The following is a 56,644-nucleotide window of genomic DNA, read 5'->3' on the forward strand; positions in this document are numbered from 1 at the left end:
CATCCTCTACGCGGGTTCGCTGCTCGCGAAGTTCGACTTCGCCGACCAGACCGCGGGGTTCGGGCAGGGGTTGGTATCGGTGGCGCTGCTGTCCGTGCTGTTCGCCGGGATCGGACTGGTGGTGGCCGCCCTGACGCCGCGGCGCGGGTTCGGTGTCGCAGCTGTGATCGCCGTGCTGACCATCACCTACGGTGCGGTCTCCACGGTCCAGGCGATCGCCTGGTCGACGGACTCCATGGGGGCCATCACCTGGCTGGGTCTCTTCTCCCCGATCACGCTGATCGACGGGGTGCAGACCGCGTTCCTCGGTGCCACCACCAACTTCCCCGGCGGAGTGGGCCCGGGTGCCGGTGCCGGGGTGGCCTATCTGATCGTTGTACTCGCGCTCGTCGCCGGCTCGTACGCCGTACTGATGCGCCGCTACCGGAGGGTCGGGCTGTGACCACCATCGAGATCGACCACACGTCGCGCTGGTTCGGGAACGTGGTCGCTGTCAACGACGTGAGCATGACCGTGGGGCCCGGAGTCACCGGGCTGTTGGGCCCCAACGGTGCCGGAAAGTCCACGCTGATCAACATGATGGCCGGGTTTCTCGCTCCGTCGACGGGCAAGGTCACGCTCGACGGCAAGACCATCTGGCGCAACGAGGCGGTCTACAAGGCGATCGGTATCGTGCCGGAGCGGGAAGGCATGTACGACTTCCTGACCGGCCGGGAGTTCGTCGTCGCCAACTCCGAGCTGCACGGGCTCGGCGACGCGGAGGCGCGCAGGGCGCTGGCCACGGTCGAGATGGAGTACGCGCAGGACCGCAAGATCTCGACGTACAGCAAGGGCATGCGCCAGCGCGTGAAGATGGCGTCCGCCCTGGTCCACGAGCCCTCGGTGCTGCTCCTCGACGAACCGTTCAACGGCATGGACCCGCGCCAGCGCATGCAACTGATGGAGTTGCTGCGTCGGATGGGGGCGGAGGGGCGCACGGTTCTCTTCTCGTCCCACATCCTCGAGGAGGTCGAGCAGCTCGCCTCGCACATCGAGGTCATCGTGGCGGGGCGGCATGCCGCGTCGGGTGACTTCCGGAAGATCCGCCGCTTGATGACGGACCGGCCGCACCGCTATCTCGTGCGGTCCAGCGACGACCGGGCACTGGCTGCCGCGCTCATCGCCGACCCGTCGACCGCGGGGATCGAGATCGACCTGAGCGAGCAGGCCCTGCGTATCCAGGCCGTCGACTTCGGGCGCTTCACCACGCTGCTGCCGAAGGTGGCACGCGAACAGGGCATCCGGCTGCTGACCGTTTCGCCGTCCGACGAGTCCCTCGAATCGGTCTTTTCCTATCTCGTAGCGGCCTGAGTAGTGGCCTGAAAGGAGCTGTGAAGCGTCATGTACGACCCCACAGTCGCCCGGCTCACCTACCGGGCCCTGCTCGGCCGGCGCCGGGCCGCCATCCTGTTCATCCTGCCCGTACTGCTGGTGGCCATCGCCGTGGCGGTACGGGCGTTCGCCGGGGCCGATGACGACGTCGCCTCCGGTGTGCTCGGTGGTTTCGCCATCGCCACGATGGTGCCGCTGATCGGCGTCATCGCCGGGACCGGAGCCATCGGGCCGGAGATCGACGACGGTTCGATCGTCTATCTGCTGGCCAAGCCGGTGAAGCGGCCCACGATCATCTTCACCAAGCTGATCGTCGCCATCGCGGTGACGATGCTCTTCTCCGCGCTGCCGACCTTCATCGCGGGCATGATCCTCAACGGCAACGGCGGGCAGATCGCCGTGGCGTACACGATCGCGGCGCTGGTCGCCTCGATCGCCTACAGCGCGCTGTTCCTGCTGCTCGGCACGGTCAGCAGGCACGCGGTGGTCTTCGGCCTGGTGTACGCGCTGGTCTGGGAAGCCCTCTTCGGCAGCCTGGTGCCGGGGGCCAGGACCCTCAGCGTGCAGCAGTGGTCCCTCTCGGTCGCCGAGAAGGTCGCCGGGGACGGCCTGGTGACCTCGGATGTCGGCCTGCCGCTCGCGACGGTCCTGCTGGCGGGCGTCACGATCGTGGCCACGTGGTACGCGGGCCAGAAGCTGCGGGCGCTGAAGCTGGCCGGCGAGGAGTGAGGCCGCTTCCACCGGCGTGAAACGGCATGCAACCCCCGTCCTATGGGCGGGGGTTGTCCTATGAGCGGACAGTGGAGCGCGTAACTGTACGGTTATCGGCTCGTTGACCAGGGTGCGTGGAGGCAACTGGGATCTGTGGCGTCGAGCTTTCGTGAAATCGGGGAATGCCGGCACCGGTGAGGCTGTGCCCGCCGGTGCCGGTCATCGAGTGAGTGGCAACCGTGAGCGTCCTCCGCCCTCGCAGCCCGGGGACAGGGCCGTCCATCGCCGTTTCCGCGCACGAAAGGCATGCCCATGCCCACGGAAGTAGCCCTGCTCGAATCACACGCCTTGCGTGTCGAGCGGATGGGGCGCGTCGACGCCCTCGACAAGGTCAAGAGCCTTGTCATGCTCCCCGACGGGATTCACGTTCGCACAGATGACGTGGCTCGTTACTTCGAAGTATCCACAGCCTCGGTCAGAAGGCTGACCGACCGGCATCAACAAGAGTTGACCGACAACGGTATGAGGGTTCTACGAGGTGATGACCTGCGCTCCTTCCATGGCGACATGCTGTCGCTATGGGAGGGGGAGGCGCCGGAAAGTTATCCACAGGCTGCCACTCAGCTGCGCCTCTACACCCGCAGGACCGTGCTCAACGTCGCCATGCTTCTTCGCGACAGCGACATCGCCCGCTGCGTCCGGACCTATCTGCTCGACGCCGAGGAGGACCTCCGGGCGTCCATCGCCTCGCTCGACCAACGGGTCACCCGTGTCGAGGGCTGCCTCGTGGGCGTCGGCAGTGCGCTCCAGGAGCTCGGTCCCGTACTGAGCCGGATGTCGCACCGGCTCGATGTCCTCGACCGGAAGCTGGACGTCACCCACCAGGTCGTCGGGGCCATCAGTCTCCGGCTCACCGATGTCTCGCAGGACATCGTCCGGCTCGATTCACGCATGGACGACCTCGCCCGGCACCTCAAGGACCTGAGCCGCCGCACCCACAGCTGACATCCGGCCCCCAGGAGGGCGGCCGCCGGGGCCGCGGGTAAATGAGTGGCCCCGGCGGTGGCCCTCGGGCAGAGTGAGGGGACGGCGCACGCGAACAGGGCGCCCACCGAGACCGGGAGAGGAGCGCGGCGATGACCGAGAGTCCGAGTCCGTCGAGTTCCCAGCAGGGTGGTCCGCAGCCGGTACCGCAGTAGCTGACGCATCAGCTGCTCGTGCACCGCTGGGCAGGGCCCCCGGGGTGGCTTTCCCTGCGCATCGCGCGGCCACCCTCCCGGAGGATTGGCCGAGTGGTAAGGCAGCGGCTTGCTAAGCCGTCGTCGGGGGCGTGCCCCCGCGCGCGTTCGATCCGCGCATCCTCCGCCACCCATGAGCAGCAGAACCGGCACCATCGCAGGAATCCCGGCCGCAGGAACTCCTGCCGACGGGAACCCCTACGCGCGCGTGGCCGTCCTGAGAAGCTCCTCGAGCACCACCGCGATGCCGTCGTGCTCGTTCGACGCGGTGATCTCGTGCGCCACCGCCTTGAGATCGTCGTGCGCGTTGGCCATGGCCACACCGTGCTGCGCCCAGCCGAACATGGGGATGTCGTTCGGCATGTCACCGAAGGCCAGCGTGTCCGCGGCCTTCAGCCCCAGCCGACGGGCGGCCAGCGAGAGCCCGGTCGCCTTGCTGAGTCCGAGGGGCAGGAGCTCCACGACACCCGGGCCCGCCATGACGACGTCGACCAGGCTGCCCACAGCGCCGCGCGCGGCCTTGGCCAGGGCGTCGTCACCGAGCTCCGGGTGCTGGATGTAGACCTTGTTCAGGGGGGCGGTCCACATCTCGGCGGCGTCGTCCACGAACAGGGCGGGGAGCGGCCCTTCCTGCACCCGGTAGCCGGGTCCGACCAGAACCTCGCCGTCGAGTCCGTCACGGCTCGCCGCCAGCGCGAGCGGGCCGACCTCCGCCTCGATCTTGGACAGGGCGAGACCTGCGAGCTGCCGGTCCAGGGTCAGGGAGGTCAGCAGCTTGTGCTCGCCCGCGTGGTAGACCTGCGCGCCCTGGCCGCACACCGCGAGGCCGTCGTAGCCCAGGTCGTCCAGGATGTGCCGGGTCCAGGGGACTGCGCGGCCGGTGACGATGATGTGCGCGGCGCCGGCCGCGGTAGCCGCGGCCAGCGCCTCGCGTGTGCGCTCGGAGACCGTGTCGTCGTCACGCAGCAGCGTGCCGTCGAGATCGGTGGCGACGAGCTTGTAGGGGAAGCTCACTTGGGGACCGGCTCCAGAACCTCGCGCCCGCCCAGGTACGGACGGAGCACCTCCGGAACCCGTACGGAACCGTCCGCCAGCTGATGGTTCTCCAGAATGGCCACGATCGTGCGCGGTACGGCGCAGAGCGTGCCGTTCAGAGTGGCCAGCGGCTGGACCTTCTTTCCGTCGCGCATGCGGACGGAGAGGCGTCGGGCCTGGAAGCCGTTGCAGTTCGACGCGGAGGTCAACTCCCGGTACTTGCCCTGGGTCGGGATCCAGGCTTCGCAGTCGAACTTCCGGGAGGCCGAGGCGCCGAGGTCGCCGGTGGCGACGTCGATCACCTGGAAGGGCAGCTCGAGGCCGGTGAGCCACTGCTTCTCCCAGTCCAGGAGCCTGCGGTGCTCGGCTTCGGCGTCCTCCGGGTCGACGTACGAGAACATCTCGACCTTGTCGAACTGGTGGACGCGGAAGATGCCCCGGGTGTCCTTGCCGTACGTACCGGCCTCACGGCGGAAGCAGGGCGAGAAGCCGGCGTACCGCAGGGGCAGCTTGTCGGCATCGATGATCTCGTCCATGTGGTACGCGGCGAGCGGGACCTCGGAGGTGCCGACCAGGTAGTAGTCGTCCTTCTCCAGGTGGTACACGTTCTCCGCGGCCTGGCCGAGGAAGCCGGTGCCCTCCATCGCGCGCGGCCGGACCAGCGCGGGGGTCAGCATCGGGATGAAGCCGGCCTCGGTGGCCTGTGCGATCGCCGCGTTGACCAGGGCGAGTTCGAGCAGCGCGCCGACCCCGGTCAGGTAGTAGAAGCGCGAGCCAGAGACCTTGGCGCCGCGCTCCATGTCGATGGCGCCGAGCGACTCGCCGAGCTCCAGGTGGTCCTTGGGCTCGAAGCCCTCGGCACCGAAGTCGCGGATCGTGCCGTGCGTCTCCAGGACGACGAAGTCCTCTTCGCCCCCCACCGGCACGTCCTCGTGGACGATGTTGCCGAGCAGGAGCAGCAGTCGCTTGGCCTCGGCGTCGGCCTCGTCCTGCGCGGCGTCGGCCGCCTTGACTTCGGCCTTGAGCTGATCGGCCTTCTTGAGGAGCTCGGTGCGCTCCTCGGGTGTTGCCTTGGGGATCAGCTTCCCGAGCGACCTCTGCTCGGAACGGAGTTCGTCGAAGCGGACGCCGGACGACCTGCGCAGCTTGTCGGCGGAGAGCAGGGCGTCGACGAGGGCGACGTCCTCTCCACGGGCGCGCTGGGAGGCGCGAACACGGTCGGGGTCCTCACGGAGCAGGCGAAGGTCAATCACCCCCCAAGGCTACCGGTGCGGGGATGCGCAGCTCGAACCGATATCGACAAGCGTGTCAGTTTGCCCGAATTGCCGGGATTGGTAATCCTGGCGGGGAATCATCGGGGCTGGTGGCGGACATTCGATGGGGAAACGCGGAGCAGGTGACGGGGAAGCGCGGAGCGGGCGACGGGCATGATCGTCAATGCCATCGATGTCGTCAATGTCGTCGATGGAGGGGTGCGATTGCTTCGAAAGTGGAGCAAGTGCCCTCGCGTTCCACCGCATCGTCGGTGCTTCGTGCGGGAGTTGGCGTGGGTGCGGGTCCAGGCCTTGTCCACAGGGGTGTGCGGGTCCATTTAGTTATCCACAGGCTGTGAAGAAGATCTGTGGATGCCGGAAGAGATCATTCCGAATGCCGCATGAAGGCGGATGGATTCCTTCCGAAACCTGGTTCGCGCACTCATTCGGGTGGGAATTGATCGCTCTGGGGAGTTGATCAATGGAATTGGGTCGACAGGGGCGGGGGTGGGGCCTGTGAGGGATCCGGGCCCACTGGGGTGATTTGTCGACCATGTCGTGTTGCGCTGTCGACTTGTCCCCAGGTTGCGGAGGGGCCTGTGGATAACTCTGCGCCGGGCATGAGATCCGACAGTAGAACCGGTCGGCTACACGCGACGGGCCGATCCCCGCCCCCGGCTCCCGTCCTGTCGGCCCTTGCCCTGTCCGTGGCTGGTCAGGCCCGGCCGTCCTGGCTGCGAGCGAGCCAGTCCGATGCCTCGGTGAAGTCCCTGTCGGAGGTCCCGGGCCGCAGGGCGCGCACTTCCTCGGGTGTCACTCCGGCTCGCGGATACGAACCCAGGAACCGCACCTTCGGGCAGATCCGCTTCAGCCCCATCAGGGCCTCCCCGACCCGGCGGTCCGCGATGTGGCCTTCCGCATCCACTGCGAAGCAGTAGTTCCCGATGCCCTCCCCCGTCGGCCGTGACTGGATCAGCATGAGGTTGACGCCTCGCACGGCGAACTCCTGGAGCAGTTCGAGCAGGGCGCCCGGGTGGTCGTCGCCGAGCCAGATGACGACAGACGTCTTGTCCGCGCCGGTCGGTGCCGACGGCCTGGCGGGCCGGCCCACCAGGACGAAGCGCGTCTGCGCGTTCACCGCGTCGTGGATCTCCGTGACCAGTGGTTCCAGCCCGTAGGTCGCCGCGGCGAACTCACCGGCGAAGGCGGCGTCGTAGCGCCCCTCCTGGACCAGCCGGGCACCGTCCGCGTTCGAGGCGGCGGACTCCCACACCGCGTTCGGCAGATGGGCCGCCATCCAGTTGCGCACCTGCGGCTGCGCGGCCGGGTGAGCGGTGACGGTCTTGATGTCCGACAGCTTGGTCCCGGGGCGCACCAGCAGCGCGAAGGTGATGGAGAGCAGCACCTCGCGGTAGATCATCAGCGGTGCGCCGCTGGTCAGCTCGTCCAGCGTCGCGGTGATCCCGCCCTCGACGGAGTTCTCGATGGGGACGAGAGCCGCCGCCGCCTCCCCGTTGCGTACCGCGTCCAGTGCCGCCGGTACGGAGACCATGGGGGCGAGCTCACGGGTGGCGGCTTCCGGAAGGGTACGGAGGGCGACCTCGGTGAAGGTGCCTTCGGGGCCGAGATAGGCGTAGCGCGTGGCTGACATACGGTCACCCTAATGGGCCGTACGGGAGGGCCCGGGCGAACTCACCCTTCCAGCAGACGCTGCCCCACGTACTCGCCGGGCGCGGTACCACCCGGAACGGCGAAGACGCCGCTGGCCTCGTGCCGGATGAACGGTGAGAGCGCGTCCCCACGGTCGAGTTTGCGCTGTACCGGGACGAAGCCCCTGAACGGATCGGCCTGCCAGCAGACGAAGAGCAGCCCGGCGTCCGGGGTGCCGTCCGCGGAGATGCCGTCGTGGTACGAGAACGGGCGCCGCAGCATCGCGGCCCCGCCGTTCTTCTCGGGGGAGGAGATCCGGGCGTGGGCGTTGTCCGGAATCAGCAGCCTGCCGTCCCGGCCTGCCTTCTCCAGGTCCATCCCGGTGGTCTCCGAGCCGCCGCTCAGAGGTGCGCCGTCCGCCTTGCGCCGCCCGATGACCCGTTCCTGACGGTCGACCGTGAGCTTCTCCCAGTCGTCCAGGAGCATCCTGATCCGCCGTACGACTGCGTAGGAGCCGCCTGCCATCCATGCGTGGGCAGAAGCGGAGGAAGGGGAGGGAGCCGAGCCGTCCGACGCATCGGAGGTGCCCCGGGCGTCTGCCGACGGGACGAAGATCCGCTGGTCGAAGTCGCTCTCCTCCGGCTTCGGGTTGCCTGTCCCGTCGATCTGGCCCATCAGGTTGCGGGCGGTCATCGGCCGGGCCGTCGCTCCCGGAGTGCGGTTGAAGCCGTTCATCTGCCAGCGCACCCGGGCCGTGGCGCCGGCCTCCTTCTGAAGGGCGCGCAGCGCGTGGAAGGCGACGAGCGCGTCATCGGCGCCGATCTGCACCCAGAGGTCACCGTCGGACCGTTTGGCGTCGAGGTGGTCGGAGGAGAACGGCGGCAGGGGGTCCAGGGCGACCGGCCGGCGGGCGACCAGGCCCGTGCGTTCGAAGAAGGTGCGGCCGAATCCGAAGGTGACCGTCAGCGAGGACGGTCCGGCGTCCAGGGCGACCCCCGTGTCGTGGCCGCCGCCCCCGGCCGGCTTGCCGGCCATCAGCGGCTGCGCCACGGCCGACCACCGGCGCATCAGGGCGGCGGCTTCCTTGCGGCCGGCGCCGGGCGCCAGGTCGAAGGCGATCAGATGTCCGCGGGCCTGAAGCGGAGTGGTGATCCCCGGTTGATGTTTCCCGTGAAACATTGCCTCGGTCGAACCGATGGCGGTCAGCGGGGCCGGTACGTCGTCGCTCGTCGCCGCATACCCGCCGGCGCCTCCGGCCGCGCCCAGCACCAGGCCGGTCGCTCCGGCTGCTCCCGCGCTGCCGATCAGCCGCCGACGGGAGATGCCGGCAGCGGCGATACCGCCGGGTTCGCCGTTCCTGTTCTTGTTCCTGCTCACCCTGCTCAGCCGATCTTCACGTTCTTGTTGACGGTCGTCTGGTCGATGTCCGACGTACGCACGGTCACCGTGACCTTCCAGTCGCCCGCCATCGGGATCTGCACACCGCCGGCCGTCCAGTGTCCGGTGGTGATGCGGTCGGGGACGACCGGCAGAGGGCCGATGTCCTTGGACTCCAGCGTGAAGGCGAGCTTCACCTCGGGTACGTCCATCGGTCGGTCGCCCGGCCCGTCGACCCAGACGTGCACGTTGTTGGCGCCGGTCCCGCCGGGGGTGACGTCCACCCGTACGGTCCCCTTGCCGTTCTGGCCGCCCGTGTCGAACGGCAGGCTCAGGTTGACCTGCCCGCCGGTCAGAGGGGCGGCCACCGCCGACTTGCTGCGGGCGGCCTCCTCCTCGGTGCGTCCGGGCTCGGTGGACGTCAGGATCGTGGTGACCGCGAGAAGCACCACGGCGATGCCCGTCTCCACCATGACCGAGCGGCGAAGTCCGGAGCGGTCCGGATCGGCGTCCCGGGCACGCTTCTCCTTCGTCGCCGTCAGAGCGGCTCGCTGCCTGGTGAGTTGGACGGAGCGCTCGGGGTCCACCTCCCCGGTGTCCCCGGCTGCGGGACTTTCCGTCTCGGCGTCGGCTTCGGAATGTCCCGTCTCGGCGTCGGCTTCGAAACTTCCCGCTTCGGCTGCGGGGTCCTCCGCACCGGCCGGCTCCTTGTCGCCGGCCAGCCGCGCCGTCCACCGCCGCGAGATCCACGCGACGCCGACGAGTACGGCCACCAGGGCCACCTTGATGAGCAGCAGCTGCCCGTACCGGGTGCCGGTCAGCGCGGACCACGAACCCAGCTGCCGCCAGGACTGGTAGAGCCCGGTCGCGGTGAGTACGAGCACGCTGCCGAAGGCCATGCGGGAGAACCGCCGTACCGCGCGGCTCGTGATGTCCGGTGTCCTGTGGAGGGCGACCAGCAGCGCGGTGAGCCCGCCGAGCCAGGCGGCGACGGCGAGGAGGTGCAGAACGTCGACCGGCATGGCGATGCCCGGCTGGATCCCGGTGGAGGCGTGCTCGGCCAGGGCCCACGTCCCTGCGATGCCGGCCGCGATGACCGCTCCGCCGATGGCGAGACCGAAGGTGAGGTCCTGCTTCTCCTTCTCGTCCTCGCGCTTGGCGTACGCCCCGAACAGGACGGCGATGAAGAGTGCGGAGGCGCCGAGGAGGAGCAGCCGGGAGACGAGTGCCGCCCCCGGCTTGGTGTCGAGTACGGACTGCAGACCGTCGAGGTCGAAGGCGTCCGCCAACTTCCCGGAGCCGGTGTAGGGGCTGCGCAGGAGCAGCATGGCGAGGGTGGCCGCGGTGAGTGTGACCCAGCCGCGCACGACGAGACGCTGCAGCGGCCGGGCGCCCGCCCCGCGCTGCCAGCAGGCGAGCACGAACGCGGAGCCGCCGGCAAGGAGGATGAATCCGGCGTAGGCGGCGTAGCGCGCGATGCCGTAGAGCGTTCCGACGAGGCCGCCGCCGGCTTCGTCGGAAGGCAGCGCGACTGCAGTCTGCGACGGGGCGCCGACGGAGAAGGTGAAGGCGCCGGAGACCGGGTGGCTGTCCGCGGAGACGGCTTGCCAGGCCACGGTGTAGGTGCCGTCGGGCAGGCCGCTGTGGAGGGTGATGCCGTACTGCACGGTGCCGCTCCGCAGATCACGGGGGCTTCCGGTGTCGGCCCGCTTCCCGCTCGGGTCGAGGACCCGGATCGAGTCCTCACCCATGGCGATCTGCTCGGAGAAGGTGAGCGTGACCTCCTTGGGGGCGGTGGCGACCACCGACCCGTCCTGCGGGTTACTCCCGGTGAGGGCGGCGTGTGCGGACGCGGGACTCGCGCCGGCCAGCACCAGGCCGAACAGCAGGCTGATCAGCGCGGCGAGGAGCGCGACCGCGGCGAGCGGCCGTCGTATCGGGGAGAGCCCGAAGGGCGGGGCGGTGGCTGTCATGGGGTGTCAGTACCTCACTGCTTCTTCGGGTTGTAGGTGGTCTCCTTCACGGGAACGTCGACCTTGATGGGGTCGGCCGTCTCGAAGTGCAGTTCCAAGGAGATCGTTTCGCCCTGCTTGGGACGCTGCTTGAGGTCCGTGAACATGATGTGGCTGCCACCGCGTTCGAGGTCGAGCTCGCCCCCGGCGGGCACCTCGAACGACGAGGCCATCCGCATGGCCTGGCCCTTCGTCTCGTGGATGGTGACGTGGTCCGAGAGGGAGCTGCTCACCGAGGTGAGCCGGTCGGTACCGCCGTTGTTCTTCACGATGAGGAAGCCGGCCGCCATGTCGCCGACGGGCTGCGGCATGAAGGCACCGGTCACCTCGAGTTCGGGCTTGCTCTGTGAGGAGCACCCCGTCAGTGCGAGCCCTGTGGTGAGGGCGAGGGCACCGATCAGAGCCGTGCGGTGGTTCACGGCTTCTCTCCCTTGATGATCTTGGGGAGGTCCTTGGCGTAGTCGTCGGCCGTGGTGTCCTCGCCGTACAGCACGTACCCCTTGTCGGTCTTCGGGGAGAACGCGATGACCTGGGCACCGTGCATCGACACGACGGTGCCGTCCTTCTCCTTCTTCGGCGGGTCGATGCCGATGCCGATCTGCCGTGCTCCCGCCTGGATGGTCGGGAAGTCGCCGGTGAGGCCGGTGAAGGCGGGGTCCTGGGCCTTGAGCCAGCTGCCCAGGGACGCCGGGGTGTCCCGTTCGGGATCCGTGGTGACGAAGACGACCTGGAGCTTGTCCCGGTCGGCCTCGGGCAGGGCCCGCTTGGCGAGTGCGATGTTGCTCATGGTCAGCGGGCACACGTCGGGGCAGTTGGTGTAGCCGAAGTAGATGAGTGTCGGCTTGCCCTTGGTCTGCTCGCGGAGGTCGTACGTCGTGCCGTGCGTGTCGGTGAGGACGAGATCGGGCTTGGTGAACGGCTGGTCGAGCACCGTCGCAGCCTTCGTCCCGGTCTCGACGGAGACGTCGGCGACGGGCTTGTCCGCCGACGCGTCGCCGCTGCCGCAGGCCGAGAGGGTCAGTGCGGCCACGGCGGCGAACGCCGCGGCCAGCACCGTCTTCTTGTTGCGCATGGAGAGCTGTTTCCTGGTCTGTGGTGCGGGTGGGGCCGGTGGGTCAGGCGCTACGGCGACGGCCCGCGAGCACGCCGAACGCCACGCCCGCGATGCCGATGACGATGCCGACGATGCCCAGAACGCGTGCGGTGCTGTCGGAGGACGAGGAGGACGCGGCCGAGGACGCGGTCTTCGAGGACGCGGTGGTGTCCTTGGACTTCGCGGCGTCCGTCTCACTGCCCTTGTCGTCCGCGGCGGCACCGTGGGCGTCCGCCGAGGCAGCGGTCAGCTTGAGGACGGGCGCCGGGCTCTCGGGCTCGTCGCCACCCGCGGCGGGCTCCTCGATCCAGCGGACGACTTCCTTGTTGCTGTACGTCTGCAGGGCCTTGAAGACCAGCTGGTCGGCGTCCTCGGGGAGCTGTCCGACCGAGAGCGGGAACTGCTGGAAGTAGCCGGGCGCGATCCCGGTGCCGTCGGCGGTCCAGGTGACCTTGGAAACGGCCTCGTTGATCTTCTTGCCGTGTACGTCGAGCGGCTTGGCCAGCTTGCTCTTGGTGATCTCGATCTTCCAGCCGGGCAGGGCCTGCGCGCTGACGGAGGCCAGCGGGTGGTCGGTCGGGAAGTTCACCTCGAGCTTGGTGGTGGAGGCGTTGTCGCGCTCGTTGGGGACCTTGAAGTTGATGGTGGCGTAGCCGCCCTTGGCGGCTTCGCCCTGCGGCTGCACGCTGACGTGCGCGGAGGCGGTACCGGCGAGCAGCAGGACGGTGGACGCGGCGACGCCGCCCGCGATGGCGATGCGTGAAACGTTCATGGCAGAGATCACTCCACAGGCACAAGGAAAAGGTGGTCCGGCACGCGGGTGCGCGACGGCATCGCGACAGCTCTTCTCCGGGGTAACGGGATCCGGGATCCGGGTCCGGGAGAGGAGTCGCGTCAGGCTGCGCGTACGTATACGGGTGGAGGCCCGCGCCTGATCACCATGTGCTGCAGAGGATCCCCGGTCGCGGGCGCCGGAGCGTCCATGGCGGTACGGGGAAGGAGCGGCCCGGTCGTGGGTCGCCCCAGAAGCCCCGCACGCAGGGTGCGTACGAGGGCCATGGCTGCCCGCAGTGCCCGCAGCCTGGCTCCGGCCGCCAGTTGCCGGCCGCCGTACGCCGAGAGCCGGGCCAGCCGGAAGAGTGCGATCTCGCCGCGCCGCAGGAGCCAGCCGGTGGCGAGTGCGGCGAGGAGGTGCCCGAGGAACATGGGCAGACTCGGCAGGAGGCCCGACACCAGGGCGCCCGCGCCTGGCGCGGAAGCGGCGTCCGTGGCCGCTGCCCCGCCGGATGCGAGGTGGGTGTGCCCGTGCGTCACGCTCGCGGGGTCGATGCCCGCGGTGGTGACGATGCGATGGGCCTCACCGGCGCTCAGTTGCGCCGGCCCGGCACCGCAGACCAGCCCGGCGGCGAACCGGATCAGCGAATCGTCCCCGGACGCCGTCGCGGGGCCGGGCGTGTGGCGGCCCGGTCCGAAGAGGACGTGCAGGGCGATCTGTCCGGTCGCGAGAGCAGCGGTGATCGACGGGAGTGCCCGCTCGCGCCCGGCGAGCAGTGCCGCGGCGGCGAAGACGCCGAGGAATCCGGCGAGGAGTGTCCACCCGGGCACGGCCGTACCGGCGGCCAGTGTGTGTCCTGCCGCGGCCAGCACGACGCAGACCGCGGTGAACACCGCGGTCCTCAGGAGCCGCAGACCGGCTCCGGCGCGTGCGACAGGCATAGACATGGCCGGGACATCATCGCACTGCGCCCCCTGCTCCCGTACGGCAGGTCCGGAAGGTCGGCAACTGTCCGCATCGCAGGCGATCGGGGAGTGTTGCACCTGTTCAGGAGCGCTCCTCGGCGTCCGCGGCGCCGGTCATACACCCGTATACGGAACATTCGCATCCGCCGAATGAGCGCTGTCACAGCCGATCCGTGCTTACGAAGTGCTCCGGGCGGCAATACGTATCGGTATGTCGAGCCGCAGCCAGGAGGCTGGAGCATGAGCATGTGGTGGTCACTCCATTTGCGGCGCGAAGCTGCGAGCGTTCCGCTCGCCCGTCGTTTTCTGCTCGGCACCATGGAGACCGCGGGGGTGGATCCGGACATCTCCTACGACCTGTCGGTCGCGCTCAGCGAAGCCTGTGCGAACGCCGTGGAACACGGCGGCGACCTGGGGGACGCCGGTGACCTCGCCGGCCTCGGTCCCACCGGTGACGAGCAGCCCGGACGTGGTTCCGGCCAGTACCGGGTCACCGCCTATCTGGACGGCGAGAAATGCCGTATCGAAGTCGCCGACTCGGGGCCCGGTTTCCCCGCCCGGCGCTCGCTTCGCACCGCCGCGCAGCAGTCCGCCGGGTCTCCGGCGGATCAGCAGCCGCCCGCAGGGCACACGCCGGCAGGTCACCCGTCGCCCGTGCGCCCGACGGGCGGGCACCCGGCGGGAACGCCGCCGGTGATGGCGGAGAGCGGCCGGGGACTCGGCCTGATCGAGGAGCTCGCCGATCACGTCCACTTCGGCAACCGCCCGGGGCGTGGTGCGGTCGTGAGCTTCGACAAGGTTCTGAAATGGCGGGAGGGCGCGCTGCTCATGGTGTCCTGAGCAGCGCGCCCTCCCGGCGTACGGGGCGGGCGCGGCCCCGCGCCCGGCCTGTGTCAGCCCTTGAGCCGGCCCATCCACGCCTCGACCTCGTCGGCCCGCCGCGGCAGCTTGTCGGACAGATTCCGGTTGCCGTCCTCGGTGACCAGGATGTCGTCCTCGATCCGGACGCCGATGCCCCGGTACTCCTCGGGCACGGTCAGGTCATCGGCCTGGAAGTACAGTCCGGGCTCGACGGTGAGGCACACGCCGGGCTCCAGGGTGCCGTTGACGTACGACTCGGTGCGTGCGGCGGCGCAGTCGTGGACGTCCATGCCGAGCATGTGGCCGGTGCCGTGCAGGGTCCAGCGGCGCTGCAGGCCCAGCTCCAGGACCTTCTCCACGGTCAGGTCGCCCAGCAGGCCCCACTCGACCAACTTCTCGGTGAGGACGCGCTGCGCGGCGTCGTGGAAGTCGCGGAAGGCGGCGCCGGGCTTGACGGCCGCGATGCCCGCTTCCTGGGCCTCGTACACGGCGTCGTAGATCTTCCGCTGCAGCGGGGTGAACGTGCCGTTGATCGGCAGCGTCCGTGTCACGTCCGCGGTGTAGAGCTCGTCGGTCTCCACACCGGCGTCGAGGAGCAGCAACTCACCGGAGCGGACCGCTCCGTCGTTGCGGACCCAGTGCAGCGTCGTGGCGTGCGGGCCGGCCGCGCAGATCGAGCCGTAGCCGATGTCGTTGCCCTCGACCCGGGCGCGCAGGAAGAAGGTGCCCTCGATGTAGCGCTCACTGGTCGCCTCGGCCCTGTCGAGGACCTTCACGACGTCCTCGAAGCCGCGTGCCGTGGCGTCGCAGGCCTTCTGCAGCTCGGAGACCTCGAAGGCGTCCTTGACCAGACGGGCCTCGGAGAGGAAGACACGCAGTTCTTCGTCGCGTTCGGCGGTGACCTTGTCGGTCAGGGCGCTCTCGATGCCCGCGTCGTGGCCGCGGACGTTGCGTACCGGACCGGTGGCCTCGGCCAGCGCGGCCGGGAGCTCGCGGACGTCCTTCGCGGGGATGCCCAGCAGCTGCTCGGCCTCGGCGAGGGAGTGGCGGCGGCCGACCCAGAGCTCGCCCTGGCCGTCGAGCCAGAACTCCCCGTTCTCGCGGTTGGAACGGGGCAGCAGGTAGACCGTCGCGTCGTGCCCGGCCGTGTCGCCGGAGCCGGTCGGTTCCAGCACCAGGACGCTGTCCTGGTTCCGGTCGCCGGTGAGGTAGGCGTACTCGGTGGAAGGACGGAAGGCGTACTCGGTGTCGTTGGAGCGGGTCTTCAGGTTGCCCGCGGGAATGACGAGCCGCTCGCCGGGGAAGCGCGCGGAGAGCGCGGCGCGGCGGGCGGCGGTGTGCTCGGCCTGGGCGATCGGCTCGAGGCCGTGGAGCTCGGTGTCGGCCCAGCCGGACTTCATGCTTTCGGCGAGCTCATCGGAAATGCCCGGGTACAGGCCGTTCTTCCGCTGCTTGATCGGCTCTGCTTCGGTGGCTTCCGGGGTCTCCGGGGTGAGCTCCTCAGACACGATTTGTCTCTCCTTATACGACACTGGACCCCATCCATCGTACGGGCGTACGGAAGGGGGCCCAGGGCCGGAAGACCTCTTACCGGTCCGGTGCGGCCGTCAGTCGAAGTGCGCGGCCAGCAGGACCACGTCCTCGGTGCCGTCGCTCCGGTCCAGGCCTTCGGGCAGGACGGTCCGCAGAACATGGTCGGCGACGGCTCCCGGGTCGTGGCGCAGCGCCTTCGGCACGCCGGCGGCCGCCGCGTGCAGTCGTGCGAAGGCCCGGTCCATGGGATCGCCGGTGCGGCGCAGCAGCCCGTCGGTGTAGAGCAGCACGGTCTCGCCGGGGGCGGGAGTGAACTCCACGCTCGGCGCTTCCCAGCAGGCCAGTATGCCCAGGGGTGCGGAGAGCGTCGTCTCCACGAACTCGGTGCGCCGGTCGCCGATGACGAGCGGCGGGGTGTGTCCGGCCCCGGCGAGCAGGATCGTGCGGCGTTCGGGTTCGCAGTAGGCGTAGAGCGCGGTGGCGGAGCAGGCCGGTTCGGTCAGCCGCAGGAGGAGTTCGAGATCGGAGAGTACGGCGACGGGGTCCTCGCCCTCCATGACGGCGTAGGCCCGTAGTCCGGCGCGGAGCCTGCCCATCGCGGCCAGGGCGCTCGGACCGGAACCGCCGACCGAGCCGACGGCGAGGCCGAGCGCGTTGTCCGGGAGGGGGAGTGCGTCGTACCAGTCGCCGCCGCCCTTCGGGGCGGTCCGGTGGCGGACGGCCAGCTGTACTCCGGGCACCCGGGGCAGCCTGGTGGGGAGCAGCTCCTCGGCGATGATCGCGGCATCCGCTTTGGCGCGTTCCAGTTCCAGGAGGCGGGCGAGGTGCTCGGTGGCGTAGCGGGCGTACAGGCCGACGAGGTGGCACTGGCGTTCCAGTGGTTCCGCGGGCTCGTCGTACAGCCAGACGGCCACGCCGAGCCGGCCGGAGGTTCGGGTGGCGAGCGGGAGCGTGTAGCTGGCGGCGTACCCGAGCGTGGCGGCGACTTCGCGGCAGCGGGGGTCGATGCCGTCGTCGCCGAGGATGTCGGGGCTGGCCAGGGGGGTGTCGGTGTCCGGGAGGCCGTCGAGGAAGCGGCCGTAGGAGGTGGCGTTGCGCGGCACGGTCTCGATGGTTCCGAGGTCGGCGTGGGCGAGTCCAAGGCCGATGGTGAGGGAGGGGCCGCCGCCGTCGGCCGGTTCGAGGACCAGGAGTCCGCGGCGGGCTCCGACCAGAGCCGCTCCGGCGCCCAGCAGTTCGTGGAGGGCGGTGTCGAGGGTGCTGGTTCCGGCCAGTCGCTCGGTCAGCTCGTGCAGCGTGGTCAGGTCGGAGACCCAGCCCGCCAGCCGGTCCTGGATGAACGCTCCCGGTGCGGCGGGCACAGCCCTGAGGGGTGCTGCAGTGTGCGTTGAAACAGGAACCATGGGATCGATTCCAGCCACTTTCGGCAGGTGTGGGGCGCTCATGATCGCCGGCTTTCCGACGGGTGTGTTTGGTCGAATAGCATGGCAAACCCCCATGTCATTCTGCGCCGCTATCAGTGCATCCACATGTACACGTACAAGTAAGGTGATGTCCAGCATTGTCCTTGCGATATTTGTGGTGTCCAAGGGTCTGTTAAGTTGGCCAAAAAATGCACCCCCGCGCAGCTATTTGCGGTCGACTGGGTGTGCTCGACAGGGGGCGCCCTCGGGGTGAAGTGCCGGAGGGAGCGTCATCCCGGGCAAGCTGGGTACGTAACCGTTGATGGCCAGGGGCAGTTCCGATCGCCCCGGAACCCGACAGCGCGCCCGGACGTCCTCACCCGTGACGGCCGCACCCCCCACCCGCGAGTGGCGGGGTTTGCACAAGGGACGGCAAGCGCGACGCGCACGCCGCCCGCGCGATGTATTGACTGGACTCGGCTCGGTTCCACACGGTTCGACTCGGCTCAGCTCCATTCTGTTCGGTTCCACTCTGCTCGGCTCGGCTCACGCTCGGCGCGGACTGCCTGTCCGTACCGCAGCCCGGTGAGCATGCACGCACAGCGAAGAGACGCACACGTGGTGTAACGAACACGTGGTGTGATGTGGACCTCGGCGTTCAACGGAAAGGAACGAGCGCTCATGCGCGAGATCCTCGGAAGGCGACGCAGGCACCGGCCCCGGCGCAAGGCAAGTTCCGCCCAGCTCGACGCGGCGCTGACCTGTGCCACCGCTTGGAAATGGCCCGTCCTCCCCGGAGCGGGACTGGCGACGGCAGGTGTGCGCGGCGAGCGCGGCCGCGGCTGCGCCTGCCCCGATCCCGAGTGCGCCGTACCCGGCGCACATCCCTTCGACCCCGGTCTCCTTGCGGCGACCACCGACGCGCGCATGGTGCGCTGGTGGTGGACCAACCGGCCGGCCGCTCCCGTCGTGCTGGCCACCGGTGGCCAGGCGCCCTGCGCGCTGAGCCTTCCGGCCGTGGCGGGTGCCCGGGCGCTGACCGCGCTCGATGCCATGGGGCTGAGACTCGGCCCGGTGGTGGCGACGCCGACCCGCTGGTCGCTGCTGGTCGCTCCGTACACCCTGGAGCGGCTCGGCGAGCTGCTGCACGCCCAGGACCGGGTGCCCAGCTCCCTGAGGTTCCACGGTGAGGGCGGCTACCTCATCCTGCCCCCGTCCGAGGTGGGTACGGGGCAGGTGCGGTGGGAACGGGCACCGCTGGCCGGTCCGGCCGCGCCGTGGCTCCCGGATGTGGAATCGGTCCTGGACGCGCTCGTCGAAGCGAGCAACAGCGCTCCCGACGGCGGCAGCCGGCTCGCGTACTGACGGACCGGTGACGGCTGCGGGAAACCGCTGACGCAGGAACGACGGGCGGCTCACTCGTAAGGGTGTGAGTCCGCCCGTGTTCTGCGTGAACAACCGGCGGGCGCGCGCTGGACGAGCTCAATTCGTGCCCAAATCCCCGCCCCTCATCGAATGGATACCCGTGCCGCGCGCAAAATGCGCTGATGGCAGGCTTTCTGATGACCTTTCCGCAGAGGATGACGAAAACGGTGCGGGGTGGAAGTCGGGCGGAAGTCCTGGTGGAAGTCGTGCGGAAGTCGGGGTGGAAGTCGAGGGGCACATGCTCATGCCGAGCCCTCGCCCATGCGTACAACGCCTCTGGTGGTGCCGGACATCTGTCCGAAAGCAAACACTCCGTCACCGCCCGTAGCCCTGAGGGGAGACGGCGCGCGCCGGTGTTCCCGGACCTTCGGTGTGCGTATCGGAACCCCTCCGCGTGCAACGGCCGAGGCGTGCGGCCGGCGGCGGAACGCGTGCGCGGAGGGGGCGCCGGTATCGGGGGCGGTCAGAGTGCCGTGGCGGGGCCACTCCGCCGGTGCTCCGGCGTGCGCCTCCGCGTGTCCCGCCCGGAAATGCGGACGCCCGGCCGCTGGCGACGGGGGATGCACCAGCGACCGGGCTTCCAGAACGGTAACAAGAGATCTGCTGTGAGCAAATTCGATCTCGCCTATTCGGACAGCAATTTACTTGCGAGTACGACGAGTTGTGACCGGGGTCACCGAACCGTCCGCAGCGTGATCACTGTCAGCTGAGCGTCACTTGGCGGTTGGTGAGCCCACCACGTGCCCGCCGCTCCTCGCCGGTGAGCGGGGCGTCCGACGCGAGAGCCTCGGCGAGCTGCTCCGCGAACTTCGCCGCGGGCTTCTCGCACTCCTCGGCACCCATCGCGGAGGGGAGGTCCCAGACCGGGACCATCAGCCCGTGCGCCCGGAACGAGCCGACCAGCCTCGTTCCCTCACCGAGCGAGGACGCGCCCGCCGCGTGCAGTCGCGCGAGCGCGTCCAGGAGCTGCTCCTCCGGGTGCGGCATGACCCAGCGCAGGTGGTTCTTCTCCGGCGTCTCGCACCAGTACGCGGCGTCCACCCCGGAGAGCAGCGTGGTCGGGATCGCCGCGGCGTTGGCGCGCTCCAGGGATGCCGACACCTCGGGGGTGGCGTTCTCCGCGTCCGGGACCCAGAACTCGAAACCTGAGTGCACAACCGGCTCGAACGCGGCGCTCGGGTCGAGGACGTCCTGCAGCCGAGGGCCCTCGGCGGACACACGGCGGGCGGCGACCGGCGAACCGGGCTCGGCCTCCAGTGCCCGCTGCAGGGTGTCGGCGAGGTCGCGGCTGAGGTCGCCGGAGGAGGTGTCGTTCTGCAGGGCGAGCAGGACGGAACCGTCGTCGCGGCGCAGAGCCGGCCACGCCATCGGCAGCACGGTTGCGAGCGTCACGGACGGTACGCCCTCGGGCAGACCGCCCTTCAGCGTCAGCTCGACGGTGGCGGCGGGCACCAGTTCGCGCAGGGCGATCCAGTCGCACTCCCCGGAAAGTCCCTCGAAGGGGCGCTGGACCAGCTCGGTCACGGCCTGGGCGGCGGCACGTCCGTGACACGCCTTGTAGCGGCGGCCCGAACCGCAGGGGCAGGGCTCACGGGCCCCGACGACCGGGATCTCACCATCCTTGAGCTGCTGCTTCCCGGCCTTGGACTGAGGGCGCTTCTTGGCCATGGTGGGCGTTCTCCCGATCGTGACGGTGCGGTCTCCGGCGCGAGCCTAGCCGCCCCCGCCACCGCGGGGTCACACCTGCTGCCGGGCCCGCCGCGGCCCCGTGCCGGCAGTTCCGCCCGGAGTCCGGACGGCTGCTGCCCGCGCCGCCCCTGCCGAGCCTCTTCAGTCCGCGTCGTCGAAGGCGTCGAAGGCGTCGGCGAAGTCCATACCGTCGAGTGCGCCGAGCCCGTGATCCGCGGAGACCAGGGCCCATACGGTGACCTCACCCGAGGTGTCGTCCCGTACGCCCCACTCCTGGGCGAGGGCGCTGATGATGTTGAGCCCTCGTCCGCCGCGCGCGGTGACCGACGGGGTGGCCGGAATCGGCCTGGTCGGGCCGCCCCCGTCCGTGACCTCGACCGTCAGGCCGCCCGTTCTGTCGACGCGCCATGCGGCGCGGACATCGCCGTCACCGACCTCTGTGTGCAGGCCCAGGGGCCTGCCGTGACGGCAGGCGTTGCTGAGCAGTTCGGAAAGGATCAATACGGCATCGTCGACAACCGTGTCCGACACCCCGTTGCTGCGCAGCTGCTCACGCATGCAGTGCCGTGCCTGCCCCACGCCTGCAGGGCCATGAGGAACGGCCATGCTCGACGACGTGGGCACCTCTTGTGCCACCACCAACGTCACCCCCGAGACCTCCTTCTCCCCACGCCACGGATTGGATGCCCCCCTGGGCTTCACCGGAAACCGGCCAAAGCCCTGCCAGTGATGCACTCGTAACGATCGATTGCGGAGCGAATGCGCCGGTGTACCCCCTGTAACTGATGTTAAAAGCGGCCCAGTTGCGAAAGGACCTGCTTTGGGCGGTTTGTAATGATTGCTTCCACGCCGAGGCTTACGCAGAGCTCGACGTCCTCCGGCTCGTTCACCGTCCATACGTGCACGCGGTGGCCTGCCCGGTGCAGGCGCTCGATGTACCCGGGGTTGCTGCGCACGATCCGCATCCCGGGACCGGCGATCCGGGCGCCGGCCGGAAGCCGCCCGTCGCGCAGTCGCGGCGAGACGAACTGCATCAGGAAGACGGTGGGCAGGGTGGGTGCCGCCGCGCGGACGCGGTAGAGGGACCGTGCGGAGAAGCTCATGACGCGTACGGGGGAGGGGCCGCCCGTCGGCGGACTGTCCAGGCCGAACTGCTTGAGCAGCAGGAGGAGGCGTTCCTCCACCTGCCCGGCCCAGCGGGTGGGGTGCTTGGTCTCGATGGCCAGCTGGAGCGGCCGCCCGGTGGCCCGTACCTCGCTGACCAGCTCGAGGAGCCGTTCCAGCGTGAGTACGGAGGTGAGCTCACCCGGCACCGGATCCCAGTCCGGGGACTCCTCGTGGTCCTTCCACGAGCCGAAGTCGAGTGCGGCGAGGTCGGCGAGTTCCAGGGCGGAGACCGCACCGCGCCCGTTGGAGGTGCGGTTCACCCTGCGGTCGTGCACACAGACGAGCTGTCCGTCCGCGGTGAGGCGGACGTCGCACTCCAAGGCGTCGGCGCCGTCCTCGATCGCCTTCCGGTAGGCGGCCAGTGTGTGCTCGGGTGCGTCGTCCGAGGCCCCGCGGTGGGCGATGACCTGGATGGGAGGGGGCATGCTGTGCTGCCGTGCGTGGGTCACCGCGTCATGGTGCCACCGTGACGCGGCGGGTGCGGGCACCTTGTCACGGGGGACCGTTTTGCCTGATGTAAAGATTGGTGTGCGGATGCACAGGTCCTGCTTACAGTGGCCTGACGTGCTGTGGGAAAAGCTGACCGCAGACACGTGCACAGCGGATCTCTTGCCGAATGCCGAGTGGAACCGAGGAGTAAAGAGCTGTGAGCACCGAGAACGAGGGCAACGAGGGCAACACGGTTCCGTCCGTACCGTCTGTTCCGTCCGCACCTCCCGTGCCGGCTGCCGCTCCCGAGGGCACCCCGCCGGGCGGCATGCCGGCGTCCGGGGCCACCCCGGCCCCTCCCGCGGACGCGCCGACGGCTCAGATTCCGGCTGCCGCCGCGCACCGGTCCGACCCCGAGCCGTCCCTGTTGCAGCGCGAACAGCCGCAGTACCCCTATGAGCCGCCGTCGCAGCAGCCCCCTGCCGGTCCGGCCTCCTGGCCGCCGCCTCCTCCGGCCGTCCCGTCGTACGCGGACGGTGGCGGCACCCCGGTGTGGGGCGCCCCGGTCGCGGCGGAGCCGGAAGGTCCCCGCAAGCGGCGCGCGAGCGGTCTGATCGCGGCCGTCGCGGCGGCCGCGCTCGTCGCGGGCGGCGTCGGCGGAGCCCTCGGCTACTGGGCCGCCGACAGCAACGACTCCGGTTCCTCGTCGGGATCGACCACGGTGGCCGCCTCCAACAGCCCCAAGGACTTCAAGCGCGAGGCGGGCACGGTCGCGGGCGTCGCGGCGAACGCGCTGCCCAGCGTGGTCACCATCGACGCGCAGTCCGGCGACGGCGAGGGCGGCACGGGCACCGGCTTCGTGTACGACAAGGAGGGCCACATCCTCACGAACAACCACGTGGTGGCCTCCGCGGCGGACAACGGCCAGCTGACGGCGACGTTCTCCGACGGCAAGAAGTACGACGCCGAAGTGGTCGGCCGGGCACAGGGTTACGACGTGGCCGTCCTGAAGCTGAAGAACGCGCCGGACGGACTGACCCCGCTGCCCCTCGGTGACTCCGAGAAGGTCGCGGTGGGCGATTCGACGATCGCGATCGGCGCGCCGTTCGGTCTGTCCAACACGGTCACCACCGGCATCATCAGCGCCAAGAACCGTCCGGTCGCGTCCGGCGACGGTTCCAGCAACAAGAACTCGTACATGAGCGCCCTGCAGACCGACGCCTCGATCAACCCGGGCAACTCCGGCGGTCCGCTCCTGGACGCGGGCGGTGCGGTCATCGGCATCAACTCCGCCATCCAGTCGACCACCGGGGGCGGCGCGGGCCAGTCCCAGGCGGGCTCCATCGGCCTCGGCTTCGCCATCCCCGTCAACCAGGCGAAGAACGTCGCCGAACAGCTGATCAAGACCGGGCAGCCGGTCTACCCGGTGATCGGCGCGACGGTCACGATGGAGGAGAAGACCGGCGGCGCCACGATCTCGGACCAGGGTGCGGCAGGCACCCCCGCCGTCACGCCTAACGGGCCTGCGGCCAAGGCCGGTTTGAAGGCCGGCGACGTGATCACGAAGTTCAACGACACGGTGGTCGAGAGCGGGCCGACCCTGATCGGCGAGATCTGGACCCACAAGCCGGGCGACAAGGTCACGCTCACCTACAAGCGCGACGGCAAGACGGCAACGGCCGAACTCGTCCTGGGCGAGCGCAAGGGCGACAGCTGACCGGCTGAGACAGTCCGAACGCTGCGCAGGGGAGGGGCCGCCGAAATCTTCGGCAGCCCCTCCCCCGCGTGGGGCCGTAGTGACGCGACAGCAGCTGCGGCCGGCAACAGGCTTGTGGCCCACCTCATGCCGGGGTTGCCCGGGAGGATCAGTGACCCGGTACGCTGTAGGCGCTCCGCTGCAGGTGGGCGGGGCGAGGGTGGGTTGCCCGAGCGGCCTAAGGGAACGGTCTTGAAAACCGTCGTGGCAGCGATGTCACCGTGGGTTCAAATCCCACACCCACCGCAGGTGAACGGCCTCTGACCAGCAATCTTGGTCGGGGCCGTTCGCAATACCGCTCACTGTGATCGCCCCATGTCCCCGTGGTTCCCCGTCTGTTCGGGCACGGGAGGGGCACTGCGCGGTGCACGCCACGGCGCGGTGCACGCCACGGGGCGGCTGTTTGGTCACACCTCTCTGCTGCTTTGATCAGCTCGTGACGCACACCGATGCCCCGACTGGTTACCGATCAGGGCAGATGAGTCTGTCCGTCGTCTTCGGCGGGGCATCCGTTGCCTTCTGGTTCTGCTGCCCGTTCTGGATGCTCGTCTGGCTGATGGCCCTGCCGCTCGGCCTTGCAGGTCTTGTCCGGGGTTCCATCGAATACCGCGCTGCCTCGCGTCAAAGCGCGGGTCGTGGTCCGTCTGTGACCGGCCTGGCCCTCTCGTCCATAGGGACGGTGGCGGCAGTCGCGTACATGATCTTTGTGTTCACCCATCCCGACCTGCCGATTCAGGAGTAGGTCGGCGCAGCGGCTTGGGGCTGGAGCTGCCAAGGGGCGAGAGCTCATGGCTCCTACGCTCGCCGTGAATCGGGCAGTCTCCTGACCTGCCCGCAATTGCCCGATCGGGGCCATGATCTTCGAGGCTCGCCAAATGGTGGCTACGTAAAGCCGTGGAGCCGACCGCCCCAGCCGCCACGGGCTACGTCTCGAAGCGTCCACTCCGTAGATCTCGCGGAGGTATTCCGGGGACTCGAAGGCGAGCGTGACGCTCGGGTGCTCCTTGGACTCGAAGCAGAAGATGGAGAGCCGCAGGTTCCCTTCCGTGTCGAGGTTGCCCACCGGTCGCCGGCCCGCGGCCGGAGCGGCCCGGCGGTAGTACTCCAGCGCCTCCGCACGGCTCCCGTCGTACGCGTAGAGCCGTTGCGCGGTCAGTCCCGCGTCCCCGCTGTCGATGCAGTACGCCGTCGGCCCCGTCCCGTCCCCGAGGGGGTGTGGCCCGCGGCGGGCGCAGCGCCGGCGCCGGCAGCTCGTCGAGCTTCGCGACAGCGGCGCCGGTGCCCTCGCACGTCGTGAAGGAGGAGATCAGGGAACAGCCGCTCAGTGCCGTCCCGACCAGCAGGGCCGCCGGTAATAGCCGCAAACCGGACAGTTCATGGCGGAAGGGTAGCGGGGGCGCGGAGCGCGGCCGAGACGTGGCGACCGCACCGATGACTCGGGTGGGGCCCGGACGCGCCCCACCGGTGACGAGCGGGCATGAACGGTGCGTCAGCCGCGGTGGTGCCCCGTCAGTTCCCTGTCCGGCGGGTGTGAATGGGGCGTGTGGCTGGGGTCAGAGGCTTTCAGGGCGTTCCGATGTCAGGCGGGCCGCTGAGGCGATCGCCGCGCGGGCCTCCTGTTCGGAGAGGCCTGTGCGGACCGCGGCGTCGGTCAGGGCGTCCGCGAGCGCGTCGCCGAAGCCGTGTTCGTAGGCGCGGCACGCCGCCCAGAAGAGGCGGGTGTTGCGCTGGCCCTCGTGGGCGGCGAGCACGAACTGGACGAGGCCCTGTCCCTGGCCGGCGCGGGAAGGGCGGCTCGTGACGTGGTGGGGGCGCGCGGGGGGCGTGAGTAGGCGCAGGAGGGCGCGTGGGCACGGGGCGGGCGAGAGGTGGGCCGTGCCGGGGGCGAGCCGGTACCTGCCGTGGGCGGTGACCGAGCCGGGTCCGACCAGATAGCCGCCGCTGCCGCGGACGTCGATGCCCGCGGCGAGGCGGCTCGCGGAGTTGGGCACGGTGCTGCCGGACGGTCCTGTCAGCCACAGGTGGCGGCCACCGCTGGGGGTCAGCACCGTCACCGTGGCCGGGATGGTGAACAGGTGCTGGAGGGCGATCTGCTGGAGTGCGGCCACGGAGTCGTTGCCGTGCGCCCCGTCGATGTCCAGGTCGATGCCGATGAGGCGGTGGGGAGGCCGTCCGCAGGCGATTCCGTATCCGGTGGCCCGGGGCGCGGCGGCGAAGAGCGCCCGCACCGCGGCCGGGTCGGTCGTGGCGTCGTGGACGCCGTGACCGGGCAGTCCGCAGGCGCCCCGGCAGCGTACGGGAGGGTCCTCGCCGTGATGCGGGGAGCGCAGTGCGGGGAGCTTGGTCGCGGACAGGGGGAAGACGGGGAGCCCGCGTTCGGCGGCGGAGAGCGCGTGCGCCAGGGCCAGGGTGGCGGTCTGCCGGTCGATGATGGCCATGGCTCTATGTTCGTACAGATGTTCGAAGAAGGGAAGGGGGTAAAAGGCGTGCGGGCCGGCGGAACGCTTCTTCCTGTGCGGTGCGCGGGGTGGGAGTGTGTGACGACTTGAGGGTGTGCGCGAGGTTTATCGGGTGTTACTCATGCTTGCGGGGGAATCGGGAACCGTGGGTGGTTCGCCATGGATTCGCTGGGCAACTTTCGTCTCGCGACGTCGTGACCAGCACCGAGGCGGTCGGCCAACTGCTTCGGAACCAGCCGTACCAAGCCGTACTTCCAGTCCCTGGAGGAATTGACATGGCAAGCACCCGTACCGCCCGCGCCCTCGCCGCCGTTGCCGCCCTGCCTCTCGCTGCCGCACTGTTCGGCGGTGTCGCGGTCGCCGACAACGGCTCGTTCGCGAGCGACGGCTCGAACGCGGCGGTGGCGACGATCGGGTCCGCCGGAGTCGGAGGGAACAACTCCGGCAATTCATCGACCTCGCTGCAGCAGGCCGTCGGCTCCGGCGCATCGAACCACAGCAATTCGGCCCAGGTGAGCGGATCGGCCTTCACCGCGATCGACCAGTCCACGGACATCGTCGCGGTCAACTTCTCGCCGCTCTGGTGAGCGCCCGGCCGAGGGTGCCGGGGGGTCGACACCCGGCTGGCTGAGCAGCGGTCTGCGGGGCGGCACTCCGGTGCGCCCCGCAGACCGCTGTCCGTCCGTCCGGGCGGGGCGCCCGCGCGGCCCTTCCTCGGGGTGAGGACCCTGAGGGTGGCCGGCGGTCCCTCCACCTTCAGGAGGTGGAGCCTGCCCCACCCCTACAACCTGAGGCGGACGCCGCTTCGGGACCTGGGGCCGATCCCCTCGACGGTGCCCGCTCCTAGCGTGGAGACATGACCACGCCAGTCTGCACCGGCGCCTCCAGGGCAGTCGCTGCTTCCGCCGGACACCCGCGTTACACGTCGTTCTCGTCGTACGTACGGGCACGGGGCCCCGTACTGCTGCGTACCGCCCGCTCCCTCACCGCGAACCCGAGCGATGCCGAGGATCTGCTGCAGACCGCTCTCACCAAGACGTACGTCGCCTGGGAGCGGATCGAGGACCACCGGGCACTCGACGGATACGTCCGCCGGGCCCTGGTGAACACCCGCACCTCTCAGTGGCGCAAGCGCAAGGTCGACGAGTTCGCCTGCGAGGAGCTGCCCGAGAAGGAGGCCGCTCCCGCGCCGGACCCCGCCGAGCAGCAGGTGCTGCACGACGCGATGTGGCATGCCGTGATGAAGCTCCCCGACCGCCAGCGGGCCATGGTCGTCCTCCGGTACTACGAGGATCTCAGCGAAGCCCAGACGGCCGATGTCCTCGGGGTGTCCATAGGTACGGTCAAGAGCGCCGTGTCACGTGCGCTCGGGAAGCTCCGCGAGGACCCGGGACTCGATCCTGTCCGGTGAAGCCGGGAGCGTGCCCGTGACAGCCCGATTTTGCCGACCGACACCGATTCGTACTCCCGGAAGTAGTGACATACCAAGTGGTATGTGAGCAGAATCAGCGCAACCTTACTGCCGCGTAGCGCCCACCGGGAGGACGCCGTGCTGAGCACCATGCAGGACGTACCGCTGACTGTGACCCGCATCCTGAAGCATGGGATGACCATCCATGGGAAGTCACAGGTCACGACCTGGACCGGCGAACCAGAGCCGCAACGGCGCAGTTTCGCCGAGATCGGCAGGCGCGCCACACAACTGGCCCACGCCCTGCACGACGAACTCGGCATCGATGGCGACCAGCGCGTCGCCACCCTCATGTGGAACAACGCGGAGCACGTGGAGGCGTACCTGGCGATTCCCTCCATGGGCGCCGTGCTGCACACGCTGAACCTCAGGCTGCCGGCCGAGCAGCTGGTGTGGATCGTCAACCACGCGGACGACAAGGTCGTTCTCGTCAACGGTTCGCTGCTGCCCCTCCTCGTGCCGCTGCTCCCCCGCCTGCCGTCCATCGAGCACGTGGTCGTCGCCGGGCCGGGCGACCGCTCCGGGCTCGAGGGAATCGCGCCACGGGTACACGAGTACGAGGACCTGATCGCCGGCCGCCCCACCACGTACGACTGGCCCGAGCTGGACGAACGCCAGGCCGCCGCCATGTGCTACACCTCCGGGACCACCGGGGACCCCAAGGGCGTCGTCTACTCCCACCGGTCCGTCTACCTGCACTCCATGCAGGTCAACATGGCCGAGTCGATGGGCCTGACGGATAAGGACACGACCCTGGTGGTCGTCCCGCAGTTCCATGTGAACGCCTGGGGGCTGCCGCACGCGACGTTCATGACCGGCGTCAACATGCTCATGCCCGACCGTTTCCTCCAGCCGGCTCCGCTCGCCGACATGATCGAGCAGGAGAGGCCGACCCACGCGGCCGCCGTTCCCACGATCTGGCAGGGCCTGCTGGCCGAGGTCACCGCGAAACCGCGTGACCTCACCTCCATGGCCCGCGTCACCATCGGCGGCGCCGCCTGTCCACCCTCCCTGATGGAGGCCTACGACAAGCTGGGCGTCCGCCTCTGCCACGCCTGGGGAATGACGGAGACCTCACCGCTCGGCACCATGGCCAACCCGCCCGCCGGACTGACGGCCGAGCAGGAGTGGCCGTACCGCATCACCCAGGGCCGTTTCCCGGCCGGGGTCGAGGGGCGCCTGGTCGGCCCGGGCGGCGAGCACCTGCCCTGGGACGGAGAGTCCGCGGGTGAACTGGAAGTCCGCGGTCCCTGGATCGCCGGCTCGTACTACGGCGGTGCGAACGGCGAGGACCTGCGCCCCGAGGACAAGTTCAGTGAGGACGGCTGGCTGAAGACCGGCGACGTCGGTGTGATCAGCTCCGACGGCTTCCTCACGCTCACCGACCGCGCCAAGGACGTCATCAAGTCCGGCGGGGAGTGGATCTCCAGCGTCGACCTGGAGAACGCGATCATGGCGCACCCCGACGTGGCGGAGGCCGCGGTCGTCGCGGTCCCCGACGACAAGTGGGGTGAGCGCCCCCTCGCCACGGTCGTCCTGAAGGAGGGTGCCACGGCCGACTACGCGGCGCTCAGGACCTTCCTCGCCCAGTCCGTCGCCAAGTGGCAGCTCCCGGAGCGCTGGTCGATCATTCCGGCGGTGCCGAAGACGAGCGTGGGCAAGTTCGACAAGAAGGTGATCCGCAAGCAGTACGCGGACGGTGAGCTGGACGTCACCCAGCTCTGAGCCGGAACGCCGGACACCAGCGAGGGCGGTACGGGTCTTCCCGTACCGCCCTCGTCCTACGCGTCCGTCCGCCGGCCTCTTCCGAGGCCGACCGTCAGTTGGTCCCTATCTTCGCCAGCAGATCCACGATGCGGGACTGCACCTCGTCGCTCGTGGAGCGCTCGGCCAGGAACAGAACCGTCTCGCCCGAACCGAGCCGCGGCAGATCCGCCTCGTCCATGCCGGAGGTGTAGACGACCAGCGGCGTGCGGTTCAACTGGCCGTTCGCGCGCAGCCAGTCGATGATCCCGGCACGCCGGCGACGTACCTGCATCAGGTCCATCACCACCAGGTTCGGCCGCATCCGCGTGGCGAGTTCGACCGCCTCGCTGTCGCCCGACGCCCGCGCGACCTGCATGCCACGGCGCTCCAGCGTCTCCGTGAGCGCCAGCGCGATCTCCTCGTGCTCGTCGATCACCAGCACCCGCGGCGGATGCTGGTCACTGTCGCGCGGGGCGAGGGCCTTGAGGAGCACGGCGGGGTCGGCACCGTACGCGGCCTCCCTGGTCGCCTGCCCCAGACCGGCCGTCACCAGCACCGGAACCTCTGCGGCCACGGCCGCCTGACGCAGCGACTGCAGAGCCGTACGGGTGATCGGACCGGTCAGCGGGTCGACGAACAGCGCGGCCGGGAACGCCGCGATCTGGGCGTCGACCTCCTCGCGGGAGTGCACGATCACCGGACGGTAGCCGCGGTCGCTGAGGGCCTGTTGGGTGGAGACGTCCGGGGCGGGCCAGACGAGCAGCCGTCGCGGGTTGTCCAGCGGCTCGGGGGGCAGCTCGTCGTCGACGTGGAGCGGCTGGGGCCGGTTGGCCACCTCGACCGCGCCACCGGGTCCGTCCAGCGGCTCCGGCCCTTCGGCGCCCTCGTCCGGAGCACCTATGGCGTACGAGCGCCCCTCTGCAGCGGGAGGGGACAGCAACTGACCCGATCCGGAACCCTGGGTGGTGCCGCCCGGTGCGGCACCCGCAGGCGCGCCCGCGGAGCCGGGCCGGGCCGGAGCCACAGGAGCCGGGGCGGGCTGCGGCGCCGCGGGCAGCGCCGGGTGCTCGGCCTCCGGAGGGGCGGCGAGCTTACGACGGCGTCCGGCACCGCCGAGCGTCTGGTTCTGCTGGTGCGCGAGGTGCTGCGCGAACGGCACACCCTGGCCCAGCGTCCGCACGCTGAACGCGCGGCCCTGCGTCGAGTCCGACGACACGGGCGACGGCGCCTCGGCGGGCAGCGGCTGGCGCCGCGCGTCCGGTTCGGGGACCTGCGCGGCCACGGGCGCGCCTGCGGGGCCCTGCGCCTCCGGCGCGGGGACGTCCGCGTCGCCGGCTGCCGGATGGGGCGCCGGTACGGACGTGGCTGCGGCCCCGGGCCCGGAGAGGGCCCCGGACGCGGGGGGAGCGGCGATGGTGCCCGTGGTGTGCGTGGTGCTGTCGGGGCCCACCCAGGATTCGGGAGCTTCGACGGGAACATCGGCAGCGTCGTCGTGCGCATCCAGCGCGGCCAGGCCCTGTCCCGAGGTGCCGGACTGCGACCAGTCGGGCTGCGGGGGGACGGCCGGCAGGGGCTGCCCGGGGCCGCTTTGGTCCGGCCGGCCCGGCTGCTCCTGCACATCGGCGGCGCGCGCCCTGCGGCGACCCGACGGCACGGGGTGCGCCTGCGGCGGTGTGTGGTCCGCGTCCGGTGTGCTCCGTACGGCGTCGTGGCGCTCCGGCAGCGGCCCGGACGGCCCGCCCTGCGCGACCGGCGGGACCCGGTCCGCATCGGCGGGAGGCAGCGCGAACGCGGTACGCGGCTGTGCGGGCTCGGCCGGAGCGGAGTGCTCCGGCGCAGCCGAGAGCGCCCGCCGGGCCCGTCGCCCACCGGTCTGCTGTGCCTGCTGTCCCTGTGCCTGACCCTGGTGGGACTGCTGGGGTCCGGCGTCGGCCGACGCGAGGGCCGGAAGAGCGCGCTGGTTCCCGCCGCCGGGACGCGTCTGCCTGCCCGGGGCCTCCTGCGGCACACCCTGCGGAGGTACGGTCTGTCCGCGCTGCGGCCGGCCACCCCCGCCCTGCGCGCCCTCGGCCGCCGTCACCACGGAGCCTTCGGAGGGAGCCGGGGGAGCCGCGGAGGCAGGGGAGGGTGCCGGGAGAGCCAGTGCCTCCCGGGGCCGGTCCGCCTGAGCCTCCGCCTCCGCAGGACTGGGCCGCCCGCGCCTGCGCCCGGAGCCCCCGCCCTGCTGGGGCGCGATCGCTTCCTGTTCCTGCTGCTCCTGTGGCGCTGCCGGTCCGCGACGCGCCCTGCGCCGCCCCGTCGGCTCGCCCGCCGCGGCCTCCCCGGTCTCGGCCGCCGCGACGTCCACGGGGCTCTCCAGGAACGCGTCCGTCGACGCCCTCCTGGCCCTGCGCCGGCTGCCACCCGCACCGTCGGTCGCGGGCTGGGGGGCAGCTTCCGGCAGCGCCTCCTCGGGCACCGGCACCGGCACCGGCGGGGGCGCAAGCGTCCCGGAGCCCGCGCCGAGCGGCACCTCCAGGACGTACGCACTTCCGCTCATTCCGGCCATCTCGTGCGTCTGGAGCACACCGCCGTGGGCCCGCACGATCCCGCGCACGATCGGCACGTGCACGGGGTCTCCCCCGGCGAACGGCCCGCGCACCTCGATCCGTACGACGTCACCGCGCTGCGCCGCGGCCACGACCACCGTCGAGTCGACGTAACCGCCGCCCGGAACCAGCCGGGCCTTGCCGGTCGAGTCGACGCCCGCGACATCAGCGACCAGGTGGGCGAGCGCCGTGATCAGCCGGCCCGGGTCGACCTCGGCCTCGATCGGCGGCGCGTGCACCGCGAACTGCGCCCGGCCGGGGCCGATCAGCTCGACCGCACCGTCGATACCGGCCGTCACCACCGAGTCGAGCAGCACCGTCTGTTTGACCAGCGCCTCCACACCGCCGTCCAGACGCTGGTAGCTCAGCACGTTGTCGACGAGCGTCGTCATCCGGGCGTAGCCCGCGGCGAGGTGGTGCAGGATCTGGTTGGCCTCGGGCCACAGCTGGCCCGCCGGGTCGGCGGCGAGCATCGAGAGCTCGCCGCGCAGCTCCTCCAGCGGGCCGCGCAGGGATTCGCCGAGCACCGCCGTCAGCTGGGTGTGCCGCTCGCCCAGCTCGGAGAGCTGATCGGCCTGTTCCTCCAGCTCGGAGGCGTAGCGCTCGGTCCGGTCGGCCAGCTCGGCCGCGTGGCGTTCGGTCAGTCCGGCGACCTCGGCACGGTGGCTCTCGGTGAGCTCGGCGACCTCGGCGGCATGCCGTTCGGTCAGCCCGGTGACCTCGTCCGTGTGCTGTTCCGTCAGTTCCTCGTAGGGCCTGCGGTCGGTGAAGGTCATCACCGCGCCGACCAGCTGGTCCCCGTCGCGCACGGGCGCCGTCGTGAGGTCGACCGGCACCTGCGCGCCGCTCTTGGACCAGAGGACCTGGCCGCGCACCCGGTGCTTGCGGCCGGACTTGAGCGTGTCGGCGAGCGGGGACTCCTCGTACGGGAACGGGTCGCCCTCCGCACGCGAGTGCAGGATCAGCGGGTGCAGTTCCTTGCCGCCGAGGTCGCTGGCGCGGAAGCCGAGGATCTGGGCGGCGGCGGGGTTGACGAGGACGACCCGGCCGTCCGTGTCCGTACCGACGACGCCCTCGGAAGCGGCCCGCAGGATCATTTCGGTCTGGCGCTGCGAACGGGCCAGCTCGGCCTCGGTGTCGACGGTGCCCGAAAGATCCCGTACGACGAGCATGAGCAGCTCGTCGCCGGTGAAGTTGGAGTGGATGTCGTTGTATCCGGCCTGGCCGCTGTCGAGGCTCGCGCTGGTGACCTCGACCGGGTACTCGGTGCCGTCGGTCCGGCGCGCCGTCATCCGCGTCGGCTTGGTCCTGCCCTGCTCGTCCGCAGTCTCCGGCCTGCGCATCGACCCCGGAATCAGCCTGGAGTCGAACTCCGGAAGCAGATCGAGCAGTCCGCGCCCCACGAGCGCGGTGCCCGGGGTCTCGAACATCTCGAGGGCGATGGTGTTGGCGTTGACGACCGTGCCGTTGCAGTTGACGAGCAGGAGCCCGTCCGGGAGGGCGTCGAGTATGGCTGCGAGGCGAGCAGCGCCTCGGGATGGCCTGCTGCTCACGAGACGCTTCCTCCCTGAATACCGCACCTTGCCGACAGCGGGCCCCATCCTGCCCCTCGGGCCTCAGGCTGTCACGAAAGGAGTCTAAAGGCACCGAGGGCACATGGGGCGGCGGATGAGGGGGAGCTCTCACCAAGGTTCTGTGCACACGGTGTACGCCGGTGGTCCATGTCAGGACCGCGGGCGCCCCCTGTGACGTGCGGCGACGCGCACCGGTGGCCCCGGCAGGAGGCGCCGCACGCGCCCCGCAGAGCCTGTTACCTGGCGGACGGGAGCACCGGCACAAGGTTGTTCCAGCGCGAGATCTCGCAGCCGTTGGCCCGGCTGAACCGCGCGTCGATGTTCTCCCCCTGCCAGGTCCCCTGGACCCGGGCGGCGGCCGGCCCGCCTGCCTGCTGCGTACACATGGCGTTCCGGTCCGTCGGTACGAAGGGGTTGTCGCCCGACTCCACGGCGTCCGCCAGCAGGTCGCAGGCGCGCTGAGCAGTGGGGTGGGTGCCGCCCACCGGATCGCACTCCAGCTCGAACGTTCCGTCGGCCGTCGGATTGCCCGACTCCGAGACCGTCACCGTGAGCCGGGTCCGCGTGTCCTGCCCGTCCACCCAGTCCCCCTGGAGAACGGGGAGCGGGGGCAGCGGCAGGAGAGGGGTGACGGCCGTTGCGGCGGGAGCGGCGGCCGACAGTGCGGCGAAGGACGCGACGGCGGTGAGGGTGAGACGGCGCAGCATGCGGGCTCCTGTTGTTCTGGCGCACCGGGGGGCGCACCGGGCTGCTCCGGTGCACGCCGGGTGGATGCGCGTGTCGGGCAGAAGGACGTGGCGGACAGAGGGCGGAGCCCTCGCCATCTCTAACGCTCCGCGCGTCCGCACGTTGCGCAACTCCTGGGGGGCCGACCGGATCGCCGCGCTGCCGGGCGCTTTGCCTCGCCGCCCGCCTGCCTAGTACCGTGGGCGGCGATTGGTGACAGCGCGCTCGACTGTGTCATCATCTGCACGCACCACTCGCGCTCGCGCGGGGTGTGCTGGAGGCGTCGCCTAGTCCGGTCTATGGCGCCGCACTGCTAATGCGGTTTGGGTCTTAAAGCCCATCGAGGGTTCAAATCCCTCCGCCTCCGCAAGATCCCGAAGCCCCGCACCTCTGGTGCGGGGCTTCGGTCGTGTACGGGACCGGAGATGTCCCACGGGCGGGCCGCAGATCTGCTCCAGGACGGTGTTTTCGCAGGTCAGAAGCGGTATGGCTAATGGATTTCGCGTGACGGCGCAGGTCATGTAATGTTGTTCCCGCAACGCCGACCAGGCAGAAAAGCCCGGAACGCCAAGCACTCGTAGCTTAACGGATAGAGCATCTGACTACGGATCAGAAGGTTGCAGGTTCGAATCCTGCCGAGTGCACACAGCTCAAAGGCCCCCTGGACATCGTCCAGGGGGCCTTTGACATCAGCGGGTGACATCAACGCGCCCGGAGGGGCGCTCTCAGTCGTCCGACGCTTCCTCCTCCGACCCGTCGTCGGGGTCATCGAGATTCAGTGCGTCGTCCATGCGCTCCGCAGCCGCCCGCAGCGTCGTGTCCATCACGTGCGCGTAGGTGTCGAGGGTCATGGTGATGGTGCTGTGGCCGAGCGTCTCCATGATCGTGCGGGCGTCGACCCCTTGGGCCAGCAGCAGCGAAGCGCAGGTGTGCCGCAGGTCGTGGACCCTGACGCGCCGTACGTTCGCGTCCCTGCACAGGATCGTGAGGGTCCGGTTCAGGCTGCGAGGGTCGATGACCCTGCCTGTCTGCGTGGTGAAGATGAGCCCGTCAGGCTGCCCCGGCGTCGGCTGCCATTTCTTCCCCGCGACCTCGCGTCCGCGCTCTTGCTGCTCGCGGTGGTCGGCGAGCGCTCGCACGAGGTGCCGTGGCAAGGACACGGTGCGGATCGATCGTGTGGTCTTCGGCGTCCCGAAGATCAGTTCTCGCCGGATGCGCTGTACGTTCCGGCGTACCCGGAGCTGTCGGCTCGTGAGGTCAACGTCCGACCAGGTGAGGGCGAGAGCCTCCCCGCGCCTGAGGCCGGTCGACACGAGCAGCAGCCACAGTGCGTACAGCCGGTGCGTGCGTGCGGTCTTGAGCAGGATGCGGACTTCGGCGCCGTCCAGGGGGTGCACCTCCTTGCGTGTGACGGTCGGTGTCTCGACGATGCGTGCGACGTTCCGGGCGATCAGCTCTTCGCGCATCGCCTGCTGCAGGGCTGACCGCAGGACGGCGTGCACGTACTGGACGGTCCGAGCGGACGGAAGCCGCTTGCAGCACTTGCCTACGGCGCAGCAGCCGCGCTTGCCTTCCGGGCGCTCGTGGTCGGCGCGTCGCAGACAGCAGAGGCAGGAGCCCTTGAACTCGGTCAGGAACCGGCGCACGTCAGCAGGCGAGAGCCGGTTGAGCCGCTTCTTGCCGAGTGCCGGCCGAATGTAGAGCCTGGTCAGGCCCTCATAGCTGTTGAGCGTGGCGGGCTTGAGTCGTTCCGGCGCGATGGCGGCGAGCCAGTAGGTCAGGTAGTCGCCGAACCCCATCGTGGAGGACGCGGCCGGGATGCCCTGACGCGTCTTCTCCTGCAGCTCGGTCAGCTTGTCGGCGACTTCCTCGCGGGTCTTGCCGTAGACGAATTTGCGCGTCCGCGTCCCGTCCGGTCGGTAGACGTAGGCGGCGGCGTGGTAGCGCCCGTCGGTGCGCTTGGTGATCGTTCCTTCGCCGTTGGCGCGTCGTTTGGCCATCAGGCGGCCTCCTCCATCTGGTTGCGCATGTACGCGCGGACGGCGTCGACCGGGATGCGTCGCGCCCGGCCGGCAGTGAAGCTCGGGAGCTGCTTGGAGCGAATGAGGTCGTAGACCTTGCTACGGCTGAGACGAAGCGCCGCCATGACTTCAGGGACCTTGAGCGCTTCGTGACTGGCGGGCATGGCGGTGGTCATGCGGGGGCTCCTCCGGGATGGTCCTGGGGCGTACCTCTGAGGGGCGCTACTTCCGCTACCGCCGCTACCTCACAGGTCAGGGGCCTGTTCGAGGTAGCGGGAAGGGGTAGCGGTAGCGGATGGGTAGCGGCAACCGAGACCGGTTGCCGCTACCGCGTTGGTGCTGGTCAGACCGTGTTCTCGGTGCCGGGTAGCGGAGGTAGCGGACTTTCCGGGGGTGGGGGGCAGTAGCGGGCCCAGGCGTCCCAGAGATCGGCGGTGTAGTAGCCCTTGAGCACGCTCCCGGCGGTCTTGATGTTGCGGGAGGCGATGGGCTCGTTGTCGGCCGTCATGTACTCGGCGAGCATCTTGGACAAGCGCCGATTGTCGAGCGGCTTGCCGTGGAGGTCGGCCCACGGTGCGTCGTCCAGGGCGTTGAGCCTGTCGAGGATGGCGACGGTGGGCAGACGGTCGATGCCGACCATGACGTGGTCGCGCAGGTCGGTGAGCAGCCGGACTCCGACACTGCCTTTGTCGTTGGCGCGGGAGGCGGTCACGAGGGTCACGCACGCCGCGCGGGCCCGCTTGGGCCAGTGACCGCCGACCGCGTCGGCGATGGCGAGCAGCGGTTCCCACACGTCGGCCGGCCGGTCGCTGACTCCGTCGGGCATGTCCGGCCAGGCGCCCATGACGAAGCCGCGGGCGTGCTCGGCCCACTCGGCGAGCCGGTCCCGGAGCTTGTGCCCTTCGGCTTCGTGGATGCGGGCCCGGAAGGGCTCGACCGTTTCGTTTCGGGCCCGGCGGCGCATGCGGACGATGACGGCCCGGCTCATGATCGTGTCCGGGAGCGAGCCGAGACCGGCGACCGCGACCGCACAGTACGAGGGGAATGCCTGCACGGTCTGCTGCCCGCCGTCGCCGATGCACCGGTAGGTGACCCCGGTACGGCGGTGTCCGGCGTTCAGGAAGCCGCGTAGTTCCTCGTTGTCCCCTGCCTTGGGCCCGAAGACGGTGTCGATCTCGTCGAACAGGATGGTGGGCTTGCCGTTGCCTGCAGAGACGGACCGGAACAGGGCAGCGGCGGACGCGTTGACGGCCGTCATGGGCTGCGGGACGAGGGTTTCCACGATCTCCAGTGCCCGAGTCTTTCCGGACCCCGGCTCGGGGGACAGGAAGGCGATGCGGGGGGTGGAGTCGAAGCAGTCGAGCAGGTGCGCGTGCGCGTCCCACAGGGCGACCGCGACGTACGCCGCTTCGCTCGGAAAGACGTTGAAGCGGCGGTGGAACGCCTCCACCTCGTCGAGGAGAGCGGCGCCGTCGATGGGCGGCGTGGTGGGGGTGGGGTCGGTCATGCGGCCCTCCCAGAGGCGGCGGGGGTGGTGTGGGGGCACTGCTGGACGCGTACACGGGTGGTGAGTTCGATGACGGCGCTGCGGCCCCGTGCGCGTTCGTGGTGCCCGCAGGCACAGAGCCAGTCCGCCACGGGGATCTCCTCGCGGCCGAGACCGCGCACGACCAGGCCCGGTTGAATGCTGGTCACCGTGACCGCGCGCGGGTCAGGGAGAACTGCAACGCGGACGCCTTCGGCGACGACCTTCGGCGCCTCACCGCCACTGTTGCCAGGGCCGGATCGGCGAGGCCGGGGCGGGTTGGGGAGGCTTTTCAGCGGGGAATTGGTCTGGGTGGTCATGCTGCCTCCGGTCGTGGCCGGCAGGTGCGGATGGACCAGTCCAGGGCGCTGGTAATGGTGGCGCGGCACTCGGCCGCAGTGAGTCCGGCGGCCTCGCCCGCTGCCTGAAAAGCCGCTTCGACGACGTGTCGGGGAACATCGCCCCACGCCACGAACCGACCCACGGCCCGGACGGACGCCAGCAGCGTGGTGTTGCGCCGTCCCTCGGGTGCGGCCCGGACGGTGGTCCGTTCGCGCTCCAAGGCGGTTTCGGCGTACCGGTGAACCCGCACCGGCACCAGAGCAGGCGCCGGAACGGCGACGGGCTTCGGGTGCGGAGGCAGGAGAAGGGCCCGGAGCCATGCGGGCAGGGGGTTGATGAGGGCGGGCCCGTCGATCGTGTAGCGGCGGCCGTTGACGGTGCTGCCTGGGGCGACGACATAGCCGCCCCAGGCCCTGGTGTCGACCAAGGGGGCGAGGGTTCCGGCGGTGTTGTGGAGGCGGGCGGCGGCAGGGGCACTGAAGTACAGGTGCTGCCCGCCACTCGCGGTCCGGATCGTGCGGGTGCGGGGCACCGGGTGTCCGGCGCGCTCGCAGAGCGCCGCAAAGGTCGTCACGCCGCAAGGCGTGTCCGCACTGCTGTTGGGCTTGGGCCTGTCCAGGTCGACGACGACCAGGTGGGACGGGCCGGTGGCGATGCCGACGTTCCACGCCCCGGTGGACCAGGCTGCGCGGATGCGGTCGGGGTCGGTGGTGGCGCGCTGTTCCCACTTCAAATGGCTGGTGGTGCAGGGGCCGGTGTGGGGGCAGGCGGTCTCGCCGTGGAGGGCGGGGCGCTTGTCGCCGGGGCGGAGCGGGAAGACGTGCCAGCCGCGTTCGGCTGCTCGTAAGGCTGCGGACAGCAGCGTGAATGAGGAGTGTTGGGGCATGCTGGGTGTCTCCAGTTCTGTGAGAAGTGCTGGCAGGGGAGGGCGGCCCCGCTTCATTGGCGTGAGAGGGGGCCGCCCTCGTCGTGCGTGGGTCAGGCGGCGGCGGACTCGTCGCCGCGTGTGGTGGTCAGGCAGCCGTCCGGGGTACGGACGACGGTGCCGCCGGTGGTGAGGGTCTTTACGGCCTTGGACACAGCGCCCTTGGACAAGCCCGTGAGCGTTACCAAGTCCTTCTGGCGGACCAGCTCATCGGCGGTCTTGATGGCCTTGAGCACGCGGGCGGTCGCACCGTCCACGGCGAGCGCCGGGTCGGACTCGGTGTCCTTCACGAGCGTGAGCGTCGGGGTGCCCGCGGCTTCCGTTGTCGGCACTCCCGAGCGGGCCCAGGGGGTGCGGTCCGGGAGCGCGATGACGACGGCCTTGTCCATGTAGCGGACCTTGACGGGGTCGGGCTTGCGCTTGCCGTCCCGGATCAGGGCGACACCGGGGACGGGGAGTTCGTCGGCGGTCCATCCCTTGGCCTGTGCGTCCTCTCCGAGGACGACGCGGGCTTCGGCCGGCGTGCGGACGGCGAGGCAGATGGAGACGCCGATCTGCGGGGCGATCTGTTTGGGGATGCCGTCGCCGATGGTGGGCTTCTGCGTCATCCACCACAGGTCGATACATGCCGCGCGCCCCATGCGGGCGATGGATTCCAGGGCAGGTAGGGCGGACCGGTTGGCGGTCCGGGTTTTGCCGTCGGCTGCCTCCATCTCGTAGGGGACCTTGTCGGCGGCGGTCATGACTTCGGCGCCCTCGTCGACGACGACCGTGATGCGGGGCCGGTCCGGGGTGGGGGTCCAGGTGTCCTGTCCCTTGGGCAGGACGGACAGCCGCTCGAGCATCTCCGTCTCCAGCTCGTCGGTGACGTCGATGACCTCGTGCGGGGTGGAGGCGACGCGGGCCCGGTGGTCCCACAACCGCCCTTCCACGCGCTTGAGGTCGATGATGACCAGTGCGTTGGCCGGGCCCTCGGACGCGTCGAACAGGAGCGGGCGGGAGGCGACGGACTTCCCGGCGCCGGAGCGCCCGGCGATCAGCAGCCGTTCGCCAAGCGGCACGGTGACCTGTTCGCCGGTCACCGTGTCGATACCGAGGGAACGTCGCTCGGGCGTCCACGTCAGGTCGTCGCCGTCGGCCGCGCTGCGGGTACGCAGCATCAGTTCGGCCCACCCGCCCTGCTTGCCCGCCTTGATCTGGATGCGCAGGCTGGTGCGGGCGCCGAGCAGGGACCGTACGTGGTCCTCGGCGCTGCGGAGTTTGGTTGCGGTCCACGTGCCGTCGAGGCGGACCGCGACCACGATCCCGGCGTCGGTCAGCTTCGGCCGGCCGGTCAGTGTCCCGGCCAGGCCGCGCTGTTCGGCGTGCTCCTTCCAGTGCTGCGGCTGGAGGCGTTTCAGCAGCATGGTCTCTTCGGCGGTGGGCGTGAGCCCGGTCGTGTCCCGGCCGCGTACGGCGGTCCACACCGTCAGAGCCGTGACGGCGGCGACCACGGCGATGGCGGACCACACCCAGGCGCGGACGGATACCTGCGGCAGCCACACGTACCCGGCGACACCGAGCGCGGTGGCGGTCTTGGCGGCGAACAGCCACATCGGGTCCGGGACGCGTCGCTTGGCCGTGCGGAGTTCTCGTTCCGCACGGTGCCGCAGCGGGGTGACGCCTTCGGGGTCTATGGCGCGGGCGGTGGCCAGCGCGCGGCGTGCGTCGCGGACAAGGGGCTTGCGGTCGGCGCGCAGGGTGCGGCGGCGGTCTGCTTCCTTGCGCCACCGGTCCGCGCTCCAGCGGGCGGCGGTGGCGATGTACTGGCGGTGCGTACGCCAGACTTGAGACTGACTCACGGGATCTCTCCAAGGGTTCTGAGTCGGTGGGGGCGGGCCCTGCACGGCCCGCCCCCACGCGCGGGTGTGTGTACGCGGAGTGAGCGTGTTTCCGGTTTCCTGGTTTCCTAGGGGCCCCTACGCGTGCGCGCGCGAGACCGGAAACTCCAGTCACACAGCGTCGCTACGGGGGTTCTCGCGGTCGAACGCGACCCGGGGGGTCTCAACCCACCCGGAAGGGGGTCAGGCGCCCTGCGGGCCGTCTACGGCTTGCGGGTGTTCAGCGGCCGTTGCGGCCGCGCTTGCCGGTGCTCTTGGCGCTGTCGCCGACGGCCCGGACCACGGTGACCACGCACCAACCGAGGACCAGCGCGATGAACGCGAGCATCGCGAGGTTCGCGGCGATGGCGGTGAGCGCGGCGACCAGCAGGGGGCCGAAGTAGACGCCGGCCGCGACCGCTCCGGCGCCGACACCGGAGCCGAGCGCGATGCGCTGCACCGTGCGGTCCGGCGGCGCCTGGTGGATGTGCTGGACGATCTGCTGCGGCGCCTGCGGTGCGGGGAGATGAGCGGTGTCGGCGTAGGTGTAGGTGCCGTCCGGGAGCTGGACGACCGTGACCGCCCTGGGGGCGGGAAGGTGCTGGTTCATCAGGTTCCTTCCACGAGCGAGGAAGCGCCCGACCCCGCTCGTTGATCGGCAGGGCAGACCCCGGGTGCAAGGGGTGGGCGCTGGATAGGATTCGCGTTCATGGGGCGAGCCGAGTTGGGGGAAGACGGCCGGTATTACGGCCAGTTGCCGTGCCGGTGGTGTGACACGCGCATCAACCAGGCAGGGCGGCGTAAGCCGCGGCTGTACTGCCGCACATCGCATCGTTTGAAGACGTACGGCGCCCGGGTCGCTGGACTCATCGCCTCGGCCTTCTGAGCCGGTGCCCGATAGCCATCCCCGATCAGGCAGTCGGTGCGGGCGGGTCGGAGCAGGGCACGCACATGCCGAGTGAGCGCGGGATGCAGTACCCGGCATCCCGGCTGCAGGTGGGGCAGGTCCGGCGGGCTCGCATGGCCGCTTCGAGGGCGGCCCGGCGGCCCGGGGTCATCGGCCGTACGGGCTTGGCCTGGTCGATGCGGTAGAGGTAGGCGACCATCGGGCCCCGGCGTCGGCGGGGGCGCTGGACTTCGGCGGCGACGTCCTGCCCGCCGGGCCGAAGTCCGAGGGCGCGGAGTTGGCGGCGGGTGGCCAGACCGTCCGGGGCCAGGCGCCACCGGTAGACGGGCAGCGTGGTCATCGGGCCGTCGCCGCGAGCGGTTCGGCCGTTCGCTCGGCCCGCAGGGTCTCGCGCAGGACGCGGGCCTTGGCGGCGGAGGTGTGGACGGCCCTGCGGATGCCCTCGGCCGTCAGGTCGCCGACCGGCCAATCGGCAGTCACCGACCTTGCCTCGGCCAGCAGTTCATCCGCCGTGCGGACCGGTCGGGGTGTGCGGGCCGCGTCCGGGACCCGGCCGGTCGCCCCACGCGGTCGGGCCGACTCTGCGGCCACCGCCCGCGCCGGGAGGGGTGCGGACCGCTTCACCAGGTCGACCACCACCGGAGCCGGAAGCGCGGGCGGAGCAGGCTTCGGGGCGAGCGGGAGGACCGGGGCGGGGGTCGACTCTCCCAGGTCAGACATAGACCGATTCGTTGCAGTCTCAGTCGTTTTCTCCGCATTCGTGGAGTCGACCGGTCGGTGGTGCAGGACCTTGGCCACGAGGTCGGAGCCGAAGTAGATCGAGCCGACCGGCAGCGACGTGGCCAGCAAGACCAGGGCCCAGTTGGCGGGGTCCCAGTCGGCCAGTCGACCCCAGTCGGCCATCCCTCCGTGCAGCTCCGGGACGAGACCGTGAACGTAGTTCAGGACGAGTGAGGCAAGGGTGTAGGCAGCGAGCACCCGCAGCGCGAACCGGCGGGCCTCGTCGGTGAGTACGAGGGTGGCGACCAGGGCCAGGGCCATCAGGCCGTCGACCACGAACGGGTAGAGCAGGGCGGCGGTGCCGTCCGCGCCGGTTGCGCTGGCCACGTCCCGCAACGCGTTCCACGAGACGCGGAACGCCATGGCCACGACGACCACCAGGGCGAACACGAGCAGGCTCTTACCGAAGCGGTTCATGCCGCACCGTCCGAGTGCGCCACGTCGGCGCGGTTCGCAAGGTCCCGGCGGGCGGCCAGTACACGGTTGCCAGCCCGCCGAACCCGCCGGGCGTCCAGCTCGTTCGCCGGGCGGTCGATGGTCATGATCTGTGCGTCCAGCAGCTCGACTTCCGCGCGGATGAGCGGCATCTCCAGGTCGATCGCGTCCAGCTCGGCGGCCGTCGGTTCGATGTCGAGCGACGCGGCCGTAACGAGGGTCTGAAGTGCGGCGATGGTCTTCATGGGTCGTTGTCTCCTTCATGGGTCGGACGGCCCGAAAGCGGCCCCGGTGTTCGAGCACCGGGGCCGCGCCGTCATGGGGTGGGCTGCCCGCCACGGCGTGCGGCCCGGAAGTGGTGGGTCAGTCGCGCTTGGCGTGGGTGGCCTTCAGCTCGGCTGCTGCGTTCTTGCACTTGCCGGCCACGATCCGGTCGTAGACCTTCTGGCTGCGGGCGACGGCCTTGGGAGTGGTCAGGTCGGTCGACGCGCTCTGTGACTGCTTGCCGAACATGCGAACTCCTCATGGGTGGAAGGTGTGGACCCGGCCGGTCATCCCGGCCTCGGCTCCCCTCAGCACCGCCTGTACGACCAGTGGCCGGACAGGCGGAGGAGGCAACCGGCCGTTTCACGCGGAAACGACAGTCGTTCGGTTCTCCGATTCACACGGCGCTGCTCGGTCCGGGGAGATCCGAAATCCCGGAAGTCTGAGGTGGCACCTTCGAAGGTTGTGCCGTGCGGTTCTTGAGCCGATGGCGTTCCCGGTTAGGGGTGTGGGCCCCGGTGTGACGGGGGCCGGTTCTCGGTCGGCTGGTCTCCACTCGCCTCGGCCGTAACGCTCACGGCCGCCGTACTGCGGTGGATCACGCTGTGGAGTTGTGGGCGCGGCACACCAGCGCGGTCCGAAGGTTCCGGAGTGGCTGGCGGCCACATTCATAGACTGGACCGGTGGACCGGTCCAGTCAAGGGATGAAATTGCGGTTGCCTGGCAGTGGGTTGCGTATGTGCAGGTCAGGTCGCATGACGGGGCATCAAAAAAGCTGGACCGGCGGACCGGTCCAGCTCAATTCGGGTGCCTGAAGTGCCTACATCGCGTAGGTGTCCACCTGCTCGAAGAGTGAGGATGGGGTGACTCCTTCTTCGCATACCAGCGGGAGCCCATCCTGATCGTGGGCGGTGTGCAGGAGTACGGCGACAGGTGTGGTCACCGAGATTCCCAATCGGCCGGCCTCTGTCTCCGTAGCCAGGCGCACTGTGGTGATGTCTACTCCCTCGGCCGGAGACCTTCCGGTCTGCCGACGCACGTAGCGCGTTGTGCCTTCCGCGATGGGGGCGGTGTCGGCGAGGCGGGGCGCCACTTCGGCGATCTCAGGAGGGAACCATGCCTCCACGCAGCTGTGGGGAGTGCCGTCCGGGAGCTGGTGTACGCGGATGCGCCGGAGTGCCAGCACTCCCGAGGAGATGCCGAGGGCTCCGGCGACGCGTACGGACGGTTCTGCCCAGTCGGGCTCTCTAATGCGCGTGAACGGCATTCCGCCCAGGATGCGCGCCGACCCCGCTCGGCGGGCGCCGGCGGGACGCGCCACGGGGGTTTCCGTGACGACGAAGCCGGTGCCCTGCTTGGCCACGACCACGCCGTCGTTGCGCAGCACGTCCACCGCCTTGATTGCGGTGGCCCGCGACACGTCCCACTGCTCCGCCAGCTCGCGGCCGGACGGGATGGTGACCCCAGGGGCAAACTCGCCAGCAGCGATGCGGGCGCGCAGGGACTCTGCGATCTCTTCGTACTTCAGAACTGCCATGGCTTCCCCTACTCCGCGCGCTGGACTGGTCCACCGGTACACAGGATACTGCGACCATGTCGAATCTCGAATTGGCTCCCTCCGTGATGCGGTTCTACGGCGAGACAGTGAACGAGGACGACCGCCTGCGCAGCTCGGCAGACGGGCGTATGGAGCTGGCCAGGACTCAAGAACTCCTCCGACGCTTCCTGCCTCCCGCGCCGGCACGCGTGCTCGACGTGGGTGGGGGAACCGGGATTCACGCTGAATGGCTGGTGAAGGACGGCTACGAAGTCACGCTCGTGGACCCCGTGCCCCGCCATGTCGAGAGCGCCGCGGCCGTGTGCTCAGCGCTCGTGGGGGACGCCCGCGACCTGCCCCAACCGGACGGCAGCTTCGACGTAGTGCAGCTGCTCGGGCCGCTCTACCACCTCCCTGACCCGGGGGATCGGCGCAAGGCACTGGCGGAAGCCTGCCGCGTAGTGAAGCCGGGTGGGCTGATCGCTGCTGCCGCGATCAACCGCTACGCGTCGCTCTTCGAACACGTCACGTACGCGCACCTACATACCGAGCGGATTCGCGACTCGGTCTCCAAGATTCTTGAGACGGCCGTCTACGACGGTGTACGAGGGTTCACCTTGTCCTACTTCCACCGAGCTGAAGAGCTTGTGGCGGAGCTGGCCGCCTCCGGCCTGACGGACGTGCAGGTCTTCGGCATCGAGGGGCCCGCGTGGTCCCTCGTAAAAGCGGCCGAGCAACAGCCGGGCGAGGGGCCCACGGATGACCTGATCGCCTCTGCCATGGCAGCAGCGCGCATGGCAGAGCCGTACCCGGAACTACTCGCTGCCAGCTCCCACCTCCTCGCTGTAGGTCGCGTACCGGCGTGAAGACGCAAGAGAGCCTCCGCTGCCCGTGACGCGGGCGACGGAGGCAGCGGCAATTCGTGTTGCCACCGCACGGGTGTGGGTGTTGCGCTGGTGCCCCTATGGGCTATTTCCGGCAAAGCGCTTGAATCAGAACAAGCGTAATATATATTGCCTTTCTGGGTAAATTATTTCACTATGGTGTAAAAGTGCAAATCAGTCGGCATGGGTGGCCAACTTCCTTATCCTCGTGGCATGGCTGCTTCCGAACCGTGCCCTATGCCAACCGCCCATAAGCGGCTAATGGATTGCCATGCGATGTGGCATGCGATGTCGGCTGCTTATATGGAGCCCGATAGTTTTCGCATGCATTTGAATTCACTCATTCAGGGCTTGCGTAATGTTACCTTCATGGTTCAGAAGCAGAAGGCCGACCTCGCTGGATATGGGGAGTGGTACACAAGATTCGTTAATGAAGTCTGCCCCAGGCCCCTGATGCGCTGGGCCGTAAAATCTAGAAATAGAATTGTTAAGGAGTCTGACCTTGATCTGCTCAGTGAAGCGAAAATTCGCTGGGTAGCAAACTGGACTACCAAGGAGGAGAGGAAGTTTGCATTCCCTCCCCGTATGTCTTCGCGTCAGATGCTTGCGGCGATTTTCTCAAACCCCGGAAATCCGCGAGTAGGTGTTGTAACCATCTCTCGCAGGTGGGTGGATAAGGCTCTCCCTGAATACGAGCTGCTTCATGCTACTAGGGAAATTTTCATTGAATTGAGCAGATTGCTCCATGCGGGGCATGCTGCTGCTGGTGTCACCTCGTGCACCATCGATAGAAGAGAGCCTGGCTGCGTTACTCCGGCCGTCAGTGTGCATCCGCTGGGTTGCATGGACATTAACTCAAGCCTCCGGCAGGAGCATGTCGATCTGGAAGATGGCTTTGGGATCGACGAAGTAGAGCACCACATTAGACGCGACGAGCGGCTAGTGGAAAAGGCCTATGCGCGGTACGGATCGTTTTCCGTGTCGGCCTCCGACCCTATTGAGGCGGCCCCGCAGTTGCTGGAGTCGGCGCACCGGGTGCTGCGTAAAGATAAGTGTCACATGCCTATGATGTGGTCATATCGGGATGGGAAGATCGTTGACATGATCTCCCCTAACTTCGTTGACCAGAACGGCAAGTATTTGATGTTTCATCGGCTTGCAGATCGCGTGGAAACGTTGCGGGCGGATGGAATCGTCCTGGTCATTGAGGCTTGGTGGGCGCCTGATGATAAGCGTGACGCGCAGGGTCTTCAGATCCCTCCGCGTGACAGGGAAGACAGGCAGGAAGTCCTTCATGTGGCGGCGGCTACAAGAGCTGGCGAGCGTCTGTCCCTACTCAGCCCATTCAGTAGAAGTAAGTCGGGAGAGATTATTTTTGGGGAGACGGTCTCGGGCCCCGATGAAGAACTGGGCGTCCTGGGGCCGTTCCTGCCGATCTTCGAACGGTGGAAGCAGATGGATGAGAGAAACGAGCGATAGCCGAGATGGCGGCCTGACATCAGCGGTTGACATCAACGGGGGCGCACACCGACGGACGACCACGTCCTGTACTGGGGGAGCATGGCGTCCTGATGAGGGCTCCTGTGCATGACCAGGCGCACAGCACCCGCCTACGGATCAGAAGGTTGCAGGTTCGAATCCTGCCGAGTGCACAGCAAGCGAGAGGCCCTCAGGAGAAATCCTGAGGGTCTCTCGCGTTGTCCGTACAGCTGCGAGGTGCAGCAGTCGACCTGGGCCGGCCGTGTCAGCCCGTACCGCCCTTCGAGTCGGACACCGGGGTGTTTTCACCCTCGCGGCTGTCCGCGAGGAACTCCACCAGCGCCGTGGCGAGGAGCCAGATCAGAGTGATGGTGAGGACGACCAACGCCGTCGGGTAGCTCCACAGGACGTACGTCAGGACCGCCAGGCCGACCAGGATCCACGGGATCCACGTGCGGTGGCGTCCCAGGAACGGTCCGACCGGGCCCGTGCGCATGCCCATGCGGTCGGCGGTGGCGCGGACCGCCCCGATGCCTGAGTGCCACGACTGCCGTACGAAGGTCGCCGATCGGCCCGGGCCGCTCAGCCAGGCGGCCAGGGCGATCACCACGCCGAGCGTCGCCGCCATGCGGACCGTGGTGCGCAGGTAGCGCGTGAGCGTGTCGTAGACGGACTCCGCGGCGGCCTGCGAGACGCTGTCGGGCAGCGCGTTGAGGTAGGCCACGCGGAAGACGGTCAGGCCCAGGCCGAGCATCAGCACGGCGAAGGTGAAGGCGAGCGCCGCGGTCACGAGAACGCGCCGGCGGTGCCTGGACAGCAGGACTCCGGCCGCGATGAGGACCACCGAGAGCACGGGCAGCCAGAACCCGGCGATCTGCAGGACCCGGAAGTACGTCTTGGTGTCGCCGATGTTGTCGACGCGCAGGACCGTGAAGTCGGTGTGCACGTCCGGGATCTTCGAAGCCGCCTTCATGCCTTCGTCGACGAGGCGTTGTCTGACCTGTGCGACGACCGGTCCGAGGTCGACGGTGACGGAGTCGTTGTTGATTTTCACCGCGCCGCCGCCGGAACCCGTGAGGGCCTTCTCGACGGCCACATGGATGCGCCGGTTGGCCTGGATCCAGATGTTCTCGAAGGTCTCGGAGGTGATGACCTCCTCCGACTTGTCGTGGACGAAACTGCGGACGGCGCTCTCCAGCGAATCGCCGAGTGTGCCGAGCGCCTTCCGGGCCGGCGGCCGGTCCGCGGGTGCCACGCCTTCGAGCAGGGTCGGCAGGTCGATGTGCTCCATCACCGCGTCGGTGACCCTGTTCGCCGCTGCCTTCTGGATGGCGGGGTCCGAAGCGAGCGGTTTGATCGTGTCCACGTAGCGGTCCTGCTTGCCCACGATGTCCGCCGCCCAAGAGGCGAGAGCGGCATGCGGAGCGAGAATGCAGCCGATGATGATGAGCAGGGCGGAGAAGAAGGAGCGCCACCGGTGGTGGGGAACCCGCGCCGCTCTGTCGGCCTCCAGCGTGTCGACGCGTGACCGTAGTAGTTCCAGTTCGGGCTGTTCGCCGTCGGCGCCCGATGCGTCGCGCTCCTGCCCACCCGGACCCGCTTGCCTGTCATCCGGCATGGCACGCCTCCGGTCTGCCTGGTTGGTTCGCTGCCAGCACATCCCGGAGGTCGGTCACGCGCGAGCGCTCGGGGCCGTCCGGGGGAAGGGGATGGGACGCCGCGGAGCGGTTGACCAAGGTGAATGGGCGATCACCCGCCGGGGCCGCGGACTTGGCGTTCGTCGAGGAACTTGTTCGACTGCACGGCAGGCCGAAGGCCCCTCGGGATTTTCCCGAGGGGCCTTCGGCGCGAGTGGGTCAGCCGGCCCTACGTGTCCTGACGCCGCTGGTCTCGAAGTCGTAGATGGTCTGGTTGATGCGGAGTCCGTCGACGGCGCCGATCCACATGTGGTCGCGGCCCTTGCCCACCGCGGCCGAGAGGATGGTCGCCCCCGCGCCACCGTCCTGGTTGAGTTCGGCCTTCAGGGTTTGGAGGGAGCACTGATCAGCCTGGCTGCAGATGTTGTTCTCGTTGCCCGTGAGGAACCAGTAGCCGGTCGTGGTGGCGTCGATGAAGCCGCTCCAGCCGTTCGTCACCGGGGAGGCGTCCGGCACCCACACCATCGTGGAGTAGTCGTCGTCGAGCCCGGTCAGGTTCGGATCGATCTCGAACCTGATGTTCGGCATGTTCTCGTTGCCCCCGTAGGCCACGTTCTCCCCGGTCTGGAAGACGTGGAACCCGACCCTCCGCAGGCCCTGCACCGGATCGCCGTAGAAGTCGACCTCGTTGCCGAAGTCGACCTTCTCGCTGGGAGGGCTCAGCGTGGTCGACTGGTCCGCCACCTCGATGCCCAGGCTGCCGCGTCCGTAGGGCGGCCTTGCGGAGGGGCCCGTCACACCGAACGAACCGAAGGGGCCGTTCCTCAGATCGGCGACGGGAGAGCCGATGGTGTTGCGGGTGATCACGCCCCAGTGGTCGGCGCGCTCCTGGTCTCCGTCGTGTCCGCCTGAGGCGGCGGACACCGATCCGGTGAATGTCGAGGCGACGATTGCGGCCAGTGCTGCGACTGCGAGGACCTTCCCCCGGGTCCCGCCCATGCGAGTGCTCACACTCATTCCTTCCACGTAGGTGAGGGCAACGGCCTGCGCCGGGTGCCCGATCGACGCGACGCACACCTGCGTTCAACCCTTGGTGACGGCGCAATCACTATTCGGAGGCATATGCGGGCATGGTGCAACGGAAGAACCAGGGCAGTCATTACTCTCCGTACCGAATCCGTCTTCGTGGGCCCGATGGACAGGGGCGGGCCCCGGGAAAGGAGTCGGGGCCGGTGGTGAACTTCTCGCGTGTCGCCCGGGGCCCATTCGGGGGTTCACGTGGGCATGGGGCGGGCGGGAGAGCGATGTTCGGGGGAGCCGTGTCCGTGGGAGAGCGCGATGTTCGGGAGAGCCGTGTCCGTGCGGGAGCTCGAAGTTCGGGAGAGCCGTGTCCGTGCGGGAGCAGACGTCGGCAACTGCTCTCAGCCGTCGCTGAGCGCAGCCTCGGCAGGGGCTTGCCGACGAGAGGCCCTCAGGCAAGAAGTCCTGGGGGCCTCTCTCGCGGAGGCCGTCAGGCCGATGCCTCGGCGGGCGAGCCTTCCGGGGTCCGCTCCCGCACGATGCGGCGGGGCCGCGACGGCAGTCCGAGCATCGGGTTGGCGACGCCCCATGCCGCGCCCTTGCAGACCAGCTCCTTGTAGACGGCGGCGAGCCGTCCCGTCAGGGCCGCGCGGACGGAGCGGTCGTCCGCGGTGACGTACTGGATCAGGCCTTCCTTGCGGCCCAGCGAGATGCACTGGTTGAAGTAGCGCAGCGGCGTGGTCGGGGGCTTCCCGCCGGTCAGGCGCGCCGCGATGGCGTCGGCGGCCTGCCACGCCATGGGGGTGCCCGTGGCGCACGACATCCGCAGCGGCTTGTCGCCGGGGCCCATCGCCATGGCCGCGTCGCCGATGGCGTACACGTCCGGGTGCGAGACCGAGCGCATGGTCCGGTCGACCACGATCCGGCCGGTGTCGGTGACGTCCAGGGCGGTGGCCCGGGCGATCGGGTGGACCGCGAAGCCGGTGGTCCACACGGTGACCGCGGCCGGGAGGGACGTTCCGTCGGCGGTCGTGACGCGGTCGGCCTCCACGCCGGTGACGGCTGCCTGCTCGTGGACGGTGATGCCGAGCTTGTCGAAGACCTTCCGTACGTGGTCGCGGCCCTTGGGCGACAGCCAGTCGCCGAGCTCGCCGCGGGCGGTGAGGGTGACGTCGAGGTCCGGGCGGGCCTCGGCGATCTCCGTCGCGGCCTCCAGGCCGGTGAGGCCGCCGCCGACGACGACCACGGGCCGGCCGGCGTCCAGGCGGGCCAGGCGCTCGCGCAGCCGGAGTGCTCCGGGGCGGCCGGCGATCTCGTGGGCGTGCTCGGCGGTACCGGGGACGCCGTCGCTGTTCCAGGCGCTGCCGAGGGCGTACACGAGGCTGTCGTACTCCAGTTCCTCGGTGCCACCCGCGTCGCCCTGGTCGATGACGGTGACGGTCTTGCGGTCGACGTCCACGCCGGTGACCCTCGCGAGCCTCAGCTCGACGCCGGTGCCTGCGAACATCTCGCTGAAGGGCCGGGCCTTGAGGTCCTGGCCGGCCGCGAGCTGGTGCATCCGCACGCGCTCGACGAAGTCGGGCTCGGCGTTGACGAGGGTGATGGCGACGTCCTCGCGGTGCAGCCGCTTGGCGAGGCGACCGGCGGCGATGGCTCCTGAGTATCCGGCTCCGATGACGATGATGCGCTGCTGCATGTCCTGGCTCCTGTCTCGCGCGGGTTCACCACCTGAACCGGGCAGCCCTCCGTTTCCTGACAGGTGCGAGATGTGAAGCAGCTCACATCGCGATCAGAAGGCGTTGAACAGGGGTTCCCCGTGTTCGGTGGCCGCCCACTGCCGGGTCGCGCGTTCGAGCTTGTCGGGGTTGACCTGGTTGCGGAACGCGGCGATTCCGTCGGCGGTGATCTCCAGGCACATGACGCCGACGACGCGGCCGTCGAGGACCGCCACGATCGCGGGGGCCCCGTTGGCGGTCGTGACGTGGACCCCGGGTGAGCCGCCGACGATGGCGCGCTTGGCCTGGGCCGGCTTGAACAGGCCCCGCATGAACGTCGCGACCGCGAGGGCGCCCTCGAACGCCTTGGCCCGGGCCGGGACCTTCCCGCCGCCGTCGCCGATCGCGATGGCGTCCTCGGTGAGCAGCCGCACGAGCGGCTCGGTCCGGCCGCTGGTGGCGGCGGCGAGGAACTCCTCGACGATCCGTCGGGTGGTGGCCTCGTCGATCTCGGTACGGGCCTTGCCGTCCGCGACGTGCTTCCTGGCGCGGTGGAAGGTCTGCTGGGCGGCGGCTTCGGTGATGCCGAGGATCTCCGCGACCTCCCGGTGCGGGTAGCCGAAGGCCTCCCGCAGCACGTACACCACCCGTTCGTTGGGGGAGAGGCGCTCCATGAGGGCGAGGACGGCGTACGAGACCGATTCGCGCTGCTCGGCGGTGTCGTCGGGGCCGAGCATCGGGTCCCCGGCAAGTAGGGGCTCGGGCAGCCACTCGCCCACGTAGGTCTCGCGGCGGACGCGGGCCGAGGTGAGCTGGTTGAGGCACAGGTTGGTGAGGACCTTCGTCAGCCAGGCCTCGGGGACCTCGATGCGGTCGACGTCGGCGGCCTGCCAGCGCAGGAACGTGTCCTGCACGGCGTCCTCGGCATCGCTCGCGGAGCCGAGGAGACGGTAGGCGATGGCCTGCAGGCGGGGCCTGGATGCCTCGAACCGGTCCACGTCGTTCATGGTCAGAGCCATGGCCCGGATCCTAGCTCTCGCGGGGCGCTGCGGCCCATGGGGTGCGCCCCCGCATCACTCGGCCGGTGTTGTCCGACGGGGACTGAATATGATCGGCGCATGATGCAGCGAAGGGCTGATGCCGCGTAGGTCCCCGGGTGTGCTCCGGTCCGGGCCGCCGGATCGTCGAAGCCGTGGCCCGACCAGCACGTTGTTCATCGGCACGTGCCCCGGACCACCCGTGTGCACCGCCGTGCACACGTACCTCCTCGTCGACGGCCTCGATGTGATCGGGCGCAGTGACTCGATGGCCGTGGGGCTGGGTCCGGACACCCTCCTCCGGCCCGGCGGACCGCTGTACCCGGCGGATGCCGCGCGCCGCGTAGGTGTGGCGTCGTCGCAGGGGCATCCCGGGTCCGGCCTTGCGACGCTTCACTTCCGGGTACGGCTGCGTGGTGCGACGGTCGTCTGGAGCGAGTTGATGTACCCGGGCCTCGACGACCGGGTGATCGAGGAGGTCTGCTTCGATCTGGAGCAGTACGTGGGGGAGATCGAGCGGGCGTACGGCCTGTGCGCGACCGGTCCCGCCGGGCCGTCGGGCTGACGAAGAGCCGGGAGTGGGCGAATGGGCTGGCAGTGCACCGGACTGGGCTGGCCCGACGACGGGCCGGTGCTCGGGTGGCGCCGGAGTGACGGGGCGGGCAGGGGCCGCAAGAGCGTTCTGGCGTACGGGAAGGAGCTCGGGTTCCGGGCGGAGGGCGAGCGGCACTGTTCCGGGGCGCGCGGCAACCCGTGTCCGGTCATGGCGGTGGTGTCCGCGCGGAGTACGGGGGCGCGCTGCCCGGAGTGTGCGCGGCTGGACCGGGCGTACTCGGTGGCCGCGGACACGATCGCCGACGACCCGCGGACGTACCGCGTCTACCTCGCCTGGTTCGGGCCGGGCATGGTCAAGGTCGGGATCACCCGTGAGTCCCGGGACGCGGCGAGGCTCCGGGAACAGGGCGCCGTGGTGTTCACCTGGCTGGGGCGCGGGCCCTTGATGGCCGCCCGGCGTACGGAGGAGCTGCTGCGCTCGGCGCTCGGGGTGCCCGACCGGATCCCGTACGCACGCAAGCGGGCCGTGCGGGGCGAGTTGCCGGAGGCGGCGGACCGGGTCGCCGAGGTCGAGGGGCTGTACGGGCGTGCCGCCGAGCTGGAGGGGAACGGGTGGCCGGAGGCGCTGGAGCGGCTGCCGTTCGAGGCCGTCGACCATGCCGGGGTCTTCGGGCTCGACGGGGTGGGGGCGGCGGCCCGGACGGTGACCGGGCTGGTGGACGGCGGTGTGGTGGCCGGGCGGCTGGTGGCGGCGGCCGGGCCCGATCTGTATCTGGCGACCTCGGCGGACGGGGTCGTCGTGCTGGACGCCCGGTTGATCACCGGCTGGGTGCTGGTGGGGGCCGACGCGCGGGCGGCGCTGAGCGTGCCGGTCGTCGCCGTGGGGGGCGGCGGGGTGCAGGACGGGCTGTTCTGAGATCGTCGCGGGGTACCGACGAGGAAGGCGGGGCGGATGAGCAGTGGTGACGGTGACCGTGACGATGTGGTGCGGTTCTGGGAGCGGCTCGGACTGCCCGGAATCATCGACGTCCATACGCACTTCATGCCGGAGCAGGTGCTCCGCAAGGTGTGGGCCTACTTCGACACGGTCGGCCCGCTGACCGGCCTCGAGTGGCCGATCGCCTACCGGCACGACGAGGAGGAACGGCTCGCGCTGCTGCGTTCGTTCGGGGTGCTGAGGTTCACCTCGATGCTCTACCCGCACAAGGCCGGGATGGCGGCGTGGCTGAACGGCTGGGCGGCCGACTTCGCGGCGAGGGTGCCGGACTGTCTGCACACCGCGACCTTCTTCCCGGAGGAGGGGGTGGAGGGCTATGTGCGCAAGGCGGTCGAGGCGGGGGCCCGGGTCTTCAAGTCGCACATCCAGGTCGGCGCGTACGACCCGAACGATCCGCTGCTGGAGCCCGTCTGGGGACTGTTGGCGGAAGCCGGGATCCCTGTGGTGATGCACTGCGGGTCCGGGCCGGCACCCGGCACGCACACCGGGCCGGAGCCGGTCGGCCGGCTGCTGTCCCGCCATCCCCGGCTGCGACTGGTGGTGGCGCACATGGGGATGCCGGAGTACGCGGAGTTCCTGGCGCTGGCGGCGGTGTACCCGGGGGTGCGGCTCGATACGACGATGGCGTTCACGGACTTCAGCGAGGGGCTCACGCCCTTCCCGGCCACGGAACGCGGACTGCTCGCGGATCTGGGGGACCGGATCCTGCTGGGCACGGACTTCCCGAACATCCCGTATCCGTACGCCCACCAGCTGCACGCGCTGGAGCGGCTGGGGCTGGGCGACGCGTGGCTGCGGGCCGTCTGCCACGGGAACGCGAGCGCCCTGTTCGCCTGAGAAAAGGCATTCTCAGGGAATTCACAGGGAAGGGAAAGGCCTCTCTCACGGCCGTCTCCCAGGCTCGGGCCATGACGACGACCTCGCCCCAGGGGCGTACCGAACTGCTCAGGCCGGACCGCAACGCCGTCCGCGTACTCGTCGTGGACGACGAGGCTCCGCTTGCCGAGCTGCTCTCCATGGCCCTGCGGTACGAGGGCTGGGACGTGCGCAGCGCAGGGGACGGCGCGGGCGCTGTGCGTACGGCGCGTGACTTCCGCCCCGACGCCGTGGTCCTCGATGTGATGCTGCCCGACATGGACGGGCTCGCCGTGCTCAGCCGGCTGCGGCGGGAGCACTCCGATGTGCCGGTGCTGTTCCTGACCGCGCGGGACTCGGTGGAGGACCGGATCGCCGGGCTCACGGCCGGCGGCGACGACTACGTCACCAAGCCGTTCAGCCTGGAGGAGGTCGTGGCCCGGCTGCGCGGTCTGATCCGCCGCTCGGGCACGGCCACCGCGGCCCGCAGCGAGTCGACGCTCGTCGTCGGGGATCTGGTGCTGGACGAGGACAGCCACGAGGTGAGCCGGGGCGAGGACTCGATCCACCTCACGGCCACCGAGTTCGAACTGCTGCGGTTCCTGATGCGCAATCCGCGCCGGGTGCTGAGCAAGGCGCAGATCCTGGACCGGGTGTGGAACTACGACTTCGGCGGCCAGGCGAACGTCGTCGAGCTGTACATCTCGTATCTCCGCAAGAAGATCGACGCGGGGCGTACCCCGATGATCCACACCCGGCGCGGGGCGGGATACCTGATCAAGCCCGGTGACTAGCCCCGTGAGCAGGACCCGTGGGAGGGCGCGGCGGCCGTGGACCCTGCGCACCCGGCTCGTCGTGTACGCGGTGACACTCATCGCGGTCGTCGCCGCCGTGATCGGCTCGGTCACCACCATCGCCTTCCACAGCTACATGTACGGAAAGCTGGACGCCCAGCTGACCGACATCGCGAAGCGGGCCGAGGACCGTCCGCCGGCCCTCGGGGCTCCCGCTCCGGGCGGGCTGCAGGACAAGGACCCGCTCGGTTTCGTCGGCATGGGCGGTCAGCCCTTCGACACGTTCGGTGCCGTCCTCGCGGACGGGTCCGTCACTGATTCGCAGATCTCCGTGAGGGGGGACAGCGGGCTCGACGTGCAGCAGAACCTGGAGCCGCTGACCGCCGCGCAGCGGGATGCCCTGGAAGCGGCCGGAGCGCCCGCGGACGACGCGGTGCACGACGTCGAGCTGCCCGGGCTCGGCGGCTACCACGTGAAGGCCGTCCCCAAGAAGGACGGTTCGACCGTCCTCGTCGGCATTCCCACCGGCGAGGTGAGCGGCGCCCTCACCACCCTGATCCTCGTCGAGGTCTGCGTCACCGGGGCCGGACTCGTCGCCGCCGGAATCGCGGGCGCCGCGATGGTCGGTGTGGCCCTGCGCCCGCTGCGCCGGGTGGCGGCCACCGCGACCCGGGTCGCCGAACTCCCCCTGCACAGTGGGGAGGTCGCCCTGCTCGAACGGGTCCCGGAGGCCGAGGCCGATCCGCGTACGGAGGTCGGCCAGGTCGGC

The 56,644-nt window shown here is 69.8% G+C and carries 51 protein-coding genes and 4 tRNA genes (2 of these 55 running past the window's edge); 22 read left to right on the forward strand and 33 right to left on the reverse strand.

Annotation, left to right across the window (positions count from 1 at the left end; translation table 11 throughout):
* From ABZS61_RS21135 to ABZS61_RS21155, 5 genes are all read left to right on the forward strand, one after another.
* Window positions 1-442 carry the 3' end of an ABC transporter permease gene (locus ABZS61_RS21135; protein ID WP_356423250.1) on the forward strand. Its footprint begins 467 nt before the window's first position, so 442 of the gene's 909 nt are visible here — the last part of the coding sequence; the start codon falls outside the window, past its left edge; the stop codon is at window positions 440-442.
* Window positions 439-1,350 (forward strand): ABC transporter ATP-binding protein, encoded by a 912-nt coding sequence (locus ABZS61_RS21140; protein WP_356423253.1) that lies wholly within the window; start codon window positions 439-441, stop codon window positions 1,348-1,350. The genes ABZS61_RS21135 and ABZS61_RS21140 overlap by 4 nt, the downstream gene beginning before the upstream one ends.
* Window positions 1,351-1,380: 30 nt before the next feature.
* Window positions 1,381-2,100 carry an ABC transporter permease gene (locus ABZS61_RS21145; protein WP_356423256.1) on the forward strand — a complete coding sequence of 240 codons (720 nt, stop codon included), beginning with the start codon at window positions 1,381-1,383 and terminating at the stop codon, window positions 2,098-2,100.
* Between the two features lie 294 nt (window positions 2,101-2,394).
* The gene (locus ABZS61_RS21150) at window positions 2,395-3,087 is read left to right on the forward strand and encodes a hypothetical protein (protein ID WP_356423259.1); all 693 of its coding nucleotides are present in this window, start codon (window positions 2,395-2,397) and stop codon (window positions 3,085-3,087) included.
* A gap of 273 nt (window positions 3,088-3,360) precedes the next feature.
* Window positions 3,361-3,450, forward strand: a tRNA-Ser gene (locus ABZS61_RS21155).
* Window positions 3,451-3,518: 68 nt separating this feature from the next.
* On the opposite strand, the gene ABZS61_RS21160 is transcribed toward ABZS61_RS21155, so the two are convergent.
* From ABZS61_RS21160 to ABZS61_RS21200, 9 genes are all read right to left on the reverse strand, one after another.
* Complete coding sequence (locus tag ABZS61_RS21160) at window positions 3,519-4,334, reverse strand: HAD family hydrolase (RefSeq protein ID WP_356423262.1); 816 nt, start codon at window positions 4,332-4,334, stop codon at window positions 3,519-3,521.
* Window positions 4,331-5,608 carry a serine--tRNA ligase gene (serS, locus tag ABZS61_RS21165; RefSeq protein WP_356423265.1) on the reverse strand — a complete coding sequence of 426 codons (1,278 nt, stop codon included), beginning with the start codon at window positions 5,606-5,608 and terminating at the stop codon, window positions 4,331-4,333. The genes ABZS61_RS21160 and serS overlap by 4 nt, the downstream gene beginning before the upstream one ends.
* 715 nt (window positions 5,609-6,323) lie before the next feature.
* The gene (gene pheA / locus ABZS61_RS21170) at window positions 6,324-7,259 is read right to left on the reverse strand and encodes a prephenate dehydratase (protein ID WP_356423268.1); all 936 of its coding nucleotides are present in this window, start codon (window positions 7,257-7,259) and stop codon (window positions 6,324-6,326) included.
* 41 nt (window positions 7,260-7,300) lie between these two features.
* Window positions 7,301-8,635, reverse strand: a complete 1,335-nt coding sequence (gene efeB, locus ABZS61_RS21175; protein ID WP_356423271.1) for an iron uptake transporter deferrochelatase/peroxidase subunit — start codon at window positions 8,633-8,635, stop codon at window positions 7,301-7,303.
* 5 nt (window positions 8,636-8,640) lie between these two features.
* The gene (locus ABZS61_RS21180) at window positions 8,641-10,608 is read right to left on the reverse strand and encodes a copper resistance protein CopC (protein ID WP_356423274.1); all 1,968 of its coding nucleotides are present in this window, start codon (window positions 10,606-10,608) and stop codon (window positions 8,641-8,643) included.
* Window positions 10,609-10,622: 14 nt separating this feature from the next.
* Window positions 10,623-11,066: a copper chaperone PCu(A)C gene (locus ABZS61_RS21185; RefSeq protein ID WP_356423277.1), complete on the reverse strand. Its 444-nt coding sequence runs from the start codon at window positions 11,064-11,066 to the stop codon at window positions 10,623-10,625.
* Complete coding sequence (locus ABZS61_RS21190) at window positions 11,063-11,719, reverse strand: SCO family protein (protein ID WP_356423280.1); 657 nt, start codon at window positions 11,717-11,719, stop codon at window positions 11,063-11,065. Before ABZS61_RS21190 ends, ABZS61_RS21185 begins: the two co-directional genes overlap by 4 nt.
* A gap of 43 nt (window positions 11,720-11,762) precedes the next feature.
* Window positions 11,763-12,512: a YcnI family protein gene (locus ABZS61_RS21195; protein WP_356423283.1), complete on the reverse strand. Its 750-nt coding sequence runs from the start codon at window positions 12,510-12,512 to the stop codon at window positions 11,763-11,765.
* A 122-nt stretch (window positions 12,513-12,634) separates the two neighbouring features.
* Window positions 12,635-13,462: a hypothetical protein gene (locus ABZS61_RS21200; protein WP_356423286.1), complete on the reverse strand. Its 828-nt coding sequence runs from the start codon at window positions 13,460-13,462 to the stop codon at window positions 12,635-12,637.
* Between the two features lie 258 nt (window positions 13,463-13,720).
* Between ABZS61_RS21200 and ABZS61_RS21205 the strand changes: the two genes are divergently transcribed.
* Window positions 13,721-14,320, forward strand: coding sequence for an ATP-binding protein (locus ABZS61_RS21205; protein WP_356423289.1), 600 nt, complete (start codon window positions 13,721-13,723; stop codon window positions 14,318-14,320).
* A 53-nt stretch (window positions 14,321-14,373) separates the two neighbouring features.
* On the opposite strand, the gene ABZS61_RS21210 is transcribed toward ABZS61_RS21205, so the two are convergent.
* Complete coding sequence (locus tag ABZS61_RS21210; RefSeq protein ID WP_356423291.1) at window positions 14,374-15,849, reverse strand: aminopeptidase P family protein; 1,476 nt, start codon at window positions 15,847-15,849, stop codon at window positions 14,374-14,376.
* 99 nt (window positions 15,850-15,948) lie between these two features.
* The gene (locus tag ABZS61_RS21215) at window positions 15,949-17,436 is read right to left on the reverse strand and encodes a PP2C family protein-serine/threonine phosphatase (protein ID WP_356423294.1); all 1,488 of its coding nucleotides are present in this window, start codon (window positions 17,434-17,436) and stop codon (window positions 15,949-15,951) included.
* 522 nt (window positions 17,437-17,958) lie between these two features.
* Between ABZS61_RS21215 and ABZS61_RS21220 the strand changes: the two genes are divergently transcribed.
* Complete coding sequence (locus tag ABZS61_RS21220) at window positions 17,959-18,642, forward strand: bifunctional DNA primase/polymerase (RefSeq protein WP_356423297.1); 684 nt, start codon at window positions 17,959-17,961, stop codon at window positions 18,640-18,642.
* Between the two features lie 762 nt (window positions 18,643-19,404).
* On the opposite strand, the gene ABZS61_RS21225 is transcribed toward ABZS61_RS21220, so the two are convergent.
* The 3 genes from ABZS61_RS21225 to ABZS61_RS21235 form a co-directional block, all read right to left on the reverse strand.
* A complete protein-coding gene (locus ABZS61_RS21225) occupies window positions 19,405-20,370 on the reverse strand; it encodes a DUF5926 family protein (protein ID WP_356423300.1) in 966 nt (321 codons plus the stop codon).
* Between the two features lie 162 nt (window positions 20,371-20,532).
* Window positions 20,533-21,126, reverse strand: coding sequence for an ATP-binding protein (locus tag ABZS61_RS21230; RefSeq protein ID WP_356423303.1), 594 nt, complete (start codon window positions 21,124-21,126; stop codon window positions 20,533-20,535).
* A 53-nt stretch (window positions 21,127-21,179) separates the two neighbouring features.
* Window positions 21,180-22,007 (reverse strand): glycerophosphodiester phosphodiesterase, encoded by an 828-nt coding sequence (locus tag ABZS61_RS21235; protein ID WP_356423307.1) that lies wholly within the window; start codon window positions 22,005-22,007, stop codon window positions 21,180-21,182.
* 197 nt (window positions 22,008-22,204) lie between these two features.
* Here ABZS61_RS21235 and ABZS61_RS21240 point away from each other — a divergent pair, with 197 nt between their 5' ends.
* The 3 genes from ABZS61_RS21240 (at window position 22,205) to ABZS61_RS21250 (ending at window position 24,485) form a co-directional block, all read left to right on the forward strand.
* Window positions 22,205-23,704: a trypsin-like peptidase domain-containing protein gene (locus ABZS61_RS21240; RefSeq protein ID WP_356423310.1), complete on the forward strand. Its 1,500-nt coding sequence runs from the start codon at window positions 22,205-22,207 to the stop codon at window positions 23,702-23,704.
* Between the two features lie 198 nt (window positions 23,705-23,902).
* A tRNA-Ser gene (locus tag ABZS61_RS21245) sits at window positions 23,903-23,989 on the forward strand.
* A gap of 190 nt (window positions 23,990-24,179) precedes the next feature.
* On the forward strand, window positions 24,180-24,485 hold the full coding sequence (locus tag ABZS61_RS21250) for a hypothetical protein (protein WP_356423313.1): 306 nt from the start codon (window positions 24,180-24,182) through the stop codon (window positions 24,483-24,485).
* Between the two features lie 811 nt (window positions 24,486-25,296).
* Here the strand turns inward: ABZS61_RS21250 and ABZS61_RS21255 are convergent.
* Entirely contained in the window at window positions 25,297-26,181 is an 885-nt protein-coding gene (locus ABZS61_RS21255; RefSeq protein WP_356423316.1) for a bifunctional DNA primase/polymerase, read from the reverse strand.
* A gap of 296 nt (window positions 26,182-26,477) precedes the next feature.
* Between ABZS61_RS21255 and ABZS61_RS21260 the strand changes: the two genes are divergently transcribed.
* The 3 genes from ABZS61_RS21260 to ABZS61_RS21270 all read left to right on the forward strand — a co-directional run bounded on the left by ABZS61_RS21260 (window position 26,478) and on the right by ABZS61_RS21270 (window position 29,398).
* Complete coding sequence (locus ABZS61_RS21260) at window positions 26,478-26,789, forward strand: hypothetical protein (RefSeq protein ID WP_356423319.1); 312 nt, start codon at window positions 26,478-26,480, stop codon at window positions 26,787-26,789.
* Window positions 26,790-27,058: 269 nt separating this feature from the next.
* Entirely contained in the window at window positions 27,059-27,613 is a 555-nt protein-coding gene (locus ABZS61_RS21265; RefSeq protein ID WP_356423322.1) for a SigE family RNA polymerase sigma factor, read from the forward strand.
* Window positions 27,614-27,751: 138 nt separating this feature from the next.
* Complete coding sequence (locus ABZS61_RS21270; RefSeq protein WP_356423716.1) at window positions 27,752-29,398, forward strand: long-chain fatty acid--CoA ligase; 1,647 nt, start codon at window positions 27,752-27,754, stop codon at window positions 29,396-29,398.
* A 94-nt stretch (window positions 29,399-29,492) separates the two neighbouring features.
* Here the strand turns inward: ABZS61_RS21270 and ABZS61_RS21275 are convergent, their stop codons facing one another.
* Window positions 29,493-33,560 (reverse strand): PAS domain-containing protein, encoded by a 4,068-nt coding sequence (locus ABZS61_RS21275; RefSeq protein ID WP_356423325.1) that lies wholly within the window; start codon window positions 33,558-33,560, stop codon window positions 29,493-29,495.
* Between the two features lie 257 nt (window positions 33,561-33,817).
* Complete coding sequence (locus tag ABZS61_RS21280) at window positions 33,818-34,288, reverse strand: SSI family serine proteinase inhibitor (RefSeq protein WP_356423328.1); 471 nt, start codon at window positions 34,286-34,288, stop codon at window positions 33,818-33,820.
* Between the two features lie 295 nt (window positions 34,289-34,583).
* On the opposite strand from ABZS61_RS21280, the gene ABZS61_RS21285 reads away from it, so the two are divergent.
* Window positions 34,584-34,674: transfer RNA gene (locus ABZS61_RS21285), tRNA-Ser, on the forward strand.
* Window positions 34,675-34,878: 204 nt separating this feature from the next.
* Window positions 34,879-34,951, forward strand: a tRNA-Arg gene (locus tag ABZS61_RS21290).
* An 81-nt stretch (window positions 34,952-35,032) separates the two neighbouring features.
* On the opposite strand, the gene ABZS61_RS21295 is transcribed toward ABZS61_RS21290, so the two are convergent.
* From ABZS61_RS21295 to ABZS61_RS21350, 12 genes are all read right to left on the reverse strand, one after another.
* Window positions 35,033-36,307 carry a tyrosine-type recombinase/integrase gene (locus ABZS61_RS21295; RefSeq protein WP_356423331.1) on the reverse strand — a complete coding sequence of 425 codons (1,275 nt, stop codon included), beginning with the start codon at window positions 36,305-36,307 and terminating at the stop codon, window positions 35,033-35,035.
* Window positions 36,307-36,504 (reverse strand): helix-turn-helix domain-containing protein, encoded by a 198-nt coding sequence (locus ABZS61_RS21300; RefSeq protein ID WP_356423334.1) that lies wholly within the window; start codon window positions 36,502-36,504, stop codon window positions 36,307-36,309. The genes ABZS61_RS21295 and ABZS61_RS21300 overlap by 1 nt, the downstream gene beginning before the upstream one ends.
* A 167-nt stretch (window positions 36,505-36,671) precedes the next feature.
* Entirely contained in the window at window positions 36,672-37,835 is a 1,164-nt protein-coding gene (locus ABZS61_RS21305) for a DUF3631 domain-containing protein (protein WP_356423337.1), read from the reverse strand.
* Entirely contained in the window at window positions 37,832-38,173 is a 342-nt protein-coding gene (locus ABZS61_RS21310) for a hypothetical protein (protein WP_356423340.1), read from the reverse strand. The genes ABZS61_RS21305 and ABZS61_RS21310 overlap by 4 nt, the downstream gene beginning before the upstream one ends.
* The gene (locus tag ABZS61_RS21315; protein WP_356423343.1) at window positions 38,170-39,081 is read right to left on the reverse strand and encodes a bifunctional DNA primase/polymerase; all 912 of its coding nucleotides are present in this window, start codon (window positions 39,079-39,081) and stop codon (window positions 38,170-38,172) included. The genes ABZS61_RS21310 and ABZS61_RS21315 overlap by 4 nt, the downstream gene beginning before the upstream one ends.
* Before the next feature lie 92 nt (window positions 39,082-39,173).
* Window positions 39,174-40,961, reverse strand: a complete 1,788-nt coding sequence (locus ABZS61_RS21320) for a MarR family transcriptional regulator (RefSeq protein WP_356423346.1) — start codon at window positions 40,959-40,961, stop codon at window positions 39,174-39,176.
* A 259-nt stretch (window positions 40,962-41,220) separates the two neighbouring features.
* Entirely contained in the window at window positions 41,221-41,589 is a 369-nt protein-coding gene (locus tag ABZS61_RS21325; protein ID WP_356423350.1) for a DUF6251 family protein, read from the reverse strand.
* Between the two features lie 301 nt (window positions 41,590-41,890).
* The gene (locus ABZS61_RS21330) at window positions 41,891-42,226 is read right to left on the reverse strand and encodes an RRQRL motif-containing zinc-binding protein (RefSeq protein ID WP_356423354.1); all 336 of its coding nucleotides are present in this window, start codon (window positions 42,224-42,226) and stop codon (window positions 41,891-41,893) included.
* Entirely contained in the window at window positions 42,223-43,083 is an 861-nt protein-coding gene (locus tag ABZS61_RS21335) for a DUF2637 domain-containing protein (RefSeq protein ID WP_356423357.1), read from the reverse strand. Before ABZS61_RS21335 ends, ABZS61_RS21330 begins: the two co-directional genes overlap by 4 nt.
* The gene (locus tag ABZS61_RS21340) at window positions 43,080-43,346 is read right to left on the reverse strand and encodes a DUF6284 family protein (RefSeq protein ID WP_356423360.1); all 267 of its coding nucleotides are present in this window, start codon (window positions 43,344-43,346) and stop codon (window positions 43,080-43,082) included. The genes ABZS61_RS21335 and ABZS61_RS21340 overlap by 4 nt, the downstream gene beginning before the upstream one ends.
* A 118-nt stretch (window positions 43,347-43,464) precedes the next feature.
* On the reverse strand, window positions 43,465-43,614 hold the full coding sequence (locus tag ABZS61_RS21345; RefSeq protein WP_356423363.1) for a hypothetical protein: 150 nt from the start codon (window positions 43,612-43,614) through the stop codon (window positions 43,465-43,467).
* 571 nt (window positions 43,615-44,185) lie between these two features.
* Complete coding sequence (locus ABZS61_RS21350) at window positions 44,186-44,902, reverse strand: GntR family transcriptional regulator (RefSeq protein WP_356423366.1); 717 nt, start codon at window positions 44,900-44,902, stop codon at window positions 44,186-44,188.
* A 56-nt stretch (window positions 44,903-44,958) separates the two neighbouring features.
* On the opposite strand from ABZS61_RS21350, the gene ABZS61_RS21355 reads away from it, so the two are divergent.
* Window positions 44,959-45,768, forward strand: a complete 810-nt coding sequence (locus ABZS61_RS21355) for a class I SAM-dependent methyltransferase (protein WP_356423369.1) — start codon at window positions 44,959-44,961, stop codon at window positions 45,766-45,768.
* A gap of 231 nt (window positions 45,769-45,999) precedes the next feature.
* The gene (locus tag ABZS61_RS21360) at window positions 46,000-47,265 is read left to right on the forward strand and encodes a hypothetical protein (protein WP_356423373.1); all 1,266 of its coding nucleotides are present in this window, start codon (window positions 46,000-46,002) and stop codon (window positions 47,263-47,265) included.
* A 265-nt stretch (window positions 47,266-47,530) separates the two neighbouring features.
* Here ABZS61_RS21360 and ABZS61_RS21365 read toward each other — a convergent pair whose 3' ends face one another.
* From ABZS61_RS21365 to sigJ, 4 genes are all read right to left on the reverse strand, one after another.
* On the reverse strand, window positions 47,531-48,883 hold the full coding sequence (locus tag ABZS61_RS21365; protein WP_356423375.1) for a hypothetical protein: 1,353 nt from the start codon (window positions 48,881-48,883) through the stop codon (window positions 47,531-47,533).
* 238 nt (window positions 48,884-49,121) lie between these two features.
* A complete protein-coding gene (locus ABZS61_RS21370) occupies window positions 49,122-49,913 on the reverse strand; it encodes a hypothetical protein (RefSeq protein WP_356423378.1) in 792 nt (263 codons plus the stop codon).
* A 499-nt stretch (window positions 49,914-50,412) separates the two neighbouring features.
* Window positions 50,413-51,618, reverse strand: a complete 1,206-nt coding sequence (locus ABZS61_RS21375; RefSeq protein WP_356423381.1) for an FAD-dependent oxidoreductase — start codon at window positions 51,616-51,618, stop codon at window positions 50,413-50,415.
* 93 nt (window positions 51,619-51,711) lie between these two features.
* Window positions 51,712-52,656, reverse strand: a complete 945-nt coding sequence (gene sigJ / locus ABZS61_RS21380) for an RNA polymerase sigma factor SigJ (RefSeq protein WP_356423384.1) — start codon at window positions 52,654-52,656, stop codon at window positions 51,712-51,714.
* A 220-nt stretch (window positions 52,657-52,876) separates the two neighbouring features.
* Here sigJ and ABZS61_RS21385 point away from each other — a divergent pair, with 220 nt between their 5' ends.
* The 5 genes from ABZS61_RS21385 to ABZS61_RS21405 all read left to right on the forward strand — a co-directional run.
* Window positions 52,877-53,239: a hypothetical protein gene (locus tag ABZS61_RS21385; RefSeq protein ID WP_356423387.1), complete on the forward strand. Its 363-nt coding sequence runs from the start codon at window positions 52,877-52,879 to the stop codon at window positions 53,237-53,239.
* Between the two features lie 21 nt (window positions 53,240-53,260).
* Window positions 53,261-54,145, forward strand: a complete 885-nt coding sequence (locus tag ABZS61_RS21390; protein WP_356423390.1) for a DUF2797 domain-containing protein — start codon at window positions 53,261-53,263, stop codon at window positions 54,143-54,145.
* A 36-nt stretch (window positions 54,146-54,181) separates the two neighbouring features.
* Window positions 54,182-55,063, forward strand: a complete 882-nt coding sequence (locus tag ABZS61_RS21395; protein ID WP_356423393.1) for an amidohydrolase family protein — start codon at window positions 54,182-54,184, stop codon at window positions 55,061-55,063.
* Between the two features lie 71 nt (window positions 55,064-55,134).
* Complete coding sequence (locus ABZS61_RS21400) at window positions 55,135-55,875, forward strand: response regulator transcription factor (RefSeq protein WP_356423396.1); 741 nt, start codon at window positions 55,135-55,137, stop codon at window positions 55,873-55,875.
* Window positions 55,876-55,879: 4 nt separating this feature from the next.
* On the forward strand, window positions 55,880-56,644 hold the beginning of the coding sequence (locus tag ABZS61_RS21405) for a HAMP domain-containing sensor histidine kinase (protein ID WP_356423399.1). 828 nt of this gene lie beyond the right edge of the window; the window shows 765 of its 1,593 coding nt (coding positions 1-765); it begins with the start codon at window positions 55,880-55,882; the stop codon falls past the right edge of the window.

The organism is Streptomyces sp. NPDC005566 (assembly GCF_040605575.1).
Lineage (GTDB): Bacteria > Actinomycetota > Actinomycetes > Streptomycetales > Streptomycetaceae > Streptomyces.

Bases quoted from the DNA above. Each gene is read 5' to 3' on its own strand.
- ABZS61_RS21215 (WP_356423294.1), bottom strand. From the start codon at position 17,436: ATGCTGGACATCACCTTACTTGTACGTGTACATGTGGATGCACTGATA.
- ABZS61_RS21355 (WP_356423369.1), top strand. From the start codon at position 44,959: ATGTCGAATCTCGAATTGGCTCCCTCCGTGATGCGGTTCTACGGCGAG.
- ABZS61_RS21280 (WP_356423328.1), bottom strand. From the start codon at position 34,288: ATGCTGCGCCGTCTCACCCTCACCGCCGTCGCGTCCTTCGCCGCACTG.
- ABZS61_RS21330 (WP_356423354.1), bottom strand. From the start codon at position 42,226: ATGACCACGCTGCCCGTCTACCGGTGGCGCCTGGCCCCGGACGGTCTG.
- ABZS61_RS21200 (WP_356423286.1), bottom strand. From the start codon at position 13,462: ATGTCTATGCCTGTCGCACGCGCCGGAGCCGGTCTGCGGCTCCTGAGG.
- ABZS61_RS21305 (WP_356423337.1), bottom strand. From the start codon at position 37,835: ATGACCGACCCCACCCCCACCACGCCGCCCATCGACGGCGCCGCTCTC.
- ABZS61_RS21375 (WP_356423381.1), bottom strand. From the start codon at position 51,618: ATGCAGCAGCGCATCATCGTCATCGGAGCCGGATACTCAGGAGCCATC.
- pheA (WP_356423268.1), bottom strand. From the start codon at position 7,259: ATGTCAGCCACGCGCTACGCCTATCTCGGCCCCGAAGGCACCTTCACC.
- ABZS61_RS21225 (WP_356423300.1), bottom strand. From the start codon at position 20,370: ATGGCCAAGAAGCGCCCTCAGTCCAAGGCCGGGAAGCAGCAGCTCAAG.
- ABZS61_RS21205 (WP_356423289.1), top strand. From the start codon at position 13,721: ATGAGCATGTGGTGGTCACTCCATTTGCGGCGCGAAGCTGCGAGCGTT.
- ABZS61_RS21260 (WP_356423319.1), top strand. From the start codon at position 26,478: ATGGCAAGCACCCGTACCGCCCGCGCCCTCGCCGCCGTTGCCGCCCTG.
- ABZS61_RS21220 (WP_356423297.1), top strand. From the start codon at position 17,959: ATGCGCGAGATCCTCGGAAGGCGACGCAGGCACCGGCCCCGGCGCAAG.
- ABZS61_RS21315 (WP_356423343.1), bottom strand. From the start codon at position 39,081: ATGCCCCAACACTCCTCATTCACGCTGCTGTCCGCAGCCTTACGAGCA.
- ABZS61_RS21395 (WP_356423393.1), top strand. From the start codon at position 54,182: ATGAGCAGTGGTGACGGTGACCGTGACGATGTGGTGCGGTTCTGGGAG.
- ABZS61_RS21360 (WP_356423373.1), top strand. From the start codon at position 46,000: ATGGCTGCTTCCGAACCGTGCCCTATGCCAACCGCCCATAAGCGGCTA.
- ABZS61_RS21180 (WP_356423274.1), bottom strand. From the start codon at position 10,608: ATGACAGCCACCGCCCCGCCCTTCGGGCTCTCCCCGATACGACGGCCG.
- ABZS61_RS21310 (WP_356423340.1), bottom strand. From the start codon at position 38,173: ATGACCACCCAGACCAATTCCCCGCTGAAAAGCCTCCCCAACCCGCCC.
- ABZS61_RS21400 (WP_356423396.1), top strand. From the start codon at position 55,135: ATGACGACGACCTCGCCCCAGGGGCGTACCGAACTGCTCAGGCCGGAC.
- ABZS61_RS21190 (WP_356423280.1), bottom strand. From the start codon at position 11,719: ATGCGCAACAAGAAGACGGTGCTGGCCGCGGCGTTCGCCGCCGTGGCC.
- ABZS61_RS21390 (WP_356423390.1), top strand. From the start codon at position 53,261: ATGGGCTGGCAGTGCACCGGACTGGGCTGGCCCGACGACGGGCCGGTG.
- ABZS61_RS21350 (WP_356423366.1), bottom strand. From the start codon at position 44,902: ATGGCAGTTCTGAAGTACGAAGAGATCGCAGAGTCCCTGCGCGCCCGC.
- ABZS61_RS21145 (WP_356423256.1), top strand. From the start codon at position 1,381: ATGTACGACCCCACAGTCGCCCGGCTCACCTACCGGGCCCTGCTCGGC.
- ABZS61_RS21150 (WP_356423259.1), top strand. From the start codon at position 2,395: ATGCCCACGGAAGTAGCCCTGCTCGAATCACACGCCTTGCGTGTCGAG.
- ABZS61_RS21265 (WP_356423322.1), top strand. From the start codon at position 27,059: ATGACCACGCCAGTCTGCACCGGCGCCTCCAGGGCAGTCGCTGCTTCC.
- ABZS61_RS21335 (WP_356423357.1), bottom strand. From the start codon at position 43,083: ATGAACCGCTTCGGTAAGAGCCTGCTCGTGTTCGCCCTGGTGGTCGTC.
- ABZS61_RS21195 (WP_356423283.1), bottom strand. From the start codon at position 12,512: ATGAACGTTTCACGCATCGCCATCGCGGGCGGCGTCGCCGCGTCCACC.
- ABZS61_RS21300 (WP_356423334.1), bottom strand. From the start codon at position 36,504: ATGACCACCGCCATGCCCGCCAGTCACGAAGCGCTCAAGGTCCCTGAA.
- ABZS61_RS21325 (WP_356423350.1), bottom strand. From the start codon at position 41,589: ATGAACCAGCACCTTCCCGCCCCCAGGGCGGTCACGGTCGTCCAGCTC.
- ABZS61_RS21340 (WP_356423360.1), bottom strand. From the start codon at position 43,346: ATGAAGACCATCGCCGCACTTCAGACCCTCGTTACGGCCGCGTCGCTC.
- ABZS61_RS21345 (WP_356423363.1), bottom strand. From the start codon at position 43,614: ATGTTCGGCAAGCAGTCACAGAGCGCGTCGACCGACCTGACCACTCCC.
- sigJ (WP_356423384.1), bottom strand. From the start codon at position 52,656: ATGGCTCTGACCATGAACGACGTGGACCGGTTCGAGGCATCCAGGCCC.
- ABZS61_RS21255 (WP_356423316.1), bottom strand. From the start codon at position 26,181: ATGGCCATCATCGACCGGCAGACCGCCACCCTGGCCCTGGCGCACGCG.
- ABZS61_RS21295 (WP_356423331.1), bottom strand. From the start codon at position 36,307: ATGGCCAAACGACGCGCCAACGGCGAAGGAACGATCACCAAGCGCACC.
- ABZS61_RS21365 (WP_356423375.1), bottom strand. From the start codon at position 48,883: ATGCCGGATGACAGGCAAGCGGGTCCGGGTGGGCAGGAGCGCGACGCA.